This window comes from Bradyrhizobium sp. 18BD (assembly GCF_054185225.1).
The window spans coordinates 1-54074 of the sequence record NZ_JAVAYL010000016.1 but is presented as its reverse complement, the minus strand read 5'-3'; the positions used below and the strand labels follow the sequence as shown (position 1 = coordinate 54074).

The 54074-nt window shown below is 64.4% G+C and carries 62 protein-coding genes (1 of these 62 running past the window's edge); 36 read left to right on the top strand and 26 right to left on the bottom strand.

What is annotated here, in order from left to right:
- Nucleotides 1–193, bottom strand: partial view of a helix-turn-helix domain-containing protein gene (locus tag RAD16_RS26640; protein ID WP_458160803.1) — the beginning only. 755 nt of this gene lie to the left of the window's left edge; only the first 193 of its 948 coding nucleotides appear in the window; its start codon is at nucleotides 191–193; the stop codon falls past the left edge of the window.
- 102 nt (nucleotides 194–295) lie between these two features.
- Nucleotides 296–1234 carry a LysR family transcriptional regulator gene (locus tag RAD16_RS26635; RefSeq protein WP_458160802.1) on the bottom strand — a complete coding sequence of 313 codons (939 nt, stop codon included), beginning with the start codon at nucleotides 1232–1234 and terminating at the stop codon, nucleotides 296–298.
- A 163-nt stretch (nucleotides 1235–1397) separates the two neighbouring features.
- Between RAD16_RS26635 and RAD16_RS26630 the strand changes: the two genes are divergently transcribed.
- Nucleotides 1398–1976, top strand: a complete 579-nt coding sequence (locus RAD16_RS26630; RefSeq protein WP_458160801.1) for a hypothetical protein — start codon at nucleotides 1398–1400, stop codon at nucleotides 1974–1976.
- 110 nt (nucleotides 1977–2086) lie between these two features.
- The gene (locus RAD16_RS26625; RefSeq protein ID WP_458160800.1) at nucleotides 2087–2464 is read left to right on the top strand and encodes a hypothetical protein; all 378 of its coding nucleotides are present in this window, start codon (nucleotides 2087–2089) and stop codon (nucleotides 2462–2464) included.
- Between the two features lie 4 nt (nucleotides 2465–2468).
- Here RAD16_RS26625 and RAD16_RS26620 read toward each other — a convergent pair whose 3' ends face one another.
- From RAD16_RS26620 to RAD16_RS26610, 3 genes are all read right to left on the bottom strand, one after another.
- Entirely contained in the window at nucleotides 2469–2915 is a 447-nt protein-coding gene (locus RAD16_RS26620; RefSeq protein WP_458160799.1) for a hypothetical protein, read from the bottom strand.
- Between the two features lie 14 nt (nucleotides 2916–2929).
- Complete coding sequence (locus tag RAD16_RS26615) at nucleotides 2930–3304, bottom strand: winged helix-turn-helix domain-containing protein (protein WP_458160798.1); 375 nt, start codon at nucleotides 3302–3304, stop codon at nucleotides 2930–2932.
- 76 nt (nucleotides 3305–3380) lie between these two features.
- Complete coding sequence (locus RAD16_RS26610) at nucleotides 3381–4463, bottom strand: substrate-binding domain-containing protein (protein WP_458160797.1); 1083 nt, start codon at nucleotides 4461–4463, stop codon at nucleotides 3381–3383.
- 113 nt (nucleotides 4464–4576) lie between these two features.
- Here RAD16_RS26610 and RAD16_RS26605 point away from each other — a divergent pair, with 113 nt between their 5' ends.
- Both RAD16_RS26605 and RAD16_RS26600 read left to right on the top strand, forming a co-directional pair.
- Complete coding sequence (locus RAD16_RS26605) at nucleotides 4577–6061, top strand: aldehyde dehydrogenase family protein (protein ID WP_458160943.1); 1485 nt, start codon at nucleotides 4577–4579, stop codon at nucleotides 6059–6061.
- A 183-nt stretch (nucleotides 6062–6244) separates the two neighbouring features.
- Nucleotides 6245–6508: a hypothetical protein gene (locus tag RAD16_RS26600; RefSeq protein WP_458160796.1), complete on the top strand. Its 264-nt coding sequence runs from the start codon at nucleotides 6245–6247 to the stop codon at nucleotides 6506–6508.
- Between the two features lie 263 nt (nucleotides 6509–6771).
- Here RAD16_RS26600 and RAD16_RS26595 read toward each other — a convergent pair whose 3' ends face one another.
- Entirely contained in the window at nucleotides 6772–7665 is an 894-nt protein-coding gene (locus tag RAD16_RS26595; protein WP_458160795.1) for a LysR family transcriptional regulator, read from the bottom strand.
- Between the two features lie 100 nt (nucleotides 7666–7765).
- Here RAD16_RS26595 and RAD16_RS26590 point away from each other — a divergent pair, with 100 nt between their 5' ends.
- Nucleotides 7766–8413: an NADPH-dependent F420 reductase gene (locus tag RAD16_RS26590; protein ID WP_458160794.1), complete on the top strand. Its 648-nt coding sequence runs from the start codon at nucleotides 7766–7768 to the stop codon at nucleotides 8411–8413.
- Nucleotides 8413–9186 carry an SDR family oxidoreductase gene (locus RAD16_RS26585; protein ID WP_458160793.1) on the top strand — a complete coding sequence of 258 codons (774 nt, stop codon included), beginning with the start codon at nucleotides 8413–8415 and terminating at the stop codon, nucleotides 9184–9186. The genes RAD16_RS26590 and RAD16_RS26585 overlap by 1 nt, the downstream gene beginning before the upstream one ends.
- A 761-nt stretch (nucleotides 9187–9947) precedes the next feature.
- Here RAD16_RS26585 and RAD16_RS26580 read toward each other — a convergent pair.
- Nucleotides 9948–10844 (bottom strand): alpha/beta hydrolase family protein, encoded by an 897-nt coding sequence (locus RAD16_RS26580; protein ID WP_458160792.1) that lies wholly within the window; start codon nucleotides 10842–10844, stop codon nucleotides 9948–9950.
- Nucleotides 10845–11027: 183 nt separating this feature from the next.
- Between RAD16_RS26580 and RAD16_RS26575 the strand changes: the two genes are divergently transcribed.
- From RAD16_RS26575 to RAD16_RS26565, 3 genes are read left to right on the top strand one after another with little or no spacing between them, the layout of a single operon-like run.
- Nucleotides 11028–12416 carry a class II 3-deoxy-7-phosphoheptulonate synthase gene (locus RAD16_RS26575; protein WP_458160791.1) on the top strand — a complete coding sequence of 463 codons (1389 nt, stop codon included), beginning with the start codon at nucleotides 11028–11030 and terminating at the stop codon, nucleotides 12414–12416.
- A gap of 4 nt (nucleotides 12417–12420) precedes the next feature.
- The gene (locus tag RAD16_RS26570) at nucleotides 12421–12774 is read left to right on the top strand and encodes a diacylglycerol kinase (protein WP_326902188.1); all 354 of its coding nucleotides are present in this window, start codon (nucleotides 12421–12423) and stop codon (nucleotides 12772–12774) included.
- 24 nt (nucleotides 12775–12798) lie between these two features.
- Nucleotides 12799–14556: an NAD+ synthase gene (locus RAD16_RS26565; RefSeq protein ID WP_458160790.1), complete on the top strand. Its 1758-nt coding sequence runs from the start codon at nucleotides 12799–12801 to the stop codon at nucleotides 14554–14556.
- A gap of 24 nt (nucleotides 14557–14580) precedes the next feature.
- Here RAD16_RS26565 and RAD16_RS26560 read toward each other — a convergent pair whose 3' ends face one another.
- The 5 genes from RAD16_RS26560 to RAD16_RS26540 all read right to left on the bottom strand — a co-directional run bounded on the left by RAD16_RS26560 (nucleotide 14581) and on the right by RAD16_RS26540 (nucleotide 19111).
- Complete coding sequence (locus RAD16_RS26560; protein ID WP_458160789.1) at nucleotides 14581–14973, bottom strand: cytochrome C oxidase subunit IV family protein; 393 nt, start codon at nucleotides 14971–14973, stop codon at nucleotides 14581–14583.
- Between the two features lie 9 nt (nucleotides 14974–14982).
- Nucleotides 14983–15705: a heme-copper oxidase subunit III family protein gene (locus tag RAD16_RS26555; RefSeq protein WP_458160788.1), complete on the bottom strand. Its 723-nt coding sequence runs from the start codon at nucleotides 15703–15705 to the stop codon at nucleotides 14983–14985.
- Between the two features lie 13 nt (nucleotides 15706–15718).
- A complete protein-coding gene (locus RAD16_RS26550) occupies nucleotides 15719–16423 on the bottom strand; it encodes a cytochrome c oxidase subunit 3 (RefSeq protein ID WP_458160787.1) in 705 nt (234 codons plus the stop codon).
- Entirely contained in the window at nucleotides 16420–18198 is a 1779-nt protein-coding gene (locus RAD16_RS26545) for a cbb3-type cytochrome c oxidase subunit I (RefSeq protein ID WP_458160786.1), read from the bottom strand. The genes RAD16_RS26550 and RAD16_RS26545 overlap by 4 nt, the downstream gene beginning before the upstream one ends.
- Before the next feature lie 76 nt (nucleotides 18199–18274).
- Entirely contained in the window at nucleotides 18275–19111 is an 837-nt protein-coding gene (locus RAD16_RS26540) for a cytochrome c oxidase subunit II (protein WP_458160785.1), read from the bottom strand.
- Between the two features lie 528 nt (nucleotides 19112–19639).
- Between RAD16_RS26540 and RAD16_RS26535 the strand changes: the two genes are divergently transcribed.
- A complete protein-coding gene (locus RAD16_RS26535) occupies nucleotides 19640–20545 on the top strand; it encodes a DUF2189 domain-containing protein (protein ID WP_458160784.1) in 906 nt (301 codons plus the stop codon).
- Between the two features lie 60 nt (nucleotides 20546–20605).
- On the opposite strand, the gene RAD16_RS26530 is transcribed toward RAD16_RS26535, so the two are convergent.
- Both RAD16_RS26530 and RAD16_RS26525 read right to left on the bottom strand, forming a co-directional pair.
- Nucleotides 20606–21799: a DUF2865 domain-containing protein gene (locus tag RAD16_RS26530; protein WP_458160942.1), complete on the bottom strand. Its 1194-nt coding sequence runs from the start codon at nucleotides 21797–21799 to the stop codon at nucleotides 20606–20608.
- 130 nt (nucleotides 21800–21929) lie between these two features.
- Complete coding sequence (locus RAD16_RS26525; protein ID WP_458160783.1) at nucleotides 21930–22235, bottom strand: hypothetical protein; 306 nt, start codon at nucleotides 22233–22235, stop codon at nucleotides 21930–21932.
- Between the two features lie 287 nt (nucleotides 22236–22522).
- Here RAD16_RS26525 and cysS point away from each other — a divergent pair, with 287 nt between their 5' ends.
- The 4 genes from cysS (at nucleotide 22523) to RAD16_RS26505 (ending at nucleotide 26611) form a co-directional block, all read left to right on the top strand.
- Complete coding sequence (gene cysS, locus RAD16_RS26520; protein ID WP_458160782.1) at nucleotides 22523–23905, top strand: cysteine--tRNA ligase; 1383 nt, start codon at nucleotides 22523–22525, stop codon at nucleotides 23903–23905.
- Between the two features lie 115 nt (nucleotides 23906–24020).
- Nucleotides 24021–24512 carry a GNAT family N-acetyltransferase gene (locus RAD16_RS26515; RefSeq protein ID WP_458160781.1) on the top strand — a complete coding sequence of 164 codons (492 nt, stop codon included), beginning with the start codon at nucleotides 24021–24023 and terminating at the stop codon, nucleotides 24510–24512.
- Complete coding sequence (gene cimA, locus RAD16_RS26510; RefSeq protein ID WP_458160780.1) at nucleotides 24509–26107, top strand: citramalate synthase; 1599 nt, start codon at nucleotides 24509–24511, stop codon at nucleotides 26105–26107. Before RAD16_RS26515 ends, cimA begins: the two co-directional genes overlap by 4 nt.
- A gap of 126 nt (nucleotides 26108–26233) precedes the next feature.
- Nucleotides 26234–26611 (top strand): VOC family protein, encoded by a 378-nt coding sequence (locus tag RAD16_RS26505; protein WP_458160779.1) that lies wholly within the window; start codon nucleotides 26234–26236, stop codon nucleotides 26609–26611.
- Between the two features lie 88 nt (nucleotides 26612–26699).
- On the opposite strand, the gene RAD16_RS26500 is transcribed toward RAD16_RS26505, so the two are convergent.
- Complete coding sequence (locus tag RAD16_RS26500; protein WP_458160778.1) at nucleotides 26700–27305, bottom strand: LOG family protein; 606 nt, start codon at nucleotides 27303–27305, stop codon at nucleotides 26700–26702.
- 201 nt (nucleotides 27306–27506) lie between these two features.
- Here RAD16_RS26500 and RAD16_RS26495 point away from each other — a divergent pair, with 201 nt between their 5' ends.
- The 4 genes from RAD16_RS26495 to RAD16_RS26480 all read left to right on the top strand — a co-directional run bounded on the left by RAD16_RS26495 (nucleotide 27507) and on the right by RAD16_RS26480 (nucleotide 32167).
- Entirely contained in the window at nucleotides 27507–29465 is a 1959-nt protein-coding gene (locus RAD16_RS26495; RefSeq protein WP_458160777.1) for an ABCB family ABC transporter ATP-binding protein/permease, read from the top strand.
- 81 nt (nucleotides 29466–29546) lie between these two features.
- Complete coding sequence (locus tag RAD16_RS26490; protein ID WP_256806929.1) at nucleotides 29547–30251, top strand: phosphatidylserine decarboxylase; 705 nt, start codon at nucleotides 29547–29549, stop codon at nucleotides 30249–30251.
- 86 nt (nucleotides 30252–30337) lie between these two features.
- Nucleotides 30338–31225 (top strand): CDP-alcohol phosphatidyltransferase family protein, encoded by an 888-nt coding sequence (locus tag RAD16_RS26485; RefSeq protein WP_458160776.1) that lies wholly within the window; start codon nucleotides 30338–30340, stop codon nucleotides 31223–31225.
- 222 nt (nucleotides 31226–31447) lie between these two features.
- On the top strand, nucleotides 31448–32167 hold the full coding sequence (locus tag RAD16_RS26480; protein ID WP_458160775.1) for an RraA family protein: 720 nt from the start codon (nucleotides 31448–31450) through the stop codon (nucleotides 32165–32167).
- 14 nt (nucleotides 32168–32181) lie between these two features.
- On the opposite strand, the gene RAD16_RS26475 is transcribed toward RAD16_RS26480, so the two are convergent.
- Nucleotides 32182–32475 carry a hypothetical protein gene (locus tag RAD16_RS26475; protein ID WP_458160774.1) on the bottom strand — a complete coding sequence of 98 codons (294 nt, stop codon included), beginning with the start codon at nucleotides 32473–32475 and terminating at the stop codon, nucleotides 32182–32184.
- Nucleotides 32476–32574: 99 nt separating this feature from the next.
- Here RAD16_RS26475 and RAD16_RS26470 point away from each other — a divergent pair, with 99 nt between their 5' ends.
- The 8 genes from RAD16_RS26470 (at nucleotide 32575) to RAD16_RS26435 (ending at nucleotide 42186) form a co-directional block, all read left to right on the top strand.
- Nucleotides 32575–33396, top strand: a complete 822-nt coding sequence (locus tag RAD16_RS26470; RefSeq protein WP_458160773.1) for an SDR family NAD(P)-dependent oxidoreductase — start codon at nucleotides 32575–32577, stop codon at nucleotides 33394–33396.
- 213 nt (nucleotides 33397–33609) lie between these two features.
- Nucleotides 33610–34383, top strand: a complete 774-nt coding sequence (locus RAD16_RS26465; protein WP_018645542.1) for a motility protein A — start codon at nucleotides 33610–33612, stop codon at nucleotides 34381–34383.
- 26 nt (nucleotides 34384–34409) lie between these two features.
- Nucleotides 34410–35240, top strand: coding sequence for a flagellar motor protein MotB (locus RAD16_RS26460; RefSeq protein WP_458160772.1), 831 nt, complete (start codon nucleotides 34410–34412; stop codon nucleotides 35238–35240).
- A gap of 173 nt (nucleotides 35241–35413) precedes the next feature.
- A complete protein-coding gene (locus tag RAD16_RS26455) occupies nucleotides 35414–37312 on the top strand; it encodes a potassium transporter Kup (protein ID WP_458160771.1) in 1899 nt (632 codons plus the stop codon).
- A gap of 142 nt (nucleotides 37313–37454) precedes the next feature.
- Nucleotides 37455–39383, top strand: a complete 1929-nt coding sequence (locus RAD16_RS26450; protein WP_458160770.1) for a potassium transporter Kup — start codon at nucleotides 37455–37457, stop codon at nucleotides 39381–39383.
- Nucleotides 39384–39554: 171 nt separating this feature from the next.
- Nucleotides 39555–39881 carry a rhodanese-like domain-containing protein gene (locus RAD16_RS26445; RefSeq protein ID WP_220007747.1) on the top strand — a complete coding sequence of 109 codons (327 nt, stop codon included), beginning with the start codon at nucleotides 39555–39557 and terminating at the stop codon, nucleotides 39879–39881.
- Between the two features lie 8 nt (nucleotides 39882–39889).
- Entirely contained in the window at nucleotides 39890–41068 is a 1179-nt protein-coding gene (locus RAD16_RS26440) for an aminotransferase (RefSeq protein ID WP_458160769.1), read from the top strand.
- Nucleotides 41069–41073: 5 nt separating this feature from the next.
- Entirely contained in the window at nucleotides 41074–42186 is a 1113-nt protein-coding gene (locus RAD16_RS26435; protein WP_458160768.1) for a polyamine ABC transporter substrate-binding protein, read from the top strand.
- A gap of 112 nt (nucleotides 42187–42298) precedes the next feature.
- Here the strand turns inward: RAD16_RS26435 and RAD16_RS26430 are convergent, their stop codons facing one another.
- The 6 genes from RAD16_RS26430 to RAD16_RS26405 form a co-directional block, all read right to left on the bottom strand.
- On the bottom strand, nucleotides 42299–43228 hold the full coding sequence (locus RAD16_RS26430; RefSeq protein ID WP_458160767.1) for a lipid A biosynthesis lauroyl acyltransferase: 930 nt from the start codon (nucleotides 43226–43228) through the stop codon (nucleotides 42299–42301).
- A gap of 8 nt (nucleotides 43229–43236) precedes the next feature.
- Entirely contained in the window at nucleotides 43237–44514 is a 1278-nt protein-coding gene (locus RAD16_RS26425; protein ID WP_458160766.1) for a beta-ketoacyl-ACP synthase, read from the bottom strand.
- 52 nt (nucleotides 44515–44566) lie between these two features.
- Complete coding sequence (locus RAD16_RS26420; protein ID WP_458160765.1) at nucleotides 44567–45772, bottom strand: beta-ketoacyl-ACP synthase; 1206 nt, start codon at nucleotides 45770–45772, stop codon at nucleotides 44567–44569.
- Nucleotides 45769–46239: a 3-hydroxyacyl-ACP dehydratase FabZ family protein gene (locus tag RAD16_RS26415; RefSeq protein WP_458160764.1), complete on the bottom strand. Its 471-nt coding sequence runs from the start codon at nucleotides 46237–46239 to the stop codon at nucleotides 45769–45771. The genes RAD16_RS26420 and RAD16_RS26415 overlap by 4 nt, the downstream gene beginning before the upstream one ends.
- A 10-nt stretch (nucleotides 46240–46249) precedes the next feature.
- A complete protein-coding gene (locus tag RAD16_RS26410; protein ID WP_007592476.1) occupies nucleotides 46250–46537 on the bottom strand; it encodes an acyl carrier protein in 288 nt (95 codons plus the stop codon).
- Nucleotides 46538–46751: 214 nt separating this feature from the next.
- On the bottom strand, nucleotides 46752–47093 hold the full coding sequence (locus RAD16_RS26405; protein WP_458160763.1) for a hypothetical protein: 342 nt from the start codon (nucleotides 47091–47093) through the stop codon (nucleotides 46752–46754).
- A 320-nt stretch (nucleotides 47094–47413) separates the two neighbouring features.
- Here RAD16_RS26405 and RAD16_RS26400 point away from each other — a divergent pair, with 320 nt between their 5' ends.
- Nucleotides 47414–48043, top strand: a complete 630-nt coding sequence (locus tag RAD16_RS26400) for a ParB-like protein (RefSeq protein WP_458160762.1) — start codon at nucleotides 47414–47416, stop codon at nucleotides 48041–48043.
- 15 nt (nucleotides 48044–48058) lie between these two features.
- Here RAD16_RS26400 and RAD16_RS26395 read toward each other — a convergent pair whose 3' ends face one another.
- Nucleotides 48059–48214: a hypothetical protein gene (locus RAD16_RS26395; protein ID WP_458160761.1), complete on the bottom strand. Its 156-nt coding sequence runs from the start codon at nucleotides 48212–48214 to the stop codon at nucleotides 48059–48061.
- Nucleotides 48215–48469: 255 nt separating this feature from the next.
- Between RAD16_RS26395 and RAD16_RS26390 the strand changes: the two genes are divergently transcribed.
- On the top strand, nucleotides 48470–48613 hold the full coding sequence (locus RAD16_RS26390) for a hypothetical protein (protein ID WP_458160760.1): 144 nt from the start codon (nucleotides 48470–48472) through the stop codon (nucleotides 48611–48613).
- Between the two features lie 39 nt (nucleotides 48614–48652).
- Here RAD16_RS26390 and RAD16_RS26385 read toward each other — a convergent pair whose 3' ends face one another.
- Entirely contained in the window at nucleotides 48653–48856 is a 204-nt protein-coding gene (locus RAD16_RS26385) for a hypothetical protein (protein ID WP_458160759.1), read from the bottom strand.
- A 146-nt stretch (nucleotides 48857–49002) separates the two neighbouring features.
- Here RAD16_RS26385 and RAD16_RS26380 point away from each other — a divergent pair, with 146 nt between their 5' ends.
- From RAD16_RS26380 to RAD16_RS26345, 8 genes are all read left to right on the top strand, one after another.
- Complete coding sequence (locus RAD16_RS26380) at nucleotides 49003–49734, top strand: Crp/Fnr family transcriptional regulator (protein ID WP_458160758.1); 732 nt, start codon at nucleotides 49003–49005, stop codon at nucleotides 49732–49734.
- Nucleotides 49735–49742: 8 nt separating this feature from the next.
- Entirely contained in the window at nucleotides 49743–49985 is a 243-nt protein-coding gene (locus RAD16_RS26375) for a DUF6894 family protein (RefSeq protein WP_458160757.1), read from the top strand.
- A 137-nt stretch (nucleotides 49986–50122) separates the two neighbouring features.
- Nucleotides 50123–50326, top strand: a complete 204-nt coding sequence (locus RAD16_RS26370; protein ID WP_458160756.1) for a hypothetical protein — start codon at nucleotides 50123–50125, stop codon at nucleotides 50324–50326.
- Nucleotides 50323–50532, top strand: coding sequence for a hypothetical protein (locus tag RAD16_RS26365; protein ID WP_458160755.1), 210 nt, complete (start codon nucleotides 50323–50325; stop codon nucleotides 50530–50532). Before RAD16_RS26370 ends, RAD16_RS26365 begins: the two co-directional genes overlap by 4 nt.
- Nucleotides 50533–50872: 340 nt before the next feature.
- Nucleotides 50873–51103 carry a DUF6894 family protein gene (locus RAD16_RS26360; RefSeq protein WP_458160754.1) on the top strand — a complete coding sequence of 77 codons (231 nt, stop codon included), beginning with the start codon at nucleotides 50873–50875 and terminating at the stop codon, nucleotides 51101–51103.
- A 119-nt stretch (nucleotides 51104–51222) separates the two neighbouring features.
- Nucleotides 51223–51960, top strand: coding sequence for a Crp/Fnr family transcriptional regulator (locus RAD16_RS26355; protein ID WP_458160753.1), 738 nt, complete (start codon nucleotides 51223–51225; stop codon nucleotides 51958–51960).
- 128 nt (nucleotides 51961–52088) lie between these two features.
- On the top strand, nucleotides 52089–52322 hold the full coding sequence (locus RAD16_RS26350) for a DUF6894 family protein (protein WP_458160752.1): 234 nt from the start codon (nucleotides 52089–52091) through the stop codon (nucleotides 52320–52322).
- 271 nt (nucleotides 52323–52593) lie between these two features.
- On the top strand, nucleotides 52594–52761 hold the full coding sequence (locus RAD16_RS26345; protein WP_458160751.1) for a hypothetical protein: 168 nt from the start codon (nucleotides 52594–52596) through the stop codon (nucleotides 52759–52761).
- A 15-nt stretch (nucleotides 52762–52776) separates the two neighbouring features.
- Here the strand turns inward: RAD16_RS26345 and RAD16_RS26340 are convergent, their stop codons facing one another.
- Both RAD16_RS26340 and RAD16_RS26335 read right to left on the bottom strand, forming a co-directional pair.
- On the bottom strand, nucleotides 52777–53262 hold the full coding sequence (locus RAD16_RS26340; protein WP_458160750.1) for an MgtC/SapB family protein: 486 nt from the start codon (nucleotides 53260–53262) through the stop codon (nucleotides 52777–52779).
- Nucleotides 53259–53840 (bottom strand): peroxidase-related enzyme, encoded by a 582-nt coding sequence (locus RAD16_RS26335; RefSeq protein WP_458160749.1) that lies wholly within the window; start codon nucleotides 53838–53840, stop codon nucleotides 53259–53261. The genes RAD16_RS26340 and RAD16_RS26335 overlap by 4 nt, the downstream gene beginning before the upstream one ends.
- Between the last annotated feature and the right edge of the window lie 234 nt (nucleotides 53841–54074).

The following is a 54074-nucleotide window of genomic DNA, read 5'->3' as shown; positions in this document are numbered from 1 at the left end:
GGCGGGCGAAGGCGCGCTGGAGCACGAAGAGCCCGTCGCGGAGCGGCAGGATGGCGCGGGACAGCGTGACATCATGCGGGCGAAGCGGCGTGCTGATGCCGAGGCCGAGCACATCATTGGCGCGAAACTCGTCAAAGTCCGAAAAGCGCTCAATGCGGAGGATGCGCGAAGGTGTTAGCTGACGTACCGGCATTTCGGGATACGGGACGGTGTCAGGATTGGATGGGACTTAAGCACTGAAGGTATCAGACGGCTGCTCGCCGGCCCTATTCCGGGAAACTACTGCCAACCACCTTCACGTGACTTGCGGATACGCCGCGTTCTCCCGTCGCTCGCGCTCGCCCAGTTCCCGCACCAGCTCCTGCAGAAATGATTCCGTGAAAGCTGGCAGGGTGCGCTCGGCGCGGACATAGATGCCGAGATCAGACCAAACCGGGCTGCCGCCATTGTCGAGCGGCAGGAACACGAGCTGCGCGTCGCGCGACAGCCTGTTGATACCGAGCTGGGTCTGGAAGGCGACGCCGACGCCGCGCGCGGCGAGCTCGCGCATCAGGTCGATCGAATTGGCCTGGATCGCCGGCTCCGGCGTCTCGGAGAGCTGCGCGATCAGCGGCTGGAGCAGATGATAGATCGACAGCTCCGGCAGCGCGTGGATGACGGGGAAGGCGAGGCACTGCGCCAGCGTGACGGTCTTGCGGCGCGCCAGCGGATGCTCGCGCGCGACCAGTGCGCCGAGGCGAAAGCGCTTCAAGGCGACCTGGCGCAGGTCCGGCGGATGCTTGAGCGCGATGGCGATGCCGATGTCGGCCTCGCCGCGGCTCAGTGCCTCCAGCACGTCGGAGGATCCCTTGACCTCGGTGGTGAAGCTGACGCGGCGGGCCCGGCCGCGATGCGAGGCGATCAGGTCAGGCAGCACCGACTCGGTGAGCGACTCGATGCAGGCGATGCTGACCGTGCCGTGCCAGGCGCCGGACAGTGACGCCACGTCCGAGCGGAAACGGTCGAGATCCTGCAGCACGTTCATGACGTGGCGGGCCAGCATCTCGCCGACCGTCGTCAGCGTCAGGCCGCGCGCATTGCGCTCGAACAGAGGCGATCCAACCTCTTGTTCAAGCTTGAGAATTTGGCGGCTGACGGCCGAGGAGGCAACGTTCAGGACACGTGCCGCGGCCCGGATCGAGCCGGTGCGGCGAACTGCGTGGAAATATTGGATGGCCGGTGAATGAAAGCGCATGGGACCCCTTGGGGCGACTATAGCTGTTGCCGAAACGGCATCAACATGTACGAAATTCTATGCTTTTCGAGAGCGCCGCTCGCCCCTAGGTTCGCCGCCGGCTCGGACGGACCCCCGATGGGGGCCGCCCGGCCTCGCGCAACGACGCGTCGGGGGATTTGGGGTGGACGAGAACATCGCTTGCGAGCTGGAGCCCGGGCCGGACGCCCGGCTGGTCGATCGCCGCCGCGCGGCGGCCTATGTCGGCGTGACCGCGGGGCGCTTCGAGCAATTGGTGCGCGACAACGTCGTGCCGCCGCCGGTCATGGTGGATAACAAACGGCGCTGGTCGATCGCATTGCTCGACGTCGCAAGGGACGCGGTTGTCAGCAGCATGCCGTGGCTGCCGCCTGTGATGGCTGAAGTCACGCCGGAGGCACGCCCCTGCGAGCGCGATCCGGCACCGGTCTCGCACGAACTGCCCGATCAAGCCTGGTTCGAGCAGCGCGCGCGTTTCGTGCAGCGGGTGCGCAGGTCGCTGCTCTCGGGCAACGAGATCCGCCTGCTGCGCGAGTTCAAGCTGCTCAAGCAGCACGAGATCAGCATGTTCGGTTATTACGGCAGCTTCGAAGCGCTGATGGTGCGCGGCTACATCGTCGAGATCGACCGCAAGCCGCCGTCGAGCCGCCCGCTGGTGACCTACCGCCTGACTGACCGGGGCGAGCAGGTGGTGTCGGCGCTCAAGGACGAACCGGTGATCTGAGCCCGGCCGCGAGGTGCTTGGCTGGAGAGGTTCAAAAAAGCAGGCTGGACCTCTTCGGCTGTTTCGCTATATCTCTATAGATATAGCGGACCCGCGCTGCGGAGCTTTCGATGGAAATCAAGGTCAGATCACTTACGACATGCGAGGTGGCGGCTGACGGCGGCGCCATCGCACTCCACTTCGAGGACGTGACGGGAAACCCTGCAGCCGTCAGCGTTTCGCTCAACCAGGTCGGCGCGCTGATCATGACGCTTCCGGGATTGCTGGAGGCGGCGCTCAAGGCCCGCTACGGCAACCAGAGCCTGCGCTACGCCTATCCGCTGGCGTCCTGGGCAATCGAGCAGTCGACCGACACGACCCAGCGCATCATCACGCTCCAGACCGAGGACGGCTTCAAGGTTCGCTTCGCGATCCCCAGGGATGAGCAGAGCCTGTTGGGAGAGGCCCTGACCCAGCCGATGCCGGAAATGTCGGTGCGGCCGAATTAGGGGCTCAATCGGTTTTCGAGCGTTCAATTTCGCTCAAGTAAGCGGCCCACTCGAATTCAAAAGGCCCGAGGCCGAGCTTAGAGGCGGCGTCAGATCCATTTTCATATGCGAATTCAGACCACTGCACGCCGCGCTCGGTTCGAGCAACACGCGCAGTAATGGCGCCACAAGCGAAGTCGCCACACTCGGGGCAGACAAACAGAGCCACACGGTGCCCGCCGACAGGCACATCCGAAGTCAACATAGCAGCCGTTCTTTTATTGATCCGTCGAGCTATCTCTCGTTCATACTGCGGGTTCGAGAGAGAGCCGCACATATCGTATTCGAAAGCTTGGGTGGCTTCGAACAGAGATACTCCATTTACGACGAAATCAAATGAGTGTCGCTCCAGCTTCTGCGGATTTGCGCTACCGATCCGACGAAGGGCGGCAAACTTTAACTGATCCGTCATCTCGGCCCATCCGTTCACGACTTGCGGGAGCGGGCGATGTCGCTCTTGAGCGCTTCCAGCTCCTTGTGCACGGCGCGCGCGGCGTCGCGTTCGATCTTGCGGTAGCGCGCAACGAGCTTTTCGCCGAAGGGGGTGAGCATTGCGCCGCCGCCGTTCTTGCCGCCGGCCTGCGGCTCGACCACGGGGTTTCCGCAGATGCGGTTGATCTCGTCGACGAGATCCCAGGCGCGCTTGTAGGACATGTCCATGGCCCGGCCGGCCGCCGAAATCGAACCTTGCTCGCGGATCTGCTCCAATAGCTCGATCTTGCCGGGCCCGATCCGATCCTCATTGTCGAGGTCGATCCGAAGGCTCAGTTGGGGAAGCGATTTGGCGCTCGCGCGCGACATGGGGATCTCTGGGCTCTGCTTTGTGAGATTGCCACTCTTGCCCGTCGCAGACAAGATGACGGCCCTGCATGCGGCGTCATCGCACGGCGTGCATCTCCAGAAACGCCTTCACGCCTGTTACCGTGCCGGTATCCGACGGCACGTAGCCGGGCAGGGTGGCGACGGCGGCACGAAAATCGGCGCTGCGGATGATTTCAAGGATGCGTTGCATCGGGGCGGTATCGAGGAAGGCGCGCTTGCAGACGAAGAAATAATCCTCGGTGAGGATGCGGATGAAATCGAGACCGAACTGGCGGGCGGCCGCCTCGACGCCGAAGCACGCATCGGCCATGCCGCTGGCGACATAGGCGGCGACAGCGGCGTGGGTGAACTCGATCTGCTGCGCGCCGTTGATCCTGCTCTCGTCGATGCCGTTCGCGGCGAGCAACTGGTCGAACAACAGGCGCGTGCCGGAATCATGGTCGCGATTGACGAAGCGGACATTGGGTCTGGTGAGGTCATCGAGCGAGGCGATCCGCAGCGGATTGCCGCGCGCGACCATCAGGCCCATCTCGCGGGTGACGAAACTGATGATTCGGTCCTCGCGCGGATCGAGCCATTCGCGCGCCGCCTTGATGCCTTGCGCCCGCAGCGCGCCGTGCGGCAGATGCAGGCCAGAGAGATCGCATGCTCCTTGCGCCAGCGAGACCAGCGAGTGCTGGTTGCTGACATAGCGCAGATCGACACCGATGCCGGGCTCGCGGTCGAGGAATTCGCGCAGCTTCGCCACCGCAAAGCCGTGGCTGGCGTGGACGCGGATCACGGAGGGGCGCTGTTCGAGGAACGGCTTGATCTCGCTCGCGAGCTCCTGCGCGAGGTTCTCGAGCTGCGGCCCGAGCCGCGCCTGCATGCGCTCGCCGGCCCACACCAGCCGTTCCCCGAACGGCGTGAGTTTCGAGCCCTTGCCGCGGTGGGTCTCGACCAAAGGCGTTCCGAAGAACTCCGACCATTGCTCGATCAGATTCCAGACATGCCGGTAGGACAGGTCCGCATCGCTGGCCGCGCTCGTGATCTTTCCGGTCTTCCGGATTTCGTTGAGCACGCCGAGCATGATGACGGCGGTGCGCGGGCTGCCCTCCCGGCGGAACCGCCAGACAGCCTCGATCTCGATCTGAAGCATCTGATATCCTTATGAACTACGCTTCATATGTGGGGCGTCCATTTGCAGACCATATCATATTTACTCCGGCCAATAGCCGCCTAGTCTGGTATACCAGAACAGGAGGAAATATGATGTCTGTTGCATATGACTTTGCGCATTCGCCGGCCACCGAGTTCATGGCCCGGCCGCAGCATCTCCTAATCGACGGCCGCCGCGTGCCTGCGAGCTCCGGCCGCACCTTCAAATCCCTCAATCCCGCCACCGGGCAGGTCATCGCCACCGTCGCAGAGGGCGGCGAGGCCGACGTCCAGCTCGCCGTGGCCGCCGCGCGCCGCGCGTTCGAAGGCCCGTGGCGCACGATGCGCGCCTCCGAGCGCGGCCAGATCCTGATGCGCTGGGCGGACCTGCTCAAGCGCAACGCCGACGAGATCATCGAGCTCGAGTCGATCGATGCCGGCAAGCCGATCTCCGCGACGATACGCCAGGACTTTCCGGCCGCGGTCGACACGCTGATCTACTACGCCGGCTGGGCCGACAAGATCAGCGGCGACGTCGTGCCGGTGCGCGACGATGCGCTGACCTACACCATGCGCGAGCCGGTCGGCGTGGTCGCGGCGATCGTGCCGTGGAATTTCCCGCTGATGATCGGCATGTGGAAGCTTGCTCCCGCACTCGCCTGCGGCTGCACCATCGTGATGAAGCCGGCCGAGCTGACCTCGCTGTCGGCGCTGCGCATCGCCGAGCTTGCGCTCGAAGCCGGCCTGCCGGCGGGCGTCTTCAACGTCGTCACCGGTCCCGGCCGCGTCGTCGGCGACGCGCTGGTCAATCACCCTGACGTCGACAAGGTGACCTTCACCGGCTCGCCGGGGGTGGGGCGTGGAATCATGAAGGGCGCGGCCAGCAACTTCAAGCGTGTCTCGCTTGAGCTCGGCGGCAAGTCCGCCAACGTCATTTTCGACGACGCCGATCTCGAAGCCGCCAGCAAGGCTGCGGCCTCCGGCATCTTCTTCAATGCCGGCCAGGTCTGCTCGGCCGGCTCGCGCGTGCTGGTGCAGGAGAGGGCCTACGACGAGGTCGTCGAGCGTCTCGCCGCCCGCGCCAAGTCGATCAGAATCGGCGATCCGCTCGATCGCAAGACCGCACTCGGCCCGGTTATCTCCGAGAAGCAGATGAAGTCGATCCTCGACTATGTCGACATCGGCCAGAAGGAGGGCGCGACGCTCGTCACCGGCGGCGAGCGCATCGGCGAGCGCGGCTATTTCATCAGCCCGACCGTGTTCGCAGATGTCGCGCACGAGATGCGGATCTCGCAGGAAGAGATTTTCGGCCCCGTTGTCAGCGTCATCAAGTTTAGGGACGAAGCGGATGCGCTGCGCATCGCCAACGGCACGGCCTACAGCCTCGCCGCCGGCGTCTGGAGCCGCGATATCGGCAAGCTGCAGCGCTTCGCCAAGCGGGCGCGTGCCGGCACGGTTTGGATGAACACCTATGGCTACACCGACGTGCGCCTGCCCTGGGGCGGCGAGCGCGACTCCGGCCTCGGCCGCGAGCACGGCACCGCCGCGATCGACAATTTCACCGAGCCGAAGGCGGTGTGGATGAATCTGGCCGTCTGATAACCTCCCGATCGGCCAATCCTGGGCCCGCCTGATCCGGTCAGGCGGGCTCTTTTTTGAGATCGATAAAATTGTCTGCAATCCGCTCAGCGGCGGCAAACCCTGCGGACAAGAAGGCTATTGCCTTAAACCCCGGCTTTGGAACCGACGTGCATCCTCACCGCAAAAGGCTGGGGCATTTGCATGTCAATTTTCAAGGAGATCGTCGTGGCGATCGCGGGAGTCTACGCGCTCCTGTTCGTCTGCGACGCATTGTTCGGCGTCGCCGAGACGCGCTTCGATGATTCCTATTACAGCGCCAGTTTCTACGCGCCGAAGCCAAAGGAATTCCGCTTTGCAGACGGGACTACACCGGCCGCACGCGTCAGCGACGCCTTCGCGCAATTCTCGGCAACTGAGACCAAGCCGAACAGGCGCTACTCGTCGCTGACGACGATCATCCGGTAAGTCACGCAGCCCGCGCCGGCGGCTTCCAGCTCGCGCTCGAAGCGGAAATCAGTCGGCCGAGGAGTTGCGCTTGAGAGGTCTGACCACCACGGATGCAGCGGCCGACTTATAAAAATCGGCGAGCTAAGCGCAGCTCATCTTTGCGAATTGATCGCCTCGTCAGGCCTGAAACATTGCGTTGTCGATCATCACTTGAATGAGCTGCCGGCGATATCTCCCCTGCAAAGGAATTGCGCAATCAGAGAACGGATGGCGCTTTGGCGTCATTTCCTCAGCGGCCGAAACGCCGCTACGAACGCGTCCATGACTGCAGTGAGCGCTGATCCTGCGGGCCCCGGGGCGCGCAGCATCCACACAGCCCAGGGAGGCGGCGCGTGGGCGTCGAGCACCGTCACAAGTTCGCCGGAAGCGAGGAGCGTGGCTGTGCTCTCTGAGCCTGCCTGCGCGATCCCGGTCCCGAGCTTAGCAGCTGCGCGCATGGCGTCCGATCCGTCCACGATGAGTGCGAAATCGGGCTGAAGGCGCCGCGTGCCGCCGGGTGCACGATACAGCCAGGGCATCATGCGCCCCGTCGCCGGAAGACGCACGCCGATCAGCCGATGCCGTACGAGGTCATCGGGGGCCTTGGGCACGCCGTGTTTAGCAAGATAGGTGGGAGAGGCGAATGTGATGAGCGGCAATGGAGCCAGCCGCCGGGCGAGGACGCTGGCGTCGGCGATACGAGGTGCGATCCGAACCGCAAGATCCCACCGGCCTCCGCCGAGGTCGGCGAAGTGGTCGTCGAGGGCAAGCTCCACGCGTAGCGCCGGATGACGTTCCAGAAGCAATGCAAGGGCGTGCAGCAGAGTCGGAGCAAGCGAGGCGGCGGCGGTCACGCGCACCGTGCCCGCGACTCCGACCGGGGCACCGAGCCGGCTGGCGGCCGCCGCAAGCGCGAGGGCCGGGCCGCGGACCTCGGCGAGGAAGCGCTGACCGTCGGGGGTAAGGGAGAGGGCCCTGGTCGAGCGGCGGAACAGCCGGGCACCATGCGCCGCCTCGAAGCGGCCGACGAGACGGGCGACGGCGGCCGGCGTTACGCCGAGCAGGCGCGCGGCTGCTGCGAAGGAGCCGGCTTCGGCAACTCTAAGAACCACTACGGCGGCGCGCAATGTATCCATCCTGCATTCGATACATTATGTAGGCTCAGTTGCAACACCATTTGTACTACCCCCGCGTGATCCGGCGCCTCACTATCGGGGCATCTGAAATGGGAGAGCGATGATGCGCATTGGGATTGTGGGCGTTGGACCGGTGGGGCAGACCCTGGGGACGTCGTGGGCGCGCGCGGGTCACGCGGTTGCCTTCGGCTCGCGCGATCCGGCTCGCGCGGCGGAGGCGGTGACAGGCCTCGCCGATGCGCGCGCGGCATCGCAGGAAGAAGCTGCAGCATTCGGCGAGGTGGTGCTATGGACCCCCCGCGATGTGATGCCGACCGACCCCGATATTCTTGCAGGCAAGATCGTGGTCGACCCGAACAACCGTGGCCCCGGTCCTGATGGCAGCTATGCCTCGCCTCGTCCCGAAGTCCCAAGTCTCGCCGAACGTCTCCAGGCGGCTGCGCCGCGGGCGCGCGTGGTGAAAGCGTTCAATACGGTAGTGATGCGGTTGCTCAAGGAAGATCCCGAGCGACTGAGGTCGTCCGGGGCACAGGTATTCCTCGCCGGCGACGACGCCGAGGCAAAGACCGTGGCTGCTACCCTGGCGGCGGACATCGGGCTCGGTGCGGTGGATCTCGGCGGGCTGGAATCGGCGTGGCTGGCGGAGACGATGGCCGACGCGTTTCGCCAAGCCATGAGAACGAGTCCGGCGGGCTGGCGTCAGGCCCTGCTGTTCGCTGACCTCGCAGGAATGAAAGGACACAAGTGATGAGTAATCTCGCATACGAGCAGGCACGTTCGCCGGCGCCGTCATTCGACCTCACTGGCAAGCGCGTCGTCGTTGTCGGAGGTAAACGGGCGATCGGCCTCGGGGTGGCTCAGGCCGCCCACGACATGGGCGCGGCTGTCACCGTTGCCAGCCGCCGCCGCATATCCACGGAGGAGCGGCCGGACCTGGCTTCGTTCGACCAGATCGTTTTGGACATTCGCGACGAGGCGGCCGTGAAAGCCGCGTTCGATTCCATCGGTTTCTTTGACCATCTCGTCGTCACGGCTGGACCGGAGCTGGGATCTTGGGGATCGTTCATGGATCCCGACATGCGTGGCGTGCGCAGCTATCTGGAAGGCAAATTCCTCGGTACCTGGGCCTGCGCCCGCCACGCCGCCCCATACCTGCAGGCTGGCGGCTCGATGACATTTCTTACGGGCGGCGCCGGGGCCCGGGCAAAATTCGGATTGGCCGCGGTCACGCCGACGTTCGCAGCCGTCGAATCTCTATCGCAATCGCTCGCTCTGGAACTGGCCCCGATACGGGTCAACACTATCCGGCCCGGATTCGTCGACACCGACTTTTGGAATGTTTTGCCCGCGGAGACCGTGGAGGAGATCCGGGCCAAAGTCCGCGCCAACTTCCCGGCCAGGCGGCTCGGAACACCCGCAGACGTCGGGCATGCGGCTGTCTTCCTCATGACCAACCCGTACGTCACTGGCACGGTGCTGGAGGTCTCTGGAGGCGAGCTGTTGGTCGATTGGATTTTCTGACCTTGGTTTTGCGAAAACGATGCGGTGTCCATCGCCGGCGTCCCTACGGGGGAGCCGCATGGCTCGAATTGGAACTGCCCCGGCCTGGGAGGGGGTGACATTTGAAGCTGCGCGAGGTGACATTTGAAATTGCGCGCTACATGACGGTCGTCCGGGCTACCAGATATTGCGTTGCCTGACGGGCAAAACACGCGAGCCGTGGGGCAATCCGCGCGATCGAAAATATTCCGCTTTACCGAAATTCGGAAACAGCGTATCCATCGCCGCAACCCGGCCCAAGGAAGAGGGGCGTATCGCGATCGTCACGAACGCGGGCCGGGCGGCGGTGGGCGTGGGTCACATCGGCGCGAGGGATTTCGCAGGGCGGAGAGCCGTGAGCGGAACACCTCGCGCGCACGACCGGTGTGACCGGCGTACGGCCAAATCGTGTCGTCCTGGCGCCCGGGGTCTGTGCGCCAAGTCTTGCGGTGATGTGGCGGTCCAACCGGCACGCGCATCAGCCATCCGCAAGGCGACGGGGGCAATAGTGCATCGCTCCCCGGGGAGAGCACGGCATAAGCCGTTCCAACCACTGCGCAGGGAAGGCCGGGATGCTCCGGTTGCCCTGTTACCCGCTGTGCATTGTAGCGCAGACTACGCTTGGCATAGCGGACAATCGGAGCCAGCCGGCTCCCCGGTCTTCCCTGCGCCCTCTTTCAATGGAGGGTGAGGCATCGGTCAAAGCTCGGGTGAGAAAAGCCGCGAGGACGCGAAGGTGTGCCTCACTCGCCCTGGAGCCATTCCGCGACGCCGCGCCAGAGCGTGTCGCGGTGCTCGGGGCGGAAGAAGCCGAAATGGCCGATTGCCTTGGCGCCGACGTCGGACGGTTTCACCGTCAGCACCTCCGGCTTGATCGCGGTGAATCCGCTCGTGAGCAGCTCGACCGCGGGCCGCGTCGCCCAGGGATCGTCGGTGAAGCACAGTGCGCGCAGCTCGCCCTTGAAGTTGGCGAAATTCTCCAGCGCCGGCAGCTTTGAATCGAACAGATAGCGCGGGCTCGACACCCAATCCGCCCATTGCAGGAAGACGCCCTTGGGCAGGTCCTCGCCGATTCCGGCCCAGCCCGGTGCATAGCCGAGCGCATGGGCCAGCGGCACGCCGACAAGATTCATGAAGGCGTAGACGCGGTATTTTTCCGGCGAGGTCATCAGCCGCCAGGTCGCGGCCTGCGAGGCCACGAACGCGGCGCGCGCGATTTCATTGTTGTTCGCGATCAGCCCCAGCGCCTGGCCGCCATAGGAGTGGCCGACATAGGCGAGCGGCAGGCCATGATAGCGCTCGCGCATCCAGTGCACCGCGGCGGTGACGTCGAGCGCGGCCCAGTCCGACATCGAGGCCTTGAAGCCGACCAGGGATTTCGGCCGGTTGTAGCCGACCATCGCCGGCAGGCGGGAGTCGCCGATGCCGCGATAGTCGTAGGTGAGCACCGCGCAGCCGCGATGGGCGAGGTACGAGGCAAAGCCGCGATAGATCTTTCGCGGGACAGCGGTCGCCGAATTGATCAGCACGGCATGGCGCTTGGCGCCGCGCGGCAGGAACAGCGTACCGGCCAGCGCATACCCGTCGGTTGCCGGAAAGCTGATCTCGTCGATGAAAACGTCGTCGCGCGCCGCGTCCATAGGCAGAAGGTGTCCTGCCGGTTTTCTTGCCTGCCCCACAGCAAATGCGAATTTGGCTTTCCCCGCAAGGGTTTGCAGTGCGAAAGGGATTTACAACTGGCGATGTCGCGCCAGCCTGTGTATAAGGCGGCCCTCTCAACCCACAGAGAGGGTTGTGTTTTTTTGCTTCACGGAGAGATTGCGATGTCCGAGCGGTGGACGCCCGAGTCCTGGCGCAGCAAGCCGGTGCTACAGGTGCCCGAATATCCCGACGCCAAGGCCCTGGCCGACGTCGAGGCGCAGCTTGCAACCTTTCCGCCGCTGGTGTTCGCGGGCGAGGCGCGCAATCTGAAGAAGGCCCTGGGCCGGGTTGCGACCGGTGAGGCCTTCCTGCTCCAGGGCGGCGATTGCGCCGAGAGCTTTGCCGAGCATGGCGCCAACAACATCCGCGACTTCTTCCGCGTGCTGCTGCAGATGGCGGTGGTGCTGACCTATGCCGGCGCCGTGCCGGTGGTGAAGGTCGGCCGCATCGCCGGCCAGTTTGCCAAGCCGCGCTCCTCGCCGACCGAGAAGCTGAACGGCATCGAGCTGCCGAGCTATCGCGGCGACATCGTCAACGACATCGCCTTCACCAAGGAAGCGCGCGTGCCGGATCCGCAGCGCCAGCTGATGGCCTATCGCCAGTCGGCCGCGACGCTGAACCTGCTCCGCGCCTTTGCGACCGGCGGCTACGCCAATCTCGGCAGCGTTCATGAATGGATGCTCGGCTTCTTGAAGGATAGCCCGCAGTCTCGCCGCTACAAGGAGCTGGCCGACCGCATCTCCGACGCGCTCAACTTCATGCGCGCCTGCGGCCTCGATCTGGAGAGCCACCCCGAGCTGCGCGCCACCGATTTCTACACCAGCCATGAGGCGCTGCTGCTCGGCTACGAGCAGGCCATGACCCGCGTCGATTCCACCACCGGCGACTGGTACGCGACCTCGGGCCACATGATCTGGATCGGTGACCGCACCCGCCAGCTCGATCACGGCCACATCGAATATTTCCGCGGCATCAAGAACCCGATCGGGCTGAAGTGCGGCCCGTCGCTGAAGCCCGACGAGCTCCTGAAGCTGATCGACGTGCTCAACCCCGACAACGAGCCGGGCCGGTTGACGCTGATCGGCCGCTTCGGTTCGGACAAGGTCGGCGAGCATCTGCCGAACATGATCCGCGCGGTCAAGCGCGAGGGCAGGGTGGTGGTCTGGTCGTGCGATCCCATGCACGGCAACACGATCACCTCGACGTCGGGCTACAAGACGCGGCCGTTCGATCGCATCCTGTCCGAGGTGAAATCGTTCTTCACGATCCACGCCGCCGAAGGCACCCATGCCGGCGGCGTGCATCTGGAGATGACCGGAAAGGACGTCACGGAATGCCTCGGCGGCGCCCGCGCCATCACCGACGAGGATCTCAACGACCGCTATCACACGGTCTGCGATCCCCGCCTCAACGCCGAGCAATCCATCGATATGGCTTTCCTGGTCGCCGAGCTGCTCAAGCAGGAGCGCGCCGGCAAGACCAAGCCGATGCCGGCCGCAGCGGGGCTGTAAGACCTTGCTGCGGATTTGGAAGGCCACGATCAATTCCCGTAACGGTCTGGCCTTTGCGTTCCGGTCGGAGCAGGCCGTCCGCGAGGAGATTTTTGCGCTCCTGCTGTCGCTGCCGCTGGCCTGGTTCGTCGGCGCGACGGCGATGCGCGCGGTCGAGCTGGTCTGCTCGGTTGCGTTCGTGCTGACGGTCGAACTGCTCAACACCGCGATCGAGAAGCTCGCCGACCGTCTCACCATGGATCACGACAAGCAGATCGGGCGGGTCAAGGACATGGGATCCGCCGCGGTCGGTGTGGCGTTGCTGATGGCCGGCGCGTTCTGGATCATCGCCATCATCGAGCGGTTGGGGTTCCTCTAGCCACGAAATCGGAGTGCTGTGGCCATGACCGAACGTCTCAACGCATTCGCGGTCACGCTCGCCCAGCTCAATCCGACCATGGGCGACATCGCGGGCAATGCCGCCAAGGCACGCGCCGCTCGCGCGCGGGCCGTCGCCGACGGCGCCGATCTCGTGCTGTTTCCGGAATTGTTCATCGCCGGCTATCCGCCGGAGGATCTGGTGCAGAAGCCGGCCTTCCAGGCCGCCTGCCGTGCGGCGATCGAAAGTCTCGCGCGCGAGACCGCCGATGGCGGGCCGGCCATGCTGGTCGGCACGCCCTGGGTCGAGGAGGGCAGGCTCTATAATGCTTGCGCGCTGCTCGACGGCGGCCGCATCACCGGCCTGCGCTTCAAATGTAATCTGCCGAACTACGGCGTGTTCGACGAGAAGCGGCTTTTTGCGCGCGGCCCCGCCGCGGGACCGGTCACGGTGCGCGGCGTGCGCATCGGTGTGCCGATCTGCGAGGACATCTGGCTGGAAGAATCCGAGGACTACGAAAACGTGGTCGAGACGCTGGCCGAGACCGGCGCAGAGATCATCCTGGTGCCGAACGGCTCGCCCTATGCCCGCGACAAGAACGACGTGCGCCTGTCGGTAGCCGTCGCACGCGTCACCGAGAGCGGCCTGCCATTGGTCTATCTCAATCAGGTCTGCGGCCAGGACGAGCTGGTGTTCGACGGCGCCTCCTTCGTGCTCAACGGCGATCTGTCGCTGGCGGCGCAATTGCCGGCGTTCGAGGAGAGCGTCACGACGGTGCGCTTCACCCGCAATGGCGACGACTGGCGCTGTGCCGGGCCGATCGCAGAGCTGCTCGAGGGCGACAAGGCCGACTACGCCGCCTGCGTGCTGGGTTTGCGCGACTACGTCGCCAAGAACGGCTTCCCCGGCGTGCTGCTCGGCATTTCCGGCGGCATCGATTCCGCGCTGTGCGCGGCGATCGCGGTCGATGCGCTCGGCGCCGATCAGGTGCATGGCGTGATGCTGCCTTATCGCTACACTGCGGCCCACTCGATCGCGGATGCCGGCGAGCTCGCCGGCCATCTCGGCATCCGCTACGAGGTGTTGCCGATCGCGGAAGCCGTGACCGGCTTCGAGACCATCCTGTCCGGCATCTTCAAGAACCTGCCGCCTGACATCACCGAGGAGAATCTGCAGGCCCGTACCCGCGGCACGCTGCTGATGGCGATTTCCAACAAGACCGGCCTGATGGTGGTGACCACAGGCAACAAGTCGGAAATGTCGGTTGGCTACGCCACGCTCTATGGCGACATGAACGGCGGCTTCAACCCGATCAAGGACATCTACAAGACGCAGGTGTTCCGGCTGGCGGTGCTGCGCAATGGCTGGAAGCCCGAGGGCGCACTCGGGCCTGCGGGCGAGGTGATCCCGCCCGACATCATCACACGCCCGCCGAGCGCGGAGCTGCGCGAGAACCAGACCGATCAGGATTCGCTGCCGCCCTACGACGTGCTCGATGCCATTCTCGAACGCCTGGTCGAGCGCGAGGAGCCGCTCGACAAGATCATCGCCGCCGGCTTCGACCGCGAGACGGTTATGCGCATCGACCATCTCCTCAACGTCGCCGAATACAAGCGCCGCCAGGCCGCGCCCGGCGTGAAGGTGACGTGCAAGAACTTTGGCCGCGACCGCCGCTATCCCATCACCAACCGCTTTCGCGACAAGGGCGAGCCGTCGCCGGCGGCGGACGAGACGCTGGTCTCGCGCGCCAACGGCGCCTCGATCGACGCGTTCGAGGGGTGACGTTAGCGACTGGGCCCGCCGGTGCTACGACGGGGCTGCGAAGAACAGCCCCCGAAGGAAATGGGTGTACTCGGATTCGAGCACCATGATCGCCACAAAGACCATCACCGCGATCGGCGGCAACAGGATGGCATAGGCCAGGGCCAGCCGCTCCCAGGCCAAGTGCATGAACACGGCGACGATCAGGCCGGCCTTCAGCACCATGAACAGCAGGATCAGCGACCACCTGAGATAGCCCTGTAGGCCAAAGTAGTCGACGAGGTAGGAGCACGTGCTGAGGACGAACAACCAGCCCCAGACCACGAGGTAGAGCTTGATCGGGTGCTGTTGCCCCTTGGCGTGCACGGCTGCTGTTGCAACTGAGCCGTGCGCCGGAGCGTGGAGCTGTTCTTCCATGTGTACTGTCGCGTTTGTCATGCGCCGACCTCACCAAAGATAGAAAAGCGCGAAGATGAACACCCACACCAGATCGACGAAGTGCCAGTACAGGCCCATGATTTCGACGATCTCGTAATACCCCTTGCGGCTCGTGAAGAAGCCGCGCCTGCCGACGTCGAAGTCTCCGCGCGCGACCTTGCGTGCGATCGCGATCAGGAAGATCACGCCGATCGTCACATGGGTGCCGTGGAAGCCGGTGATCATGAAGAAGCTCGAGCCGAACTGCTCCGCGCCCCACGGGTTGCCCCAGGGCCGGACGCCCTCCCTGATCAGCTTGGTCCATTCGAAGGCCTGCATGCCGACGAAGGTTGCGCCGAACGCCGCCGTGACCAGCATCAAGGCTGCGGTTTTGACGCGATCGCGGCGGTAACCGAAATTGACGGCCATCGCCATCGTCCCGCTGCTGCTGATCAGGATGAACGTCATGATGGCGATCAGGATGAGCGGGATGTGCTTGCCGGCGAAGTTGAGAGCGAAGACTTCGCTGGGGTTGGGCCAGGGCACGGTCGTCGACATCCGTGCCGTCATGTAGGAGAGCAGGAAGCAACTGAAGATGAAGGTGTCGCTGAGGAGGAAGATCCACATCATGGCCTTGCCCCAGGACACGTTCTTGAACGCGCGCTGATCGGAGGCCCAGTCGGCGGCGATGCCGCGCCAGCCCGGAAGCCGCTCGGGAGCTTCTGCTGGATGTGTCAGTGCGGTCTCTGCCATCTGGTCTCGCCTCCTAGCTCAGCAATTGGCGACAGATGTTGACGAAATCGTCGGTCCATCCGGTGAGCAGGCCAAGCAGGACAAGCCACACCAGCAGCAGGAAGTGCCAGTAGATGGCGCACAGCTCCACGCTCAGGCGGGTGTCGGCGATCTCGGAGCTGCGCCACACCTTGGCCGAGGTTCGCCCGAGGGCCACCAGGCCACCCGTCAGATGCAGCCCGTGCACCGCGGTCAACAGGTAGAAGAAGGAATTGGCAGGATTGGACGCCACGAAATACCCGGCCGCGCTGAGCTGCTGCCAAGCCAAAAGCTGTCCGGCGAGGAAGATCACCGCAGCTGCTCCACCAGTGAGCAGGCCGATCATGACGCCTTCACCGTCGTCTCGACGTGCGGCCACATACGACCATTGCAGTGCGACGCTGCTCAGGACCAGAACGCCGGTGTTGAACCACAGCAGCCTCGGCACGGGCAGTGTCCGCCAGTCCGCCACGGCCATGCGCATGGAGTAGGCACTCATGAACAGCACGAACAATGCGCTCGCGACGGCGAGAAACACGCCGAGGCCGATCTTCGCTGCCGGCCATGTCATGGCATCGCCGCCGGGGAAGTCACCGAGCTGGCCTTCCTCCAGCCAGGGTTTGGCCGTCAGCCTCTGCTGCGACAGCCACCATCCGGCGATGATCGCGATCACAGTCAGGAACAGGATGATGGCGCTCACGAAGCAGCTCCCTGAACGAGGTGCGTCGCGCGCGGCGGCTGGTTTTGCGGAATGAAGTCCTCGTCGGCGCCGGGGACGCTGTAGTCATAGGCCCAGCGGTAGACGACCGGGAGCTCCTTGCCCCAGTTGCCGTGCCCGGGCGGCGTTTCCGGCGTCTGCCATTCCAGCGTCGTCGCCCGCCACGGATTGCCGCCTGAGGCCTCGCCTTTGAACAGGCTCCAGGCAAGATTGAACAGGAACACCATTTGGCTGAAGCCGACGGTCAAGGCCACCACGGAGATGAAGGCGTTCAGTGAATGGGCCGAGGACGGGATGAACGCGGCGTCGCCGAGCTCGAAGTATCGACGTGGAACCCCGAGCAGCCCGAGATAGTGCATGGGGAAGAAGATCAGATAGGCGCCGAGGAACGTGACCCAGAAGTGAAACTTCCCGAGTGCGTCGTTGAGCATTCGCCCCGTGACCTTGGGGTACCAGTGATAGATGGCACCCAGCACCACCATGATCGGCGCCACGCCCATCACCATGTGGAAATGTGCGACCACGAACATGGTATCCGAGAGGGGGACATCCACGACGACATTGCCGAGGAAGAGGCCGGTGAGGCCGCCGTTCACGAAGGTGATGATGAAGCCGAGGGCAAACAGCATCGGCACCCTGAGATGAATGTCTCCGCGCCAAAGCGTCAGCACCCAGTTGTAGACCTTGATCGCGGTGGGGATGGCGATGATGAGCGTCGTGGTGGCGAAGAAGTACCCGAATTGCGGGAACATCCCGCTCACATACATGTGGTGCGCCCATACGATGAAGCTGAGCGCGCCGATGGCCACGATCGCCCAGACCATCATGCGGTAGCCAAAGATGTTCTTGCGCGCATGCGTGCTGATCAGATCGGAGACGATGCCGAAAGCGGGCAGGGCGACGATGTAGACCTCGGGGTGGCCGAAGAACCAGAACAGGTGCTGGAAGAGCAGCGGGCTGCCGCCACCATATTTCGAAAGCGTGCCCATCTCGACAAGGGAGGGCATGAAGAAGCTGGTTCCCAAGAGACGGTCGAGCAGCAGCATGACCGAGGCGACGAAGAGTGCAGGAAATGCCAGCAGCGCCATGACGGTTGCCGTGAAAATACCCCACACCGTCAGCGGCAGGCGCATCAACGTCATGCCGCGGGTGCGCGCCTGGAGCACCGTGACCACATAGTTCAGCCCGCCCATGGTGAAGCCGATGATGAACAGGATCAGGGATGACATCATGAGAATGATGCCCCAATCCTGCCCGGGCGTTCCGGAGAGGATCGATTGTGGCGGGTACAGCGTCCAGCCCGCGCCGGTCGGACCACCGGGCACGAAGAATGTCGAGGCCAGCACCAGGACTGCGAGCAGGTAGACCCAGTAGCTCAGCATGTTCACATACGGGAAGACCATGTCCCGGGCGCCGACCATCAGCGGGATCAGGTAGTTGCCGAAGCCGCCCAGGAACAACGCGGTGAGCAGGTAGATCACCATGATCATGCCGTGCATGGTGATGAACTGGAGGTACTGGTTGGCATCGATGAAAGAGAAGGTGCCGGGGAATCCCAGTTGCAGCCGCATCAGCCACGACAACACCAGGGCCACCAGCCCGATGGCCGAGGCTGTCAGCGAGTACTGAATGGCGATCACCTTGGCGTCTTGCGAGAACACATACCGTGTCCACCAGCTCCTCGGATGATAGAGCTCGACATCAGGCACTTCGGCAGGCGGGATGTGTGCGATCCCTTCATATGGAATATCGACCATAGAAATACCTCCTCGGTCGTTTCCTTCGGGGGCGACGAGCTCGCCTCACGCACCCGATTCTCACTTCGCGGCGGCTCTACTTGCCGCCGCCGGATTGGTACGTCGCCTTCACGACGGCTTTTCCAGGCGACAATTCTGCAAACGTTTTCTGTTGATCCAGCCAGGCGTGATATTCACGCTCTTCGTCGACGATCACCTTGGCGCGCATTTGATAGTGCGCAGCGCCGCACAGCTCCGCGCAGAGAACGTCGAACGTTCCGGTTCGGATCGGCTTGATCCAGAAATAGGTCACCGCGCCCGGGACCATGTCCATCTTGGCGCGGAATTCGGGCACGTAGAAATCGTGCAGGACGTCAACAGAACGGAGGAGAACCTTGACCGGCTTTCCCAGTTGAAGGTGCAGGTCGCCGTTCTCGATCACGACGTCGTCCTGTGCATGTGGATCGTCGCGATTGAGTCCCATCGGATTGTCGGCGCCGATGTTGCGGACATCGGATGTGCCGAGCCGCCCATCCTTGCCCGGAAGGCGGAAGCTCCATTGCCATTGTTGGCCCATGACCTCGACCTCGGAGGCATCGGCAGGCACCGTCACGAACTGGTGCCAGACCACGAGGCCAGGCGCCAGCATCGCCGCGACGCCGATTCCGGTCCCGACGCTCAGCCACCATTCGAGCCTTTTGTTTTCCGGATTGTAGTCGGCCCGTCGTCCCTCCTTGTGGTGAAAGCGGAAGACGCAATAGGCCATGAAGGCGATAACAGCGACGAAAACGAAGCCCGTGATCCAGAAGGTGATGTTGATGGTGTGGTCGATATACGCCCAGTCGGTGGCGATCGGCGTCCACCACCACGGGCTGTAGATGTGAAACAGCACCGAGCCGATCGCGACCAGAAGCAGTATCAGTGCGACAACCATCCTGATCCATCCTCGCCATCAAAGGCTGCGGATACGAATCCTGGGCGGAGCTCACGTCTGTCGCGATGGCTGCGTTGGCATGCACGCCATCGCTGCGCCTCTTGCCTCGCCCATTCCAACGGTCGCGAAATCAAGAGAACTGTCGCGACCGCCAATCTCACCGGAGCTGGGGGCGTCTACACGTTTAAAATGATCTCCGCCGGAGCCGGCGTCAATAGCGCATGCCGGCGTTCATTTGACGTGGACGAACGGCATTGCCGCGCAAGGCGTCAGTCGCCAGAGGTCGTTCGCTTGCGCAGCGCACAAATCCACGCAGACGCACAATTCACCCAACCGTGAGTGCAACCATGCCTCGTGCGCGCTAAGCTTGCGAGGCAGGTCGCGACGGGTTCCGTCGGGCCAGGCTCGTTTCGCTGAACCTGGGTTGCCGTACTCGGCCCATCGCGTTTCTCGCTCGTGAGGCGGATACGCGTGGCTGGAAAGCGCGCGGTATCACCGCCGCGGCTTACAGCACGGGAGGGTGCGTTCATGGCCACTCTGTACTCCCAGGGCATGTTGAGGCGGCACGTATTCGGCGAAGCGGCCTCTTATCCCATTCGCAAGATCAGTCTGTCCGACCTGACCGAGGCGCTGCGCCTTGGCTGGGAGGATTTCCAGGCGATGCCAAGTCACGCCATCGTCGTCTGCGTGATCTATCCTGTTCTCGGTCTCGTCCTGTTCAGGATGGTCCTTGGTTATTCGGTCCTGCCGCTTTTGTTTCCGCTGGCCGCCGGCTTTGCCCTGATAGGACCCTTTGCCGCGATCGGTCTCTACGAGCTCAGCCGTCGCCGCGAACGCGGCGAGGAGGTCGGGGCATGGGACGCGATCAAGGTGCTGCGCGCACCGTCGTTCGGCGCCATGCTCGAGCTCGGCGTGCTCCTGCTCGTCCTGTTCGGGGCCTGGATCGGTGTCGCGAACGCAATCTACGTCACAATCTTCGGTCACGCGGCGGCTGCAAGCATTCCCGACTTCGCAACGCGTGTGCTGACGACACCGGAAGGCTGGTCGCTCATCATCGTCGGTTGTGGTGTCGGCTTCCTGTTTGCGGTTTCGGCCTTGTGCGTCAGCGTCGTGTCGTTTCCCTTGATGCTCGACCGGCATGCGACTGCGATCGATGCGATCCGCACGTCGCTCCGGGCGGTGGCGGAAAATCCGGTTGCGATGGCCGCCTGGGGCCTCATCGTGGCGGCGCTGCTCGTGATCGGCTCACTACCGCTCTTCGTCGGTCTCGCTGTCGTTCTGCCGGTGCTCGGTCATGCCACCTGGCACCTCTATCGGCGGGTGGTGGAGCCGAATCCGAATCCACCGGACGAGCCACCGCCGCCACCGAAGGGAAAGCGCTACGCGGCGGACTTTCCGGCCAATCTCTTCCCTTGGAGCCGCGAGGGCGAGTAGTGCGGGCGAAGCGGCCGCGCTTGGCGGCCGCGTTCGCGGGACACGACGGAGAGTGGTGGCCTACTTCTGCTGCTGCGGCAGGAAGGTCGGGCCGACCGAGCGGATCGGCTTGTTCTCCGACGAGGTCGTGGGGGCAGGATCCGCAGGCGGCGTCGTAGCTGGTGCGGTTGCCGTCGTCGGCGCGGGGGCTGCACCCTTCTTGGTCGTCGCGGCAGGCGTGCCCTTGCTCAGGCGCTGCTGCTGCATCTTCCTGGCGCTCTCCTCGGTGACGATGATGTCACCCTGCTGCTCGGCCGCGGCCTTGTCGTCGGCCGATTTCAGCGCATCGGCCCAGGTCTGGCCCGCGGCCTTGCACGAGCAGGACGGGTTGAACTCGCTGCGGAATTTGAAGGCGGTCGGAAGCGCCGTGTAGGGCTGTCCACCGACCGACACCGCCGAGTTCATGTCCTCGCCGGGATTGCGATGGGTGTAGAGCACGGCTTCCGCGGCCGGGCACAACGCCTTGCAGGTCTTCTCGTCGTCGGGGAAGCGCGCCGGCACGGTGGCGAACGAGATCGGGAAATAGGCGCCGTCGCAGGTGCGCACGCAGACGGTGCGATAGGTGCCGGATTGCGGGCCGAGATCGGAGGGCGGCACGCCTTGCGGGCTATTCGGGTTGTTCGGGTTGTTGCCGCCGAACAGGTTGCTCAGGAAATTGCCGCCGCCTTGTGACTGCGCGGCGTTGGCATATTGCGGGCCGCAACTGTTCTGCGCCAGCGCCATCAGCACCGAGCGGCGCTGATTGTCGCGCTCCGGGCTGAAGCCGCCGCCGCGCAGGCGTTCGAGATTGCCGGTGATCTGGTCGAGATTGGCGCGCATCTGCTGGATCTGGGTGTTGACCGGGCCGCATTGCGCCTGCTGGCCGTTGAACAGCGAGAAGAAGCCGGAGGAATCGCAGCCCATGCGCTTGGCCTGCATGGTGACGCGATCGAGCTCGGCCTGCTGCTTGGCCTGGGAATCCTGGTAGCGGCGGATCTGGTCGTCGCGTGCGGGGTCGCCACCGCCGCCGCCACGATCGAGCGCGGCGAGCTGGCCCTCCAGTCGCACGCACATCGGATTGGGACCAAGCCCGTTCTGGCCGGGCTGAGGCGGCGGGCCAGGCGGACCGGCCTGCGCGAAAGCGCCATTGGCGAGCACGACCGTGCCGAGGAGGACGGTGCAGGCAAGGAAGGAGCGGGCACGGGAGAGAGACAAAAATTCAGGCATATCCGCCATTCTAGCGAGGTCGCGGCCCAGCGTGATCTGGGGGGCCGAAGCGCGCCCTCCCATAGCCGCTTCCTGCGGCATCGTCACGTCGTTTCAGGGGCCGAAGACCGGTCCTAAGGTCCGCCAGCTCCGAGGGAATTCAGCGCTGGCAGGTGATTGCGACATATTCGTCGCAATGGCCATGGGAGCAGTTTGCGCCGGTTTTGGGGACAGAGCCGGTAATTTCGTCGGGATCGACCCGGCGATAGCTTGATGCTTGGGCAAAATCCCGTGACTGGCAGTAGGTCCGCGCGACCTGCGCACCGCATTTGTCGCCCTTGGCCAGGCACTTGTCGACGCCGTAGCCGTCCGCCTGGTTGGCGATGATGAAGACGCGGGTCTCGGCAAAGGCGCCGGATGCCGCGACGAAGGAGCCGCAAAGGACGAGCGCGAACAGGGATCGCATGGGTGCACCGGGGCTTCAGAGGACCGCCGGGTTTCAAGTAAACTCAAAAGGTTAAGGATAATGGAACCATCGTGGCGGGCGGGCTGCGCATTGCGGGCATAAGACGGCATTTTCGCGGCTCCCTTGACGGCAGGGCCCCGCGTGGCCCATATGTTCCCGCATGAACGGTCTCCTCGCCATTTGCATCATTTGCGAGATTACGAGCTAGCGATTCGCTGGCTGGAGCCGTCTTTTCTCAAACACATTGAGAGCACTGGACGCCCGGCCAACAGCCGACGGGTGTCCATATGGAATTACGCCTCTACGATACGCTGAGCCGGGACAAGCGCACCTTCGTGCCGCTCGATGCCAAGAACGTCCGCATGTATGTCTGCGGACCGACTGTCTATGACTTCGCCCATATCGGCAATGCGCGGCCGGTGATCGTGTTCGACGTGCTGTTTCGGCTGCTGCGCCATCTCTACGGCGAGGCCCACGTCAAATATGTCCGCAACATCACCGACGTCGACGACAAGATCAACGACCGCGCCGCGCGCGACTTTCCCGGCCTGCCGCTGAACGAGGCGATCCGCAAGGTCACCGAGCAGACCGGCAAGCAGTTTCACGCCGACGTCGACGCGCTTGGCGCACTGCGGCCGAGCGTCGAGCCGCGCGCGACCGAGCACATCGTCGAGATGCGCGAGATCATCGAGCGGCTGATCAAAGGCGGCTTTGCCTATGCCGCCGAGGACCATGTGCTGTTCTCGCCGCAGGCGATGAACGCGGCCAATGACGGACTGCCGCGCTATGGCGCGCTGTCCAACCGCTCGCTGGACGAGATGGTCGCCGGCGCCCGCGTCGATGTCGCGCCCTACAAGAAAGGCAACACCGACTTCGTGCTGTGGAAGCCGTCGAAGCCGGGCGAGCCGTCATGGCCGTCGCCGGCCGGCATCAAGGCCGAGGGGCGTCCGGGCTGGCACATCGAGTGCTCGGCCATGGCCTGGAAGCATCTCGGCGAGCATTTTGACATCCATGGCGGCGGTATCGATCTCGTGTTTCCGCATCACGAGAACGAGGTCGCGCAGACCTGCTGCGCCTTCCACCAGGAGCGCATGGCGAACTACTGGATGCACAACGGCTTTCTGCAGGTCGAGAGCGAGAAGATGTCGAAGTCGCTCGGCAACTTTATCACGATCCACGAGCTGCTTCAGGACTGGCCGGGCGAGGTGCTGCGCCTGAACATGCTGAAGACGCACTACCGCTCGCCGATCGACTGGACCATGAAGTCGCTGGAGGAAAGCGCCAGGACGCTCGACGACTGGTATCGCGTCGCCGCCGATGTCGAACCCGGTAGGCCGGCCGCGTCCGTGGTCGAGCCGCTGCTCGACGACCTCAACACCTCGCTCGCGATAGCGGCGCTGCACAGCCTGCGCGGCAGCGACGTGCCCGCTTTGGCGGGGTCGCTGCGGCTGCTCGGATTCCTGTCCGAGAGCGCGGCGCAGTGGGAAGGCCGCAAGCAGCAGGCGAGCGGCGTCGTTGCCGCGGAGGTCGAACGCCTGATCGCGGAGCGAACCGCAGCGCGCGGCCGGAAGGATTTTAAGGAGTCCGACCGCATCCGCGACCTGCTCGCCGCGATGGGCGTTGCGATCAAGGATTCCAAGGACGGGACGACGTGGGAGGTGACGCGATGACGCGGCCCGACACGCCGTTCCCGCGGCACTGGCTCTATTACATCGCGCTGAAGATCCTGCTGCTCGGTGCCGCCGTGGCGATCGTGCTGAAACTCTATGGGATGTGGTGAAGACAATGGGACAGACTTTGCCGAAGCCCGGCTTGCGGCCGTTCCTGCCGGATGACGTGCCGGTGCTCGCTGCGATCTTCACCGCCAGCATCGAGGAACTGACCGGCGACGATTATAGCGAGGCGCAGCAGCAGGCCTGGATGGAGGCGGCCGAGGACGAAGAGTTCGGCAAGCGGCTCGCCTCCGACCTGACGCTGATCGCGACGCTCGAAGGCTCGCCCGTCGGTTTCGCCTCGCTGCGCGGCGCCGATCACATCCGCATGCTCTATGTGCATCCGGCCGTGGCCGGGCAGGGCATCGCGACCATGCTGGTGGACGCGCTGGAGAAGCTCGCCGGCGGCCGCGGCGCTACGGCGCTCACGGTCGATGCCAGCGACACCGCGCAGGGCTTTTTCGCCAAGCGCGGCTACAGTGCCCAGCAGCGCAACAGCGTCGCCATCAACGATGAATGGCTCGCCAACACCACGATGAAGAAGACGCTCGGAGCAGCGCAATGAGCAAAGAGCGCCTCTATCTGTTCGACACCACACTGCGCGACGGCGCGCAGACCAATGGCGTCGATTTCACGCTGACCGACAAGCAGGTCATCGCCGCGATGCTCGACGATCTCGGCATCGACTATGTCGAGGGCGGCTATCCCGGCGCCAATCCGCTCGACACCGAGTTCTTCGGCTCCAAGCCGAAGCTCAATCATGCGCGCTTCACCGCCTTCGGCATGACGCGCCGGGCAGGGCGCTCGGTCTCCAACGATCCCGGTGTCGCCGGGCTTTTGGAAGCCAAGGCGGACGCGATCTGTTTCGTCGCAAAGTCCTCCGCCTATCAGGTGCGCGTCGCGCTGGAGACGACGAAGGAAGAGAATCTCGCCTCGATCCGCGACAGCGTCGCGGCGGCGAAAGCTGCCGGCCGCGAGGTCATGCTCGACTGCGAGCATTTCTTTGACGGCTACAAGGAAGATGCGAGCTTCGCGCTTGCCTGCGCCAAGGCCGCCTATGAGGCCGGCGCGCGCTGGGTGGTGCTGTGCGACACCAATGGCGGCACCATGCCGAACGAGGTCGAGGCCATCGTCACCGAGGTGACCAAGCACATCCCCGGCGATCACGTCGGCATCCACGCCCATAACGACACCGAGCAGGCGGTGGCCAATTCGCTGGCCGCGGTGCGCGCCGGTGCGCGGCAGATCCAGGGCACGCTGAACGGTCTCGGCGAGCGCTGCGGCAACGCCAATCTCTGTTCGCTGATTCCGACCTTGAAGCTGAAGAAGGAGTTTTCGGACGCCTTCGAGATCGGCGTCACCGCCGAGAAGCTGGCGACGCTCGTCAAGGTCTCGCGCACGCTCGACGACATGCTCAACCGTGTGCCGAACCGGCATGCGGCCTATGTCGGCGAAAGCGCCTTCGTCACCAAGACCGGCATCCATGCCTCCGCCGTGATGAAGGATCCGCAGACCTACGAGCACGTCTTGCCCGAACTGGTCGGCAATCACCGCAAGGTGCTGGTGTCGGACCAGGCCGGCCGCTCCAACGTGATCGCCGAGCTCGACCGCGCCGGGATCGCTTACGAGAAGAGCGATCCGAAGCTGACGCGTCTCGTCGAGGAATTGAAGGAGCGCGAGGCGGCCGGCTACGCCTATGAATCCGCCAACGCCTCGTTCGAGCTCCTGGCGCGCCGCACGCTCGGCAAGGTGCCGCATTATTTCGAGGTCGAGCAGTTCGACGTCAATGTCGAGCAGCGCTACAATTCGCATGGCGAGCGCGTCACTGTCGCTCTGGCCGTGGTCAAGGTCGACGTTGCCGGCGAGCATTTGATTTCCGCTGCCGAAGGCAACGGCCCCGTCAACGCGCTCGACGTGGCGCTGCGCAAGGATCTCGGCAAGTACCAGAAGTACATCGAAGGGCTGACGCTAATCGATTACCGCGTGCGTATCCTCAATGGCGGCACCGGTGCGGTCACGCGCGTGCTGATCGAGAGCGAGGACGAGAACGGCGATCGCTGGACCACGGTCGGCGTGTCCCCGAACATCATCGATGCCTCGTTCCAGGCGCTGATGGATTCGGTGATCTACAAGCTCGTGAAATCGGGCGCGCCGGCGTAGGGCGACGGCGGTGTGACAAACGCCGTCATTGCGAGGAGCGAAGCGACGAAGCAATCCAGACTGTCTCCGCGGAGGCATTCTGGATTGCTTCGCTTCGCTCGCAATGACGAGGAGGAGGGGGCAAACATGATCGACCACATCTCCGTCGGCGTCAGCGATCTCGATCGCTCCGCAACATTCTACGAAGCCACGCTCGCCGCCCTTGGCCTCACGCGTCTCGTCACGCGGCCGCGCACGGTCGGTTTCGGCAAGGCCTATCCGGAATTCTGGATCAATCTGCGCGAGGCAATGCCACGCGTCGCGCCTGAGAGCGGTGTGCACATCTGCCTGCGGGCGAAGACGACCGGCGAGGTCGATGCGTTTCATGCGGCAGCACTTGCGACCGGTGGCGCCTGCGACGGTGCGCCCGGCATCCGTCCGCATGACCGCGTGCGCTACTACGCGGCCTTCGTTACCGACCCTGATGGTAACCGGATCGAGGCGGTGACGTTCCCGCAGGAGTAGCGCATGATCCGGAAAAGTGTGCAGCGGTTTTCCCTCGCGACAAACGCGGAACGCGTTTGCGCGGAGATCATGCGCAAACAAAAAAATTTTACAGCTTGCGCGCCACTTCCGGGGCGAGCTGCTTTTCCGCTTCGGCGATCTGGGCCACGGCCGCCTTCAGCTTCGGCAGGATCTCCTCGATACGATCGGCCTTGAGGATGTCGACCGACAGGCCGGCGCGGATGAACTCGGTCTGGCGCATGTGCGACAGCAGCGAGAACAGCGGCTCCCAGAAATTGTCGATGTTGGCGAGCAGCACCGGCTTGGCGTGACGGCCGAGCTGCTTCCATGTCAGCTGCTCGACCAGCTCTTCCAGCGTGCCGACGCCGCCCGGCAGCGCCACGAAGGCGTCGGAGCGCTCGAACATCAGCCGCTTGCGCTCGTGCATGTCGGGCGTGACGATCATTTCCTGCACGCGGGTCAGCGCATTCTCGCGCTTGCGGAGGAATTCGGGAATGATGCCGGTGACTGTGCCGCCGTGGTCGAGCACGGAGGTCGCGACCGAGCCCATCAGGCCGAGCGAGCCGCCGCCATAGACCAGGCGAATGTTGTTCTCGGCGAGCGCCTTGCCGAACGCCTTGGCGCCTTCGGTGAAGCGGGGATTGGTTCCGGGGCCGGAGCCGCAATAGACACAGACGGTTTTCATGGTGCTCATTGGTGTCATGATGCATTGCAGCGAAGAGGCGTCAAGCCCAATCGGTGATTCGGATCACCCGGAAATCTACCGGTAAATGGCGACAAACAATCAAAGATTCGCCATCTGGCGGGGTGCGCTGGCATCGGGAAGGCTTTATATGACAGGCGAAAATCGCAAATCGTAACGCCGCCCGCATCCGGCGGGCCTTCAGGCTTCTTGATGGACCAACCTCAATCGTTCGACGGCGCCGACGTTCCCAATCCTCCCGTCGGGGGGCAGTCGGAGCGGGCTACGCTGATGGGCACGCTGGCGCATTTGTGGCCCTATATCTGGCCGGGCGACCGCTTCGACCTGAAGATGCGGGTGGTCTGGTCGATGGTGCTGCTGCTCGCCGCCAAGCTGATCACGCTGACGGTGCCGTTCAGCTTCAAATGGGCAACGGACGCGCTGACCGGCGCCAACACCGCGCCGGTCGCGGCCGACAATTGGCATCTCTGGGTGATCGCCTCGCCGCTGCTGCTCACCGCGAGCTACGGCGTGATGCGCATCCTGATGGCGGTGCTGACGCAATGGCGCGACGGCATTTTCGCGCGCGTCGCCATGCATGCGGTGCGCAAGCTCGCCACCATCACCTTCGTCCACATGCACGAGCTGTCGCTGCGCTTCCACCTCGAGCGCAAGACCGGCGGCCTGACGCGCGTTCTCGAGCGCGGCCGCGAGGGCATCGAGGTCATCGTGCGCATGGTGATCCTGCAGCTGATCCCGACCATCGTCGAGGTCTCGCTGCTGATGGCCGTATTGCTCTGGCAGTTCGACTGGCGCTACGTGGTCGCGACCCTGATCACCGTCGCGGTCTACATGTACTATACCTACATCGCGACCGAGTGGCGGATCGGCATCCGCCGCAAGATGAACGATTCCGATACCGAGGCGAACACCAAGGCGATCGACTCGCTGCTCAACTACGAGACCGTAAAGTATTTCAGCGCCGAGACCCGCGAGGCGCAGCGCTACGACAAGTCGGTCGCGCGCTACGAGGAGGCGAGCGTCCACACCTACACTTCGCTCGCCGTGCTCAATACCGGCCAGGCCGTAATCTTCACGCTGGGGTTGACCGCGACCATGCTGATGTGCGCGATCGGCGTGCGCAACGGCACCAACACGGTCGGCGATTTCGTGCTGGTCAACGCCATGATGATCCAGCTCTACCAGCCGCTGAATTTCATGGGCATGGTCTATCGCGAGATCAAGCAGGCGATCATCGACATCGAGAAGATGTTCGGCGTGATCGGCCGCGAAGCCGAGATCAAGGACGCCCCCGGCGCGCAGCCGCTCACTGTTTCCGCCGGCACGGTGCGCTTCGAGGACGTGCGCTTTGCCTATGAGCCGACGCGCCCGATCCTGAAGGGTATCAGCTTCGAGGTGCCGGCCGGCAAGACCGTTGCTATCGTCGGCCCGTCCGGTGCGGGCAAGTCGACGATCTCGCGCCTGTTGTTCCGTCTCTATGACGTCTCCGGCGGCAAGATCCTGATCGACGGCCAGGACATCCGCGAGGTCACGCAGGCAAGCCTGCGCGCCTCGATCGGCATGGTGCCGCAGGACACGGTGCTGTTCAACGACACCATCCGCTACAACATCCGCTACGGCCGCTGGGACGCGACCGACGCGGAGGTCGAGGAGGCCGCGAGCCTCGCGCAGATCGACAATTTCATCCGGATGGCGCCGATGGGCTACGAGACCCAGGTCGGCGAGCGCGGGCTGAAGCTGTCGGGCGGCGAGAAGCAGCGCGTCGCCATCGCGCGCACCGTGCTCAAGGCACCGCCGATCCTGGTGCTGGACGAGGCGACCTCGGCGCTCGACACCCACACCGAGCACGAGATCCAGGGCGCGCTCGACCGTGTGGCCAGGAACCGCACCTCGCTGGTGATCGCGCACCGGCTCTCGACCATCGTCGGCGCCGACGAGATCATCGTGCTCGACCAGGGCCGCATCGCCGAGCGCGGCACCCACGCCAAGCTGCTGGCGCAGGGCGGTCTCTATGCCAGCATGTGGAACAGGCAGCGCGAGGCGGAGGCGGCGCGCGAGAAACTGGCCCAGATGGCCGACAGCGGCGAGGCCCCCAACCGGGAGCCGCCGGCGGTCGACGACGCCCTGACGGCGCCTGCGGCCGCGGAGTGACCTTGTCTCCGGTCCCAACTCTGGCCTAAACAGGCCCACCGCACCGGGAGATGCCCGCGTGCCATCAACCCTGAGCGGCAGATAGCGATGTCCATTCTCGATTCGATCCAGCGTCAGATCCCGCCGATCCACAAGGAGGGCTATCCCTTCATCGGCGGCTTTGCGCTGGCAAGCCTGATCCTGTTCTGGCTGTGGTCTCCGCTGGGCTGGATCGGCACGATCCTGACCGTCTGGTGCGCGCTGTTCTTCCGCGACCCCGTCCGTGTGACGCCGGTGCGTGAGGGGCTCGTGGTGTCGCCGGCCGACGGCCGCGTCTCGATGATCACCATGGCATTGCCGCCGGCCGAGCTCGGGCTCGGCGACCGTCCGCTGCCGCGCATCTCGGTGTTCATGAGCGTGTTCAACTGCCACGTGAACCGCAGCCCGATCGCGGGCAGGGTGGACCGTATCGCCTACCGTCCCGGTCTCTTCATCAATGCCGAGCTCGACAAGGCGAGCGAGGACAATGAGCGCAACTCGCTGGTGATCACGACGCCGACGGCGCGGATCGGCGTGATCCAGATCGCTGGCCTCGTCGCCAAGCGCATCGTCTGCTTCGTCAAGGAGGGCCAGGCCATCGGCGCCGGCGAGCGTTTCGGCCTGATCCGCTTCGGCTCCCGGCTCGACGTCTATTTGCCGCTCGGCACCAAGGCGCTGGTGTCGGAGGGGCAAACCGCGATCGCGGGCGAGACCATTCTGGCCGACCTCGCCGGCGACGACCCGAGCCGCGCCTACCGCGCCAATTAACCAAAGCCGGGCCAAACAGGGCCTTCCGCCGCGATGGCGGAGGGGGACATGGCTTGCTATATCTCGCCTTGAGGTGAGGACCAGCAATGACGCCCTACGACTTCAAAGACCCTGACGTGCGCCGCCGGCGGTTCCGCCCGATCCCGGTGCGGATGCTGGTGCCCAACGTCATCACGCTGCTGGCGATCTGCGCCGGCCTGACTGCGATCCGGCTGTCGATCGAGGGGCGGATGACGCTCGCCGTCTACGCCATCGTGTTCGCAGCCGCGCTCGACGGCATCGACGGCCGCATCGCGCGCATGATCAAGGGCCAGTCCAAATTCGGCGCCGAGCTCGACAGCCTCGCCGACTTCGTCAATTTCGGCGTGGCGCCCGGCTTGATGTTGTATTTCTGGCAGTTGCACGAACTCGGCAATGCCGGCTGGATCGCGGCCATGGTGTTTGCGATCTCCATGTGCCTGCGGCTCGCGCGTTTCAACGCCACGCTTGATGACCCGAACAAGCCGGCGTTCGCCGCCAATTTCTTCACCGGCGTGCCCGCGCCGGCCGGCGCGATCACCGTGATGCTGCCGATCTATGCGGCGTTTCTGGATCTGGGGCGCTGGCCCGCGGCGCTGACGGCCGGTTACACGCTGCTGGTTGCCTTCCTGATGGTATCGCGCCTGCCGGTGTTCTCCGGCAAGAGCATGCGCATGCGGGTGCCGCCGGAGCTGGTGTTGCCGGCGTTCGTCGGGGTGATCTTCTTCGTTGCGCTTCTGATCAGCTATCCCTGGTACGTGCTCTCGATCGGCACGGTGCTGTATCTGCTCTGCCTGCCGCTCGGCTACAAATCCTATCGCGACCAGGCGCGTGCGATGGAGGCCAGTGCGACCGCGGGAGGAGGCGAAGTCCCGTCACCGCCCTCGGCGCCGACCTTGGCAAATCTGTCAGAGCCGCCGCACGACGAGGACGACCGGCCCGGCCGGCTGCACTAAAGCGCGATGAGATTTGGCTGGTGCGTCATCGCGCTTTAGGTCGTTGTTTGAGCATGATCTTTGCGGAAAACCGCTGCGCACTTTTCCGGATCATGCTCTAGGTCGTTTTCTCGGATGTCTGCCATGAAGGCGTCCGAGTTGGGTTGAGGCCCGATCTCGGCTATATCGCCCAGTGCCGGCGGCACCGCGCCAACAGCGGCCGCCAATCTGGGAGAGAACGCCGTGACTGATAAAGCGACCGGGCCGCTGCCCGCTTCCGTCCTCGAAGCACTGGGCCGCTACGACACCCCGACGATCTGCAACGCCATGGAGATCGTGGCGCCCGAGCGCCGCCTGATCGGCTACACCACCAAGCAACTGGTCTGCCCGTTCCCCGACCTGCCGCCGATCGTCGGCTATGCGCGCACGGTCGCGATCCGTTCGGTGCTGAAGTCCTCGCTGCCGCCGGAAGAGCAGTCCAGGCGCCGCATCGAATACTACGAATATGTCGGCACCGGCCATGGTCCGCGCATCTCGGTGATCCAGGACATCGATGGTCCTGATGTCGGCTACGGCGCGTTCTGGGGCGAGGTGCAGAGCAACGTGCACAAGGCGCTCGGCTGCCTCGGCGTCATCACCGACGGCTCGATCCGCGACATCCCGCAATGGGCTCCGGGCTTCCAGGCACTGGCTGGGTCGATCGGCCCGTCGCATGCCTGGGTGCATGCGGAGAGCTTTGGCGGCGAGGTGCGCGTCGCCGGCATGACCGTGAAATCGGATGACCTCATCCACGCCGACCAGCATGGCGCCATCGTGATCCCGCTCGACATCGCCGCAAAGCTGCCCGAGGCCGCCGAGCTCTGCGGCCGCCGCGAGACGCCGATCCTGGAGATTGCCCGCAGCCCCGACTTCTCGCTCGAGAAGCTGAAGGCCGCGCTGAAGCGCTCGGCGGAAATCCACTAAGCGCGACTGAAGCCCTACGGCCGCGGTGCCGGCCGCGGGCCGCCTTGTTCGGTCAGAAACAGGGCGGCCTGATCGGGCTCACCGAAGACGGCGGCGGCGCATCCGATCAGGGTGAAGCCGCCGGCGAGATCCCACAGGGTGAGGTCGTCCGCATCATCGGGAATATGAATCAGGCGGGCTGCGATCACGGCGAAGGCGGCCTCGACGAAGAGCAGCACGCTGAACGCCGGTAGCACCAGCTCCGGCTCGAGCAGATGGAACGCCAGCACCGCCGGCAGTGCGGTGAGAAGACTGAACAGCGTCAACATTGCAAATCGGCTCCCGCGATGGAGCATGCCGCAGGGCCGTAGATTACTGCACGATCTCGCGCCGCGGATGTGGCGCAGGGCCGCAGTCGGAGAGCGACAATGAACATGAATGGCAAGACGGTCTTGATCACCGGTTCCACCGACGGTGTGGGCCGCTACGTCGCGCGACGGCTGGCGGAAGAGGGTGCGAAAGTCCTGATCCACGGCCGCGACGCGGCGCGCGCGAAGGCGTTGAGCGACGAGATCGTGAAGGCCGGCCACGCGGCGCCAATTTTCTACCAGGCCGACCTGTCGTCGATGTCGGACACGCGTGCGCTGGCCGAGGCCGTTGCGCGCGATCATCAACGCCTCGATGTGTTCGTCAGCAATGCCGGTATCGGCTCGCAGAACGATGGGCAAAGGCAAGTCAGTGCCGACGGCCACGAGCTGCGCTTTGCCGTGAACTATCTCTCGGGCTTCCTGCTGGCCCATCTGCTGCTGCCGCTGCTCAAGGTTGCTGCGCCATCGCGGATCGTCAATGTCGCTTCGCTTGGACAGCATCCGATCGATTTCGACGATGTCATGATCACGAAGGGCTACAGCGGTTCGCGCGCCTATGCGCAGAGCAAACTCTCGCAGATCATGTTCACCATCGATCTCGCCGAGGAGCTGAAGGGGGCCGGCGTCACCGTCAATTCGCTGCATCCGGCAACCTATATGAACACCACGATGGTGCGTGCCGGCGGCATCTCGCCGATCTCGACGGTGGAGCAGGGCGGCGCCGCGATCCTGCATCTGGTCGAAGGCGACGACGTCGCAGGCAAGAGCGGCCTGTTCTTCAACGGCATGAACGAGGCCCGCGCCAATCCGCAAGCCTATAATGCCGACGCGCGCAGGCGCCTGCGTGCGCTCAGCCTGAAGCTGACAGGACTGTCGTCTTAACACGCCGCAATAATGGTTAGCGAAGTGTTGAGATTCCTGTCGGCGTTGGGCAAAGCCGGCGCCCTGTCAGCGCACTGAGCCGGCCGGAGGCGTCGGCTCAACTTAACCTTTACGTGGCTTTAAGGGCGGCGCTCTAGGGTTTCCGATGCGGTTCGGGGTTGGGCCGCGCCAGCGGCCAGGACGGCCGTTGTTGCGTACGCGTTGGAGTATGCCATGGACATTATGACGGGCGTTGGGCTCACGGCCGGCATCATCGTCATCACGGCGATGATCTTCATGGGCGGCGACCTTCACATGTTCATCTCCGAACATGCCATGATCATCATCTTCGGCGGCTCGATCTCCGCCACCATGATCCGCTTTCCGCTGTCTGCGCTCCTGCACGGCCTCCCGCTCGGCGCCAAGTTCGCCTTCACCATGAGCCGCCTGTCGGCCCACGACCTCGTTGACGAGCTCGCCCGCATCGCCGAGATCGCCCGCAAGCAGGGCCCGGTCGGCCTCGAAAAGGTCGAGACCGACGAGCCGTTCCTCGCCAAGGGCATCCGCTACGTCGCCGACGGCTACGACCTCGATTTCATCCGCGACAATCTCGAGCGCGACCGCGACAACTTCCTGATGCACCTCGACGAAGGCAGCAAGATCTACCGCGCCATCGGTGACTGCGCCCCGGCGTTCGGCATGATCGGCACCCTGATCGGTATGGTGCAGATGTTTGCGAACATGACCGACCCCTCCAAGCTCGGCCCGTTCATGGCGACCGCGCTGCTTGCGACGCTGTACGGCGCGCTGGTCGCGAACCTGTTCTGTCTGCCGATCGCCGACAAGCTGCACGGCAAGCTGCTCGACGAGGAAACCAACCGCACGCTGATCATCGACGGCATCCTGATGATCCGCGACTCCAAGAGCCCGACGCTCGTGCGCGAAATGCTGCTGGCCTATCTGCCGGAGAAGCATCGTCACGCCGAAGGCGAGCCGGTGCCGGCCTAAGGTCGCTCGGTCCCGGATATTGAGAGATGGCCAAGAAGAAGCGCGGCGATGCTCATGGCGGTGGTCACGGCTGGTTCGTGACCTTCGCCGACCTGATGGGTCTGATGATGAGCTTCTTCGTGATGCTCGTCGCGTTCTCGACGCAGGACGCCAACAAGCTGAAGATCGTCGCCGGCTCGATGCGCGACGCCTTCGGCGTGCAGAGCGAGGCGCGCTACGCCGGCATCGTCGAGTCCGACGGCCTGCCGACACGCCCGCGCCTGAAGAACGTCGACCACATCCAGCCCGAGGATGCCTCCAACACGCCGACGCCGGACCAGGAGGATCGCGACAAGACGTCGGGCGCGAAGATCAAGGTCGACCGCAATTTCGCGCTCGCAGCCGCCTCGCTGCGCCAGGCGCTGCAGGACATGCCGGAACTGACCGAGATGTCCAAGCACATCATGTTCGAGGAAACCAAGCAGGGCCTCAATCTGGAGATCGTCGACCAGGATGGCCGCTCGATGTTCGCCGACGGCTCCAAGGTGCCCTATGACCGCACCCGCCGACTGATCGAGAAGCTCGCGATCCCGCTCAAGGCGACGCCGCTGCGCGTCTCCATCGCCGGCCACACCGCGGCCGGATTCGTGCCGACCCGCAGCGACTACGGCGCCTTCGACCTGTCGGCCGACCGCGCCAATGCCGTGCGTCAGATCCTCGAGCGCGAGGGCCTGCCGGGCTCGCACATCTTCGCCGTCTCCGGCAAGGCGGACACCCAGCCGCTGTTTCCGGACGATCCCTCGCTCGCCGCCAACCGGCGCGTGACCATCACCCTGATGCGCGAAGACCCGCCGCTGCCGCCGAATCTGAAGCCGTAACCCCCTTGCGCTACCATCTTACCTGAGGCATGTCGTCGCGCAGGCGACGAGCGTGGCCGCGCCGTCACAGCATCTCGCTCTGCGCCTGCTAAGGTGGTGTGCCGATTGACAGGCGCGCCGGAAGCGTCAAAAGGCGCCGGATCAAATTCAGGGACGAAGCGTTTTCCATCTTCATGACGGCGAGCATCACACAGGCCGAGACCCAGGAAGGGCCGGTCACTTCGGGCTTTTGGTCCCTCACGCTCGGGAGCATCGGCGTCGTCTTCGGCGACATCGGCACCTCGCCGCTCTACGCATTCCACGAGGCGGTACGCGGCGCGGCCCATGGCGAGCCGGTCTCGCGGGTCATGGTGCTCGGCGTGCTCTCGCTGATCCTGTGGGCGCTGCTGATCGTCGTCACCGCCAAATATGTCCTGTTGCTGCTGCGCGCCGACAATAACGGGGAGGGCGGCACGCTCTCGCTGATGGCGCTCGGCCAGCGCGCGCTGGGGCGGCGGAGCTGGTTCCTGCTCGCGCTCGGCGTGGTCGGCGCCTCCATGTTCATCGGCGATTCCATGATCACGCCGGCGATCTCGGTGCTGTCGGCGGTCGAAGGCCTCAAGCTCGCAACGCCCGCGTTTGAGCACTATGTGGTGCCGCTCACCGTCGCCATCCTGGCGCTGCTGTTCGCGGTGCAGAGCAAGGGCACCGCGCTGGTGGCCTCAGCCTTCGGGCCGGTGATGGTGGTCTGGTTCACGGTCCTGGCGGTGATGGGCGCGGTCCACATCGCCGACGATCCCACGGTGCTCGCGGCGATCAATCCCTATTACGCGCTGCAATTCCTGCTGTCGCACGGCACGATCGGCCTCGTGACGCTGGGCGCCGTGTTCCTGGCGGTGACGGGCGGCGAGGCGCTCTACGCCGATCTCGGCCATTTCGGCCGCAAGCCGATCCAGTCGGCCTGGATGTTCTTCGTGCTCCCTGCGCTCTTGATCAACTATTTCGGGCAGGGCGCACTGGTGCTGTCCGATCCGAGCGCGATCGAGCATTCCTTCTACCGCATGGTGCCGGAGCATCTGGTGCTGCCGCTGGTCGGCCTTGCAACCGCCGCCACCGTGATCGCGAGCCAGGCGGTGATTACCGGCGCCTATTCGCTGGTCTATCAGGCTGTGCAGCTCGGCCTATTGCCGCGCTTCGAGGTCCGTTACACGTCTGAAACCCATGCCGGCCAGATCTATCTGCCGCGCGTCAATCGGCTGCTGCTGATCGGCGTGATGCTGCTGGTGCTGCTGTTCCACACCCCCAGCAACCTCGCGTCGGCCTACGGCATCGCGGTCTCCACCACCATGGTCGCCGACGGCGTCATGGGTTTTGTCGTGATCTGGAAATTGTGGAACTGGCGCGCCGCGACGGCGGCCGCCGTGATCGTGCCTTTCGTCGTCGTCGACATCAGCTTCTTCAGCGCCAATCTGCTGAAGCTGCTCGAAGGCGCCTGGGTGCCGCTGCTGTTCGGCGCCGCCATGGCGGGAACGATCTGGACCTGGCGGCGTGGCTCGGGAATCCTGATCCAGAAGACGCGCCGGATCGAGGTGCCGCTGGACGATCTGATCCGCAGCCTGGAGAAGCGGCCGCCGCATATCGTCAAGGGCACCGCGGTGTTCCTGACCAGCGATCCCGCCTTCGTGCCGACCGCGCTGCTGCACAATCTCAAGCACAACAAGGTGCTGCACGAGCACAACGTGATCCTCACCATCGAGACCGCGCACACGCCGCGGGTCGATTTGTCCGAGCGGTTCCGCATGGAGAAGATCAGCGACAAGTTCTCAAAGGTCCGGCTGCGCTTCGGCTACATGGAGCAGCCGAACGTGCCCAAGGCGCTCGCGATCGCGCGCAAGCAGGGCTGGCAGTTCGACATCATGTCGACCTCGTTCTTCGTGTCGCGAAGGTCGCTGAAGGCCTCGGCGCAGTCGGGCATGCCGCTGTGGCAGGACCATTTGTTCATCGCGCTGAGCCGGTCCGCCAATGATGCCACAGACTATTTCCAGATCCCGACCGGGCGGGTGGTTGAAGTCGGAACCCAAGTCACTATTTGAAACGCAACTGGCAAACCCATGCAAAATTTGCATGGCGAGGGCCCGAAATCGGGCTAGGCTATGCCGCCAGCGCAGGACTATAAGCCCCGCGCTCTTCCGCCGTTGTGCAGCGAAGCATTTTTAGAGGCCATCAGGCTCTCCCATGACAAGTGACGTAGCAGTTCCCGTCCCGGAAGCGGTGGCGGCCAATGGGCATGGCGACGCCCACACCACCGCCGGTTTCGGCGCCCTGACGCTCGGCAGCATCGGCGTCGTCTATGGCGACATCGGCACCAGCCCGCTCTACGCGTTCCGTGAGGCGGTGATGGCAGCCTCGGGCGCTGAGGGGCTGCCGACGCCGGCCGCCGTGCTCGGCGTGGTCTCCCTGATCCTGTGGGCGCTCATCGTCGTGGTGACGCTCAAATACGTCGTGATCCTGCTCCGCGCCGACAACAACGGCGAGGGCGGCACGCTGGCGCTGATGGCGCTGGCCCAGCGCGCGGTCGGCACCGGCGGGGCGACCATCGTCCTGCTCGGCATCATCTCCGGCGCCCTGTTCTACGGCGATGCCGTGATCACGCCGGCGCTCTCGGTCCTGTCGGCGATCGAAGGCATGAAGGATGTCACCCTGACGTTCGAGCCCTACATCGTGCCGCTGACCGTGATCATCCTGGTTGGCCTGTTTGCCGTGCAGTCGCGCGGCACCGCCCGCGTCGCCGCCTTCTTCGGCCCGGTGATGTGCGTCTGGTTCGCGGTCATCGCGGTCGCGGCGATCCACCCCATTATCGTGCAGCCGCAGATCCTGCTCGCGCTGAATCCGCTCTATGCCGGGTCGTTCATGCTCCACCACGGCATCATCGGCTTCGTGACGCTGGGCGCGGTGTTCCTGGCGGTCACCGGTGCCGAGGCGCTCTATGCTGACCTTGGCCACTTCGGCAAGCGGCCGATCCAGACCGCCTGGCTGTTCATCGTGCTGCCGTCGCTGGCGCTGAACTATCTGGGGCAGGGGGCGCTCGTGCTCGGCGATCCCGGCGCGATCGTGAGCCCGTTCTTCCAGCTCTTCCCGCAAGGCTTCTTCCGCGGCAGCATGGTCGTGCTGGCGACCGCCGCGACCGTGATCGCGAGCCAGGCCGTCATCACCGGCGCCTATTCGCTTACGCGCCAGGCGATTCAGCTCGGCCTGCTGCCGCGCTTCGAAATTCGCCATACATCTGAAGCCCATTCCGGCCAGATCTTCATCCCGCGCATCAACCAGCTTCTGCTGGTCGCGGTGGTGCTGCTGGTGCTGCTGTTCCGCTCCTCCAGTGCGCTCGCCTCGGCCTATGGCATCTCCGTCACCGGCACCATGGTGGTCACGGCGATGATGGGCTTCGTCGTGATCTGGAAGGGCTGGCGCTGGAGGCCGCTTGCGGCCGCTGCGCTGATCGCCCCGTTCCTGTTCCTCGACCTGACCTTCCTGACCGCGAACCTGCTCAAAGTGTTCGAGGGCGGCTGGGTGCCGCTGGCGCTCGGCGCGCTCATGATCATCCTGATGTACACGTGGCGGCGCGGCAGCCGGCTGCTCTTCGAGAAGTCGCGCAAGCTCGAATTCCCGCTCGCCGACCTCGTCGCCATGCTGGAGAAGCGGCCGCCGCAGCGGGTGCCGGGTACCGCCGTGTTCCTGACCTCGGATCCGCTCAGCGCGCCGACCGCGCTGATGCATAGTCTGAAGCACTACAAGGTGCTCCATGAGAAGAACGTTATTCTCACCATCGAGACCGCGCAGACCCCGCGCATCGATCCGGCCGAGCGGGTGAGGCTGGAACAGATCTCGCCGACCTTCTCCAAGGTGACGCTGAAGTTCGGCTTCATGGAATCGCCCAACGTGCCGAAGGCGCTCGCCATCGCCCGCAAGCTGGGCTGGCAGTTCGACATCATGTCGACCTCGTTCTTCCTGTCGCGCCGGGCGCTGAAGCCCGCCGCCCATTCCGGCATGCCGCGCTGGCAGGACCGGCTGTTCATCTCGCTCAGCCGCTCCGCCAACGATGCCACCGACTATTTCCAGATCCCCTCGGGCCGCGTCGTCGAGGTCGGAACGCAGGTGACGATCTAGGCGGATCATCCAGGCCTAGGATTCAAAGCACACTTCAAGTCGCTGCGATTTAGCTTTAACTTGCGCAAGGCAGCTCAAGCCTTTGTAGCGCTTGATTTTTGGTGCCTGAGAGGCGAGGTTGCCGCCCGCCGGGATCGCCCCGGCAAGCTGCTCGCGACGTTGGAGGATGATGTGGCACATCAAGTACAGGATCTGACCCCGGACGAGGTCTCCAAGGGCGTCGCGGAAGGGCGTTATCTGCTCGTCGACGTGCGCGAGCCGAACGAGGTTGAGGCCGAGGCTTACCCCTACGGCGTCGTCGTGCCGCTCTCGACCTTCGATCCCAAGGCGATCCCCGATCCCGCCGGCAAGGAGGTCGTGTTCGCCTGCCGCTCGGGCAAACGCTCGGTGACCGCCTCGCTCGCGGCCCAGGCGGCGGGCCTGCCTTACGACAAGCATCTGGCCGGCGGCATGCTTGGCTGGAAGGCGGCGGGTCTTCCCAGCAAGGTCGGTGGCTGATCCGACCGATGTCCAAGAGCTCTTCGCTGAACAAGGTCTTTGCCGACCTTCCCGTCACCATCTTCGAGGCGATGTCGCAGGCCGCGCGCGACAACAACGCTATCAATCTCGGCCAGGGCTTTCCTGACGATCCCGGCCCCGAGGACATCCGCCGCGCCGCGGCCGAGGCCTCGCTGAACGGCTACAACCAGTATCCCTCGATGATGGGCCTGCCGGAGCTGCGCCAGGCGATCGCGACCCATTACGGTCACTGGCACGGCCTTAAGCTCGATCCGATGAGCGAGGTGATGGTCACCTCCGGCGGCACCGAGGCTTTGACCTCGGCGATCCTCGCGGTGGTCCAGCCCGGAGACGAAGTGGTCTGCTTCCAGCCGGTCTATGATTCCTATCTGCCGATCATCCGCCAGGCCGGCGGCATTCCGCGTCTCGTCCGGCTCGAGCCGCCGCACTGGCGGCTGAATGAGGACATGCTGAAAAGCGTCTTCAATTCAAAGACCAAGGCGGTGCTCTTCAACAATCCCCTGAATCCCTCCGCGGTGGTCTATCCGCGCGAGGACCTCGAGCTCTTGGCGCGCTACTGCCAGGAGTTCGACGTCATCGCGATCTGCGACGAGGTCTGGGAGCACGTCACCTTCGACGAGCACAAGCACATCCCGCTGATCACCATCCCCGGCATGCGCGAGCGCACCATCAAGGTCGGCTCGGCCGGCAAGATCTTCTCGCTCACGGGGTGGAAGATCGGCTTCGTCTGCGCCGCGCCGCCGCTGCTGCGGGTCGCGGCCAAGGTGCACCAGTTCCTGACCTTCACCACCGCACCGAACCTGCAGGCCGCCGTCGCCTATGGTCTCGGCAAGTCCGACGACTACTTCCTGTCGATGCGCAAGGACCTGACACGGAGCAGGGACCGCCTGACCCAGGGGCTCGAGAGCCTCGGCTTCCCCGTGCTGAAGTCGCAGGGCACCTACTTCCTCACGGTGGACCTGTCGCCGCTCGGGCTCAACGAGAGCGACACCGAGTTCTGCTGGCGCATCGTGAAGGACTACAAGGTCGCCGCGATCCCGGTCTCCGCCTTCTACGAGCAGGACGCGGTGACATCAGTGGTGCGCTTCTGCTTTGCCAAGAAGGACCAGACCCTCGACACCGCGCTGGAGCGGCTGTCGGACGCGGTGCGCGGACGCAAGAGGTAGGACACATGACGAATGTCAGCCGCGTCACGCTTTGCCTTGGTTTTGCAATCGCCGCCGCGCTGACGCTGCTTTCCGCCCCCGCAGGGGCCCAGGAGCGGGTCGTCAACTTCTACAACTGGTCCAACTACATGGCGCCGGACGTTCTGGAGGCCTTCACCAAGGAGACCGGCATCAAGGTGGTCTACGATACCTTCGATGCCAACGAGACGCTGGAGACGCGCCTGATGGCCGGCAAGTCCGGCTACGACGTCGTGGTGCCCACGGCCTACTTCCTGCAGCGCCAGATCAAGGCCAACATCTTCCAGAAGCTCGACAAGGCGAAGCTGCCGAACCTTAGCCATGCCTGGCCGATGGTGACCAAGAATCTTGCAACCTACGATCCCGGCAACGACTTCGCCGCTAACTACATGTGGGGCACCACTGGCATCGGCTACAACGTCGCCAAGCTGAAGCAGATCCTTGGGCCGGACGCCAAGATCGACAGCTGGGACATCGTCTTCAAGCCGGAGAACCTCGCCAAGTTCAAAGACTGCGGCGTCCATATGCTCGACTCCGCCGACGACATCTTTCCGGCGGCGCTGAACTATCTCGGGCTCGATCCGAACTCGACCAAGCAGGCTGACCTCGAGAAGGCCGCCGACGTCGTCGCAAAAGTCCGCCCGTCGGTGCGCAAGTTCCACTCGTCCGAATATCTCAGCGCGCTCGCCACCGGCGAGATCTGCTTCGTGGTCGGCTGGTCCGGCGACATCATGCAGGCCCGTGCCCGCGCGGCTGAAGCCAAAGGCGGCATCGAGATCGGCTACGCCATCCCGAAGGAGGGTGCGCAGATGTTCTTCGACAATCTCGCGATCCCCGCGGATGCCAAGAACGTCAAGGAAGCCTACGAGCTGATCAATTATCTCTACCGCCCCGAGGTCGCCGCCAAGAACTCGGACTTTCTGTCCTACGCCAGCGGCAACCTCGCCAGCCAGAAGCTGGTCGATCCGAAGATTTTGAACGACAAGAACATCTATCCGGACGATGCGACGCTCGCCAAACTGTTCGTCATCACCGCCCGAGATCCCGCCACCCAGCGCATCATCAACCGGCTCTGGACCAAGGTGAAGACGGGAAGGTGAGGAGCTCTGTCCTCGTCATTGCGAGGAGCGAAGCGACGAAGCAATCCAGAGTGTCGCCGCGGTGAGATTCTGGATTGCTTCGCTTCGCTCGCAATGACGGCGGCAAGAACCCCTACCGCCACCGCCGGTGCAGCCAGAGCCACTGCTCGGGATGCTCGCGCACCCAGCTCTCGACCACGCTCGTGATCGCCTGCGTGGTGCCCTGGATGTCGATCTTGCCGTCGGCATCGCGCACCGGCGGGATCTCTTCGGTCAGCTCCCCGGTGAAGCGGCCGCCGGGAAGGCGGATGATGCGGACGCCGTGGATGGGACATTCGACCTGGCGCAACAGGCGCGCCAGCATCGGGTTGGCGCGGGTCTTGCGGCCGAAGAAGGTGACCTCGACGCCGCCGGTCAGATACTGGTCGATCAGCATGGCAACGTGCTTGCCGTCCTTCAGCGCCTGCGCGAGCCGCAGGGGCGCATCGCGGCCCGCCGGGATCAGCGTGCCCATGTTGACCTGGCGCATCTCCTGGATGATGCGGTCGGCGGAGGCGATGTTCGGCCGGCGATAGAGGATCGCGGCCTCGAGCCCGTGCGCGACGGCGGCGAGCGCCGGCAGCTCCCAGTTCGACAGATGCGCGGCGAAGATCAGCGCCGGCTTGCCGTCGTCGCGGATCTGGTCGAACAGCTCGATGCTGCGCTTGGGCAATTCGATCCGGCTGTTTTCCGGATTGGCGCGGTCGTAGTCCCAGACCTGGTCCATATGGGCGAATTCGGCGCCGACGCGGCCGAGATTGTCCCACACGCCCATCAGGATCCGTTCGATCTCTTCCGGCGACTTCTCGGGAAAGGCCGCAGTCAGATTGGCGCGGCCGATGCGGTGCTCGCGCAGGCGCGGGCCGATCGTCTTCACGACGCGCGCGAAAAAGTCCGAGGTCTTGACCGGATCGAAATAGCGCGTGGTGCGCAGCATGCCGACGGTGGCCGCGCCAATCAGGCTGCCGCCGATCGACTTGGCGGCCTCCCGCGCGCGGGCCTTCATGCTCGCAGGAAGCGCCATGCGTCCGGTCAGGCCGGTTCGCGGGTCAGGATCAGCGAGGCGTTCTGGCCGCCGAAGCCGAACGAGTTCGACATGACCGCGGTGACGCGGGCATCGCGCGCTTTGTTGCCGACGACGTCGAACAGGATCGTGGGATCCGGATTGTCGTAGTTGATGGTCGGCGGGATGCGCTGATGCTCGAGCGTCAGCAGCGAGAAGATCGCCTCGACCGCGCCGGCGGCCGAGATGGTGTGGCCGACCATCGACTTGTTGGAGGTGACGGGAATCTTCGAGACGAGATCGCCGAACACGGCCGAAGTCGTGTTGTACTCCATCTTGTCGTTCTCGGGCGTCGCGGTGCCGTGCGCGTTGATGTGGTCGATCTGGTCCGGCGTCATGCCGGCATCGGCCAGCGTCTTGTTCATGCAGCCGATGATCGGCTTGCCGTCAGGCGAGGAGCGGGTGCGATGGAAGGAATCGGTGAGCTCGCCGCAGCCGGCGATCACACCGAGGATCTTTGCGCCGCGCGCGGTCGCCGCTTCGTAGCTCTCGAGCACGAGGGCGCCTGCGCCTTCGGCCATGACGAAGCCGTCGCGGTTCTTGGAGAAGGGGCGGGAGGCCGCCTGCGGCGGATCGTTCTGGGTCGACAGCGCCGAGAGAAGCGAGAAGCGCACCAGCGCTTCCGGATTCACGGTGCCGTCGGTCGCAACGCACAGCGCAGCATCGGTTTCGCCGCGGCGGATCGCCTCGACGCCGAGCTGGATCGAGGTTGCGCCCGAGGCGCAGGCGGTCGACAGCGAGATCGGCGAGCCCTTGGTGCCGAAGGTCTCGGCGAGATGGGCTGCGACCGAGCCGAACATGAAGCGGTGGTGATAGGCGCTGTACTTGCCGCCGCCGGAGATGCGCAAGAGATCGTCATAAGTGATGTCGAGCGCACCGACGGCGCGGCCGAGCTCGCGGCGCTGCGGCCATTCGACTTCGACCGGCGCGACCGCGAGGAAGAGGGGACCTGGAAAATCCGCCTTGGCGCCGATGCCGGACTGCTCGAGCGCTTCCTGCGTGACCAGCTCGGCCATCCGCTCGGACAGGGCGGTGGAGGAGAACGGATCGACGCTGACGAAATCGACGGTGCCGGCCATCGTGGTCTTCAGGCCGTCGACCGGAAAGCGCGTGATGGTGCGGATGCCGGATTCGCCGGCGACGAGCTTGGCCCAATTGTCGGCCTTGCCGGCGCCGAGCGAGGTCATGATGCCCATGCCGGTGACGACGACGACGGGACGCCCGAGTTTGTCGCGTGGTGCAGTCATGTCGATCCCCCGATAGAGCTACAGCGTTATCCGGCCAAAGCGCGGATGCGCTTCAGCCGACAGCCTCGACCAGCGCCATGCCTTCGCCGCGCCAGTGTCCGGCCCCCACCACCACAATCTGGGTGGGCGCCCCCTGCATTTCAATCTCGGTCCCCGTCGAATCGTTCGGCGGGAACAGCGCGCCGCGCGAGATCGAGAGCGCCGCGAGCGCGAGGCCAAGCGGGAATTGCGTTTCCATGGTGTGGCCGAACATCGTGCCGGTCGAGCGCACCGGGAAATCGGCATGGCCCATCAAGAAGCCGCGCTCTTCGCTGGTCGCGGGCTCCGCGCCGGTCGCACCGGTGATGATCGCGCCCTTGCCCTCGCGCCTGGGCAGCTTGTCCCAGAGCTTCTCCAGCGTCGCGGCCATGTCGCCGGGCTGCTTGCGCCGGGCGAGGTCGGCAACGACGCTCGACAGCTTGGCGAACGGCTTTGCGCCGCGCGCTTCGGCATGCGCCTTCGATTCCAGCACCAGGAAGGCGCCGGCCGAGCCGAGCGCGAAGCCGGCGTGGTCCTTGCGCGCCCAGACCGGAGCGAACTTGTCCTTCAGATTGAAGTCGCCGAATTCGTAGAGGACCAGCAGGTCCTTGCGCTCGCCATTGTGCGAGCCGCCGACGAGGGCGATGTCGCTCTCGCCCGAGGCGATGCGCGACAGCGCGATGCGCGCGGCATCGGCGCCCGCAACCTCTTCGCCCATGAAGGTGCGCGAGGTGCCACCCAAGCCGTGCACGATGGCGATGTTGCCGGCGAGAAGGTTGGAGAGCTGCGCCAGGAACAGGGTCGGGCGCAAATCGCTCATCAGGCGCTCGTTGAGGAAGCCGGGCGCATTCGCCCCTTTGGCCTCGGCCGTGAGCACGCCGCTGTCGACGTTGAGGTCGCGCTCACCGCCGCCGGCGGCGATCACCATGTCGATCTTCGACAGAATGTCCTTGTTGCCCTTGATTCCGGCCGAGTCGAGCGCGAGGCCCGCGGCATAGGTGCCGATGCGCTGCCAGGCCTCCATCTGGCGCTGGTCGCCCTTCTTCGGGATCTGGCTGTCGAAAGAGACCGGCATCAGCGGATGCACGATGCAGGGCGCAAAGCCCTTCTCGTCGACATTGATGCGCTTCTCCTGAAGCGCGGCCCAATTGGCGTCGAGGCCTTCGCCGAGCGAGGTCGCAAGTCCAATGCCGGTGATCCAGACTTCCGTCTGGCCGGGCTTCGAAGTGGTGTCGGTCATGGCGTTACGGCCTGTTGCGGAAAGCCGATGCGTTTGGCGAAGTCGTCCATGTAGCCGCGCATATCCGCATTGGGGAAAGGAATCTGCGTGAAGGTGAGCGTCGAATTCGCGCGCAGCTTGCCGCCGACCCGGATCTTGGCTTCGGTGATGGCGTAGCCCGACCCCTCATGGGCCAGCGTCGCCTCGATGCTCATGAGATCGCCGGGGAATACCGAGCCGCGGACCTTGGCCTCCTTCACGGCGGCCAGGATCGGCATGCGCTCGAACTTGAGCACGCCGAGCTGGAGCCAGCCCGAGGCCTGCGCCATCGATTCGATCAGTAGCACGCCGGGCATCAGGGGATAGCCCGGGAAGTGCCCCTCGAAGATGGTGCTCTCCTTGGGGACCTGGGCCTCGACGACAATCGTCTTCGCGTCGACGTTGAGGTCGACGACGCGATCGATCATGTGGAAATATTCGAGCCGCATGAGTGCGCGCTTAGGCGCTCGCGCCCTTGGCCGCAACCAGTTCGTCGATGCGGGCGCACAGATTCTTCAGCACGAAATACTGTTCCGTGGTCGCCTTGCCGTCATTGACCTCCTGGGTCCACTTTTCCAGCGGCAGCTTGATGCCGAACTGCTTGTCGATCGCAAAGGCGATATCGAGGAAATCGAGGCTGTCGATGCCGAGGTCATCGATGGCGTGGCTATCCGGCGTGATCGTGTCGCGCGGGATGTCGCAGGTTTCAGCGATGATCGTAGCGACCTGATCGAATGTGGAGGACATCACTAAGCCTTTGATATATTGCGGGTATTTGTCAGATTGTCCAGAGTGGAACGGTGGGTGGGCATCGCGCCCCGATGACGCCCTCAAACCCCCCTCTGGCCGGGTCGAAAGCCCGTATATCGGAGCGCCGCCCCGAGTTCAATGGAGCCGGACGGGCTGGGCGATAGGGCTGGGGATGCCTGCCGGAGCCCGTTTTGGCAGGGGGACCGGGGGCCTAGATCTGCGGCGTCGTGATCTTGACGCAGTCACGGCGGCCCATCAGCACGCAATCCTGAGTCCGGCGCAGGTCGGCGATGCTCACGGCGAGCCAGATCCCGATCGCGGTCAGCGCGATGGTGAAGGCGAGCGCCGCGATGTTGGCGAGCATGCGATTGCGGAAATCGTCCGGCTCGGGACGGGGCTGCTCGTAGCGCGACAGGTCGAGCGGCTCGGGTGCGATGCGCAAGGGCTGCACGGTGCCGCTGCCCCGGTGGACGGCGGGGGAAGGCGTGGTGCGCGGCCTGAACTGGAGCACCCGGTGCTCGTCATCCGAGCTTATGGGCCGCTGGGTTGTCATCGTGTGGGGATCACTCCGAAGCGCCGATTTTTGATAGCACACGTGGTGAAAGCGTTGCAGAAAATCTTCTCGACACGCACGCGCGTTGCGCCTTTGCATTATCCTTCATGAGGCTGCGAGCGATCGTGATGCGGGCCGTCAGCCCGGTGTCAGGAATGCACCCGTTGCGTTGCAGCAACCGACATCGGTCCTGCGCGCGCTCCCGTGAACAGCGGCTTGTGATCCCCATCATGGCTGAACGCATTTTGCCGCCGCGGCGCCCGTGCCATACTCGCGGGAACCCGGTTCGCCGGTCCAACGATGCGAGGGGCTCTTCGACCATGACCACCACCAACGCGCGCGAACCGAGAGTGCACCCGGTGCCGATCCTGTCGCTTCGGCCGACGCAGATGACGGTCGGCATGCGTGAGGTCAAGGAGAAGCGCAAGCGCTGGCGCGAGCACGACAAGAAGAAGCAGTCCGACCTGCTCGGCACCCACATGATTCCCGTCGTCTACGGCCCTGACGAGCGCTACTACGTGATCGACCATCACCACCTCGGCCGCGCGCTGCATGACGAGGGCATCAAGGAGGTGCTGGTGACCGTCGTCGGCGATCTCAGGATGGTCGAGCGCGAGGCGTTCTGGGGCGTGATGGACAACAAGCGTTGGGTCTATCCCTACGATTCCAAGGGCGAGCGGCGGCCGTTCCGCGATCTGCCGAAATCGGTCGTCGATCTCAAGGACGATCCGTTCCGCAGCCTTGCCGGCGAGCTCCGCCGCATGGGCGGCTTCGCCAAGGACACCACGCCGTTCTCGGAATTTCTGTGGGCCGACTTTCTGCGCCGCAAGCTGACGCGCAAGGCGGTCGACGCGAATTTCGACAGGGCGTTGGAGAAGGCGCTGGTCGCGGCGAAGAGCAAGGATGCGATCTATCTGCCCGGCTGGTGCGGACCGGCGTCGGACGATTAGGCGCGGACGCTCACGTCAATCGCGCTGGAAGATCTTGGCGCCGGGGTAGGCGCGGCGGGCGTAAGTGACGACCAGTGCGCGGTCCTGGGTGTCCAGGAAGGGCGTTCGGATCTGGCTCGATCCGACGATGAGATGCCAAAGCCCATTCAGCTTTCCGATGACGATCTTCATTTGAGTTGTCCTTGACGATTCCGCATTTCAGCCAGTGCTGTCGCGGCCGTCCTTCCATTCACGATCGTGATGCGGCTTGCAAAATTCCCGTGCGCAAGCAGCGCCAACACTTATTAGCTGGTTACCGCATGCGGCCCGATAAGCCGGATTTGATCACAGCCGCTTGAGCGAAATCATTTTCCGCGGCGACGAAACCGTCCTGAAACAGAGCGGTCCCATCTCTGTGGGGTAGTCGAGCCCACTCAGGAGGCGGACATGCGCCGTCTGTTTTTCGGAATTGCCTTGCTCGCGGTTGCTTCAGCGGGAATCTCGGCGTCGTTCGCCGCGGTCCATCACACTAGGTCGTTGACGTTCGCCGAGCGCTTTGCGCCGGCGCTCGACCTGATGGCGAAGCAGTAGCCGCAACGTACCTCGCGGCCGCGCGCGCAATGCGCGTGATCACTTCGGAGGCTGCTGGTCCGAAGACGACAGCAGCCGCTCCATCTCGGCTGCGGCCTCGCCGTCGCGCACCTTCTGCAACAGCGCGTGACGTTCGGCGCCTGCCGGCAGCTTCTTGGCTGCGGCACGCGCGTCGTTCGTGAACTTGTTCAGGCGTTCCTGGAGTGTCAGGGCCGGTCGCGTACGGTTGCGCTTCTTGGTCATGATTTACCCTTTCAGGCGCAAAGCAGACCATGCGCTGGCGCGCTCCGTCCTTAACTTTTGTTGGAACCCGGAATGCGGATTGCGGTTTCATCCGCGGCGGTGCCACGGCGCCATGAGTTCCATATCCAAGAGCGGAGCTAACCCAAGTGCCCAGCGACGCGATCCGCGAGGCGCTCATCAGACGCTTGCGCATTTCCTCAGCTATCTCGGAAGAGGACATCAAGGAGATCGAGGCCCTTCCGATCGTGGTCCGGCACTTTCCGGCCGAGACGACGGTGGTGGGCGATGGCGAGCGGGCGACCGATTGTTGCCTGATCGCCGACGGCTTTTGCGCGCGCTCGAAGACGATTGCGAACGGCAAGCGGCAGATTCTCTCGCTCCATATCCCTGGCGAGATCCCGGACCTCATGAGCCTGTTCCTGCACGTGATGGACCATGATCTATCGACGCTGACGCCGGCGACGCTCGGTTTCATCAGCCACGAGACGCTGCAAAAGCTGCATCGGCGTAGCCCCTACGTGGCCGAGATGTTCTGGCGCGACACGCTGATCGACGCTGCGATGTTCCGCGAATGGATCGTCAATGTCGGCCAGCGCCCGGCTCCTGCGCGCCTGGCCCATGTCATGATCGAGTTGCGCGAGCGCCTGCGGCTGATTGGACGACTGGACGGGAACAATTTCGAGATGCCCCTGACGCAGGAACAGATCGGTGAAGCCCTGGGCATCACCGCGGTGCATGCCAACAGGGTGATCAAGCAGTTGCGGCGAGAGGGCATTGTCGAACTCAATCGGGGGCGCGTCACCGTGCTCGATGAGCGGAAATTTCAGGAACTAGCGGATTTCGACGGCCGTTATCTTCATCAGTCGCCAAACCTTTGAGGAGCTCGATGCCGCGATTCCACTTCGACATTCACGAGGACAGCCGCCTCATCACCGATGAGGACGGGCAGAACTTTGCGAGTGTCGAGGGGGCACGCAAGGAAGCAATGATGACCGGTGCGTCCATTGCCCGCGAGGCCTTCGTGGCCGGCAGCGCCGACCATGTCGTCGTGGACGTGCGCGAGAACGACCATGCGCCTTGCCTGAAGATCTCGATCACGCTCGAAGTGGAAGAGCCGACGGACCGATAGTTCCGACATCCCGCGCGAGACGCGCTGGACGCGCAATTGTTCCTTTCAAACGCAAACTTATATGCCGGCTCACCATAACGCAGGTTAGCGACATCAGCGCTGTCGGGGCGCACCGTGGAAGCCAGAAGGAGGTTTCCATGACGAAGAAGCGTAATCGCCGCAAGCAGACAGTCTCTTTCGACGATCGATTGCAGCAGGCGGCAAGCGATGCGCGTCGGGCCGCGGTCAATCTTCCACAAGGCGAAGAACGCGACGGCATGCTGCGGCGGGCGCGTCAGGCGGAGATGGCGCGGCGTATCACCGGATGGCTTGCCTCGGCCGGCGAGCCGTTGCCGAAATGAGCGAGCCAGCGGACAGCATGGATCGCAAGGCGGCATGTCTGATGCAAGCGGCCGCCTGCCGTGAAGAGGCGATGGCCGATCCCCTCAATCACGATTATTGGGTCGACCAGACGATCAAATGGCTGGAGCTGGCGCATGCGCCTGCGAACCATGTCGTCGTGACCATCGAGCTGCGGCCGGCCATACGGAGCCTCGCCGCCGAGTAAGCGGGTGTGCCGCGAAGCTGCGATGCAAGTTCAAAACAGAAAGAGCGTGCTGCCGGCCGCGACGAGGACGATCATGCCGGTCACGACCATCACGACGCAGGCGCGTTCAAAAACTGACATGTCTCAATCCCCCTAATTCAATGGGGGGACGATGCCCGCAGCGCGGCCGAAGGTCGCTAACCCAGGATAATGCGGACAACAAATAGGAACGCCGACATCACGGTGGCGTCGGTCATGTGCGGCCGGCTTTCCCACCCGGCTGGCTGGTCGCGCCTTCAGCGGCGGTCCCGGCGCAGTACTCGCGCCGGGGCCGTCCAATTCCCGAGCGAGGTCACGATCGATGCGCCGATATCATTTCGATCTGGTCAACACTGACCATGTCACCGACGCCGGCGGCGCTATCCTCGACCATGACAATCAGGCCAGGAAGATCGCGCATGACCTTGCCCAGGGTGTGCGGGACACGCGCCCCGAATTGATCGGACGTGGTTATCAGATTTCAGTCAGGGCGGACAACGGCAGCGAGGTCTGTCGCGTTGCTATTGATCCCGGGAAGGAGGACGACAGTTAGCTTGCCGTCCCAATCCCCTCGGGAAAAGCTGTTCTGCCCCGGCTTGGACGGTCCCGAAAAATAACATAGGTTATTGATGAGATTGGCTCGGGCGCGGCTTATCGCAGGGAGGCGATCCCGTGAACCCGCTGGTCCGAAAACTCGAACATTTCGTGCGCCTGTCGCCCGACGACCGGGCCATGCTCCAGCGCGCCGCTTTGGAGCGGGTGCGCAACTTCCCCGCCCGCGTCGATATCACCCGCGAGGGCGACCGTCCGCGGGACGTGCATCTGATCCTGTCGGGATGGGCCTGCCGTTACAAGCAGCTCGAGGACGGCCGCCGCCAGGTCGTGTCGTTTTTCCTGCCAGGCGACATGTGCGATCTCAACGTCTTCATCCTGAAGGAGATGGATCACTCGATCGGAACCATCACGTCGGTCGCCGTCGCCGATCTCTCGCGCGAGTTCTTCGACGAGATCAGCGCGGGATATCCGCGCATCGCTACCGCTCTGTGGTGGGAGACGCTAGTGAGCTCGGCGATCCAGCGCGAATGGACCATGAATCTCGGACAGCGCACGGCGTCCGAACGGATGGCGCATCTCTTGTGCGAGATCTTTTTCCGCCTTCACCTGACCGGCCTTACCGAAGATGCGAGCTGCGACTTTCCGTTGACGCAGGCGGATCTGGCCGATGCCACCGGTCTTTCCAAGGTCCATGTCAATCGCACGCTGCAGGAGCTGCGCGCGGCCGAGCTCATCGTCCTGAAGGGCAAGACGTTGACGGTGCCGAGCCTGGAACGGTTGATGGACACCGGGCTGTTCAACTCGAACTATCTTCACATGGAGCACGAGGGACGTCAGCTCGACTCCAACGAGTGATCGAGTCCTCCCCACTGCTTGCGGCCATTATTCCCCGATGGCCGACGCCCTCGAAAAACTCCCTGCGAATAGGAACACAATTAACATAGGTTACTTTACCCGGCAGGCTCCCAAGCAGCGGGTTGGCTATGCCGAGATTCTACTTCAACGTCTCGAATGGCGAACGGTTGAGCGACCGGGACGATCTTGGTCAGGAACTTCCGGATCGGGAGGCGGCCTGGGAAGTGGCAACGCGCTACGCCGCCGACAGCCTGCGCGACCTCGACGGCGAGTTGCAGCCGGATGACGACTGGCGGCTGGAAGTGCAGACCGAAGACGGCGCATGCATCTTCCAGATATCGATACGCGCAATCCTCGGCTGAGGAGCGGCTGGCCGGCGGTCTGGCCGCGTTGTATCGATGAACCAGGACCGTCTTCGCGGCTCGTTCTAGACTCCATTGCTGCCGAGCATGTCCCGGCTCGGATTGAAGCCTGCGTCCTCATGGCACGCGGGCCCTTGATATGCCGCAAATTGATATCCGCGCAGGCCGCTACGGTCATGGCGCATGAGGGGCGAGCCGGCATCATGTCCGATGGCGGGCGGCGAACGGGCTCCGGATCATGCCGAGTTGATGCCGATCTGGAGACGCCACCATGAGCCTGATCCTTCGCCTCTTGTTTGTTCTCGCCGGCGCCGTCACCGCGCTGTTCGTTGCGCGGGATGCGCTCAACTTCAGCATCATCCAGACCTTCGTTGCCGTCCTGCTCATGACGGCCGTCGTGCTCGCCGCGGGCCTCTGGAGCGCGCGGCGGAAGACGTGAGCGCGGGAGCTTGTTCTAGCTCTGATCGTCGTGGCGTAAATTCGGCGGCGCGTCCTTGCCGCCGAGCGCGCGATGCAGCCAGTGCTCGGTGCGGTTGCCGACCGTGAGGATCAGGAAGGCCATCGTCAGCGCCGTGCCGACGATCGGCCACTGGCCGGCACCGCAGGCGATGCCGAGACAGGCGGCGAGGAAAGTGCAGGCCGCGCTGGTGAGGCCGCGCACGCGAAACCGTCGGCTCTCATGGACGATGACGCCGGCGCCAAGGAAGCCGATGCCGGTGAGGATGCCCTGGATGACGCGGCTCGTCGCATCGCTGATCTTGCCGGGCTCGGCGAACTGCATAGCCAGCAGCACCACCGTGGCGGTGGACAGGCCGACGATGCCGAGCGTCTTCAGCCCGATCGGCTTGCCATGCAGGTCGCGATTGAGGCCGATGGCACAGCCAGCCAGGGTGGCGATGCCGAGGCGAAGCAGAATCTCCGGCCAGCCCAGCTCTGTCATTTCTTCGGCAGCCGTCCCATCAGATAGAACTCCTCGTTCGGCCGCATGCCGGTGAAATTCGCCAGGCGATTCGACAGCGCGAAGAAAGCCGAGATCGCGGCGATGTCCCAGATGTCGTCGTCACCGAAGCCGTGCGGCGCAAGCGTTGCGAAATCATCCTCCGAGACGCTCTGTGCGTCGGCCGAGACCTTCATCGCGAAATCGAGCATCGCCTTCTGCCGCGGCGTGATGTCGGCCTTGCGGTAGTTCACCGCGACCTGGTCGGCGATCAGCGGGTTCTTGGCGCGGATGCGCAGGATCGCGCCATGGGCGATCACGCAATACTGGCACTGGTTGGCCGCCGAGGTCGCCACCACGATCATCTCGCGCTCGGCCTTGGTGAGGCCGCCGTCCTTCTCCATCAGCGCGTCGTGATAGGCGAAGAAGGCGCGGAACTCATCCGGCCGGTAGGCCAGCGTGAGGAACACGTTCGGCACGAAGCCGCTCTTCTCCTGCACGGCGAGAAGTCGCGTGCGGATGTCGTCGGGCAGCGTGTCGAGGGCGGGAGCGGGGAAGCGTTGCGCGGCGGGTTTTGTCATGGCCATGGATTTCCGGCTTGGGGGCGGGAAACATAGTCCATGCGGGCGGGCGCCTCAACGCGCTTTCTGCAATGCCAGTTGAAGAAGCGGCGCCGTCGCCCATACTCCGTCATTGCGAGCGCAGCGAAGATTCCATGGGGAGTGGATAGCGACCGGGTCTGAGGCCAGACTGAGGTTGCTGAAGCACTCAACCTGGAGACAACGATGTTGTTCGATCATCTTTCCGACGGACCG

Coding starts and splice junctions, on each gene's coding strand:
- RAD16_RS26495 (WP_458160777.1), top strand. CDS start 27,507: ATGGACCAACCTCAATCGTTCGACGGCGCCGACGTTCCCAATCCTCCC.
- cysS (WP_458160782.1), top strand. CDS start 22,523: ATGGAATTACGCCTCTACGATACGCTGAGCCGGGACAAGCGCACCTTC.
- RAD16_RS26505 (WP_458160779.1), top strand. CDS start 26,234: ATGATCGACCACATCTCCGTCGGCGTCAGCGATCTCGATCGCTCCGCA.
- RAD16_RS26525 (WP_458160783.1), bottom strand. CDS start 22,235: ATGCGATCCCTGTTCGCGCTCGTCCTTTGCGGCTCCTTCGTCGCGGCA.
- RAD16_RS26360 (WP_458160754.1), top strand. CDS start 50,873: ATGCGCCGATATCATTTCGATCTGGTCAACACTGACCATGTCACCGAC.
- RAD16_RS26365 (WP_458160755.1), top strand. CDS start 50,323: ATGAGCGAGCCAGCGGACAGCATGGATCGCAAGGCGGCATGTCTGATG.
- RAD16_RS26470 (WP_458160773.1), top strand. CDS start 32,575: ATGAACATGAATGGCAAGACGGTCTTGATCACCGGTTCCACCGACGGT.
- RAD16_RS26500 (WP_458160778.1), bottom strand. CDS start 27,305: ATGAGCACCATGAAAACCGTCTGTGTCTATTGCGGCTCCGGCCCCGGA.
- RAD16_RS26440 (WP_458160769.1), top strand. CDS start 39,890: ATGTCCAAGAGCTCTTCGCTGAACAAGGTCTTTGCCGACCTTCCCGTC.
- RAD16_RS26535 (WP_458160784.1), top strand. CDS start 19,640: ATGGCCACTCTGTACTCCCAGGGCATGTTGAGGCGGCACGTATTCGGC.
- RAD16_RS26540 (WP_458160785.1), bottom strand. CDS start 19,111: ATGGTTGTCGCACTGATACTGCTTCTGGTCGCGATCGGCTCGGTGCTG.
- RAD16_RS26575 (WP_458160791.1), top strand. CDS start 11,028: ATGTCCGAGCGGTGGACGCCCGAGTCCTGGCGCAGCAAGCCGGTGCTA.
- RAD16_RS26455 (WP_458160771.1), top strand. CDS start 35,414: ATGACGGCGAGCATCACACAGGCCGAGACCCAGGAAGGGCCGGTCACT.
- RAD16_RS26350 (WP_458160752.1), top strand. CDS start 52,089: ATGCCGAGATTCTACTTCAACGTCTCGAATGGCGAACGGTTGAGCGAC.
- RAD16_RS26465 (WP_018645542.1), top strand. CDS start 33,610: ATGGACATTATGACGGGCGTTGGGCTCACGGCCGGCATCATCGTCATC.
- RAD16_RS26425 (WP_458160766.1), bottom strand. CDS start 44,514: ATGACTGCACCACGCGACAAACTCGGGCGTCCCGTCGTCGTCGTCACC.
- RAD16_RS26585 (WP_458160793.1), top strand. CDS start 8,413: ATGAGTAATCTCGCATACGAGCAGGCACGTTCGCCGGCGCCGTCATTC.
- RAD16_RS26435 (WP_458160768.1), top strand. CDS start 41,074: ATGACGAATGTCAGCCGCGTCACGCTTTGCCTTGGTTTTGCAATCGCC.
- RAD16_RS26405 (WP_458160763.1), bottom strand. CDS start 47,093: ATGACAACCCAGCGGCCCATAAGCTCGGATGACGAGCACCGGGTGCTC.
- RAD16_RS26590 (WP_458160794.1), top strand. CDS start 7,766: ATGATGCGCATTGGGATTGTGGGCGTTGGACCGGTGGGGCAGACCCTG.
- RAD16_RS26460 (WP_458160772.1), top strand. CDS start 34,410: ATGGCCAAGAAGAAGCGCGGCGATGCTCATGGCGGTGGTCACGGCTGG.
- RAD16_RS26430 (WP_458160767.1), bottom strand. CDS start 43,228: ATGGCGCTTCCTGCGAGCATGAAGGCCCGCGCGCGGGAGGCCGCCAAG.
- RAD16_RS26530 (WP_458160942.1), bottom strand. CDS start 21,799: ATGGCGGATATGCCTGAATTTTTGTCTCTCTCCCGTGCCCGCTCCTTC.
- RAD16_RS26420 (WP_458160765.1), bottom strand. CDS start 45,772: ATGACCGACACCACTTCGAAGCCCGGCCAGACGGAAGTCTGGATCACC.
- RAD16_RS26560 (WP_458160789.1), bottom strand. CDS start 14,973: ATGACAAACGCGACAGTACACATGGAAGAACAGCTCCACGCTCCGGCG.
- RAD16_RS26370 (WP_458160756.1), top strand. CDS start 50,123: ATGACGAAGAAGCGTAATCGCCGCAAGCAGACAGTCTCTTTCGACGAT.
- RAD16_RS26515 (WP_458160781.1), top strand. CDS start 24,021: ATGGGACAGACTTTGCCGAAGCCCGGCTTGCGGCCGTTCCTGCCGGAT.
- RAD16_RS26580 (WP_458160792.1), bottom strand. CDS start 10,844: ATGGACGCGGCGCGCGACGACGTTTTCATCGACGAGATCAGCTTTCCG.
- cimA (WP_458160780.1), top strand. CDS start 24,509: ATGAGCAAAGAGCGCCTCTATCTGTTCGACACCACACTGCGCGACGGC.
- RAD16_RS26635 (WP_458160802.1), bottom strand. CDS start 1,234: ATGCGCTTTCATTCACCGGCCATCCAATATTTCCACGCAGTTCGCCGC.
- RAD16_RS26620 (WP_458160799.1), bottom strand. CDS start 2,915: ATGACGGATCAGTTAAAGTTTGCCGCCCTTCGTCGGATCGGTAGCGCA.
- RAD16_RS26450 (WP_458160770.1), top strand. CDS start 37,455: ATGACAAGTGACGTAGCAGTTCCCGTCCCGGAAGCGGTGGCGGCCAAT.
- RAD16_RS26375 (WP_458160757.1), top strand. CDS start 49,743: ATGCCGCGATTCCACTTCGACATTCACGAGGACAGCCGCCTCATCACC.
- RAD16_RS26410 (WP_007592476.1), bottom strand. CDS start 46,537: ATGTCCTCCACATTCGATCAGGTCGCTACGATCATCGCTGAAACCTGC.
- RAD16_RS26605 (WP_458160943.1), top strand. CDS start 4,577: ATGTCTGTTGCATATGACTTTGCGCATTCGCCGGCCACCGAGTTCATG.
- RAD16_RS26625 (WP_458160800.1), top strand. CDS start 2,087: ATGGAAATCAAGGTCAGATCACTTACGACATGCGAGGTGGCGGCTGAC.
- RAD16_RS26600 (WP_458160796.1), top strand. CDS start 6,245: ATGTCAATTTTCAAGGAGATCGTCGTGGCGATCGCGGGAGTCTACGCG.
- RAD16_RS26565 (WP_458160790.1), top strand. CDS start 12,799: ATGACCGAACGTCTCAACGCATTCGCGGTCACGCTCGCCCAGCTCAAT.
- RAD16_RS26615 (WP_458160798.1), bottom strand. CDS start 3,304: ATGTCGCGCGCGAGCGCCAAATCGCTTCCCCAACTGAGCCTTCGGATC.
- RAD16_RS26475 (WP_458160774.1), bottom strand. CDS start 32,475: ATGTTGACGCTGTTCAGTCTTCTCACCGCACTGCCGGCGGTGCTGGCG.
- RAD16_RS26385 (WP_458160759.1), bottom strand. CDS start 48,856: ATGACCAAGAAGCGCAACCGTACGCGACCGGCCCTGACACTCCAGGAA.
- RAD16_RS26415 (WP_458160764.1), bottom strand. CDS start 46,239: ATGCGGCTCGAATATTTCCACATGATCGATCGCGTCGTCGACCTCAAC.
- RAD16_RS26595 (WP_458160795.1), bottom strand. CDS start 7,665: ATGGATACATTGCGCGCCGCCGTAGTGGTTCTTAGAGTTGCCGAAGCC.
- RAD16_RS26340 (WP_458160750.1), bottom strand. CDS start 53,262: ATGACAGAGCTGGGCTGGCCGGAGATTCTGCTTCGCCTCGGCATCGCC.
- RAD16_RS26555 (WP_458160788.1), bottom strand. CDS start 15,705: ATGGCAGAGACCGCACTGACACATCCAGCAGAAGCTCCCGAGCGGCTT.
- RAD16_RS26390 (WP_458160760.1), top strand. CDS start 48,470: ATGCGCCGTCTGTTTTTCGGAATTGCCTTGCTCGCGGTTGCTTCAGCG.
- RAD16_RS26545 (WP_458160786.1), bottom strand. CDS start 18,198: ATGGTCGATATTCCATATGAAGGGATCGCACACATCCCGCCTGCCGAA.
- RAD16_RS26400 (WP_458160762.1), top strand. CDS start 47,414: ATGACCACCACCAACGCGCGCGAACCGAGAGTGCACCCGGTGCCGATC.
- RAD16_RS26335 (WP_458160749.1), bottom strand. CDS start 53,840: ATGACAAAACCCGCCGCGCAACGCTTCCCCGCTCCCGCCCTCGACACG.
- RAD16_RS26610 (WP_458160797.1), bottom strand. CDS start 4,463: ATGCTTCAGATCGAGATCGAGGCTGTCTGGCGGTTCCGCCGGGAGGGC.
- RAD16_RS26485 (WP_458160776.1), top strand. CDS start 30,338: ATGACGCCCTACGACTTCAAAGACCCTGACGTGCGCCGCCGGCGGTTC.
- RAD16_RS26395 (WP_458160761.1), bottom strand. CDS start 48,214: ATGAAGATCGTCATCGGAAAGCTGAATGGGCTTTGGCATCTCATCGTC.
- RAD16_RS26345 (WP_458160751.1), top strand. CDS start 52,594: ATGAGCCTGATCCTTCGCCTCTTGTTTGTTCTCGCCGGCGCCGTCACC.